At 63.6% G+C, this 57,671-nt stretch carries 44 protein-coding genes and 1 pseudogene (1 of these 45 running past the window's edge); 17 read left to right on the plus strand and 28 right to left on the minus strand.

Annotation, left to right across the window (positions count from 1 at the left end; genetic code table 11):
- Window positions 1–89: 89 nt before the first annotated feature.
- Genes pvdO through pvdM form a run of 3 tightly spaced genes read right to left on the minus strand, consistent with a single transcriptional unit; the run spans window position 90 to window position 3,699 of the window.
- Window positions 90–989, minus strand: coding sequence for a dihydropyoverdine dehydrogenase (gene pvdO, locus HX830_RS23110; protein ID WP_177102834.1), 900 nt, complete (start codon window positions 987–989; stop codon window positions 90–92).
- Window positions 990–1,034: 45 nt separating this feature from the next.
- Entirely contained in the window at window positions 1,035–2,324 is a 1,290-nt protein-coding gene (gene pvdN, locus HX830_RS23115) for a pyoverdine-tailoring periplasmic protein PvdN (RefSeq protein ID WP_177102836.1), read from the minus strand.
- 7 nt (window positions 2,325–2,331) lie between these two features.
- Entirely contained in the window at window positions 2,332–3,699 is a 1,368-nt protein-coding gene (gene pvdM / locus HX830_RS23120; RefSeq protein WP_177102838.1) for a pyoverdine-tailoring dipeptidase-like protein PvdM, read from the minus strand.
- A 150-nt stretch (window positions 3,700–3,849) separates the two neighbouring features.
- Here pvdM and pvdP point away from each other — a divergent pair, with 150 nt between their 5' ends.
- Complete coding sequence (gene pvdP / locus HX830_RS23125; protein ID WP_177102840.1) at window positions 3,850–5,469, plus strand: pyoverdine maturation tyrosinase PvdP; 1,620 nt, start codon at window positions 3,850–3,852, stop codon at window positions 5,467–5,469.
- Window positions 5,470–5,499: 30 nt separating this feature from the next.
- Here the strand turns inward: pvdP and HX830_RS23130 are convergent, their stop codons facing one another.
- Genes HX830_RS23130 through HX830_RS23140 form a run of 3 tightly spaced genes read right to left on the minus strand, consistent with a single transcriptional unit; the run spans window position 5,500 to window position 10,058 of the window.
- Window positions 5,500–6,903: an efflux transporter outer membrane subunit gene (locus HX830_RS23130; protein ID WP_177102842.1), complete on the minus strand. Its 1,404-nt coding sequence runs from the start codon at window positions 6,901–6,903 to the stop codon at window positions 5,500–5,502.
- Between the two features lie 8 nt (window positions 6,904–6,911).
- Window positions 6,912–8,885 (minus strand): MacB family efflux pump subunit, encoded by a 1,974-nt coding sequence (locus HX830_RS23135; RefSeq protein ID WP_177102844.1) that lies wholly within the window; start codon window positions 8,883–8,885, stop codon window positions 6,912–6,914.
- The gene (locus HX830_RS23140; protein ID WP_177102846.1) at window positions 8,886–10,058 is read right to left on the minus strand and encodes an efflux RND transporter periplasmic adaptor subunit; all 1,173 of its coding nucleotides are present in this window, start codon (window positions 10,056–10,058) and stop codon (window positions 8,886–8,888) included. It lies immediately after the preceding gene.
- Between the two features lie 310 nt (window positions 10,059–10,368).
- Here HX830_RS23140 and HX830_RS23145 point away from each other — a divergent pair, with 310 nt between their 5' ends.
- The 3 genes from HX830_RS23145 to HX830_RS23155 all read left to right on the plus strand — a co-directional run bounded on the left by HX830_RS23145 (window position 10,369) and on the right by HX830_RS23155 (window position 12,576).
- Window positions 10,369–10,848: a sigma-70 family RNA polymerase sigma factor gene (locus HX830_RS23145; RefSeq protein WP_218171371.1), complete on the plus strand. Its 480-nt coding sequence runs from the start codon at window positions 10,369–10,371 to the stop codon at window positions 10,846–10,848.
- 76 nt (window positions 10,849–10,924) lie between these two features.
- Window positions 10,925–11,641: an MgtC/SapB family protein gene (locus tag HX830_RS23150; protein ID WP_103498092.1), complete on the plus strand. Its 717-nt coding sequence runs from the start codon at window positions 10,925–10,927 to the stop codon at window positions 11,639–11,641.
- A 311-nt stretch (window positions 11,642–11,952) separates the two neighbouring features.
- A complete protein-coding gene (locus tag HX830_RS23155) occupies window positions 11,953–12,576 on the plus strand; it encodes a response regulator transcription factor (RefSeq protein WP_103498093.1) in 624 nt (207 codons plus the stop codon).
- Window positions 12,577–12,738: 162 nt separating this feature from the next.
- On the opposite strand, the gene dkgB is transcribed toward HX830_RS23155, so the two are convergent.
- Entirely contained in the window at window positions 12,739–13,542 is an 804-nt protein-coding gene (gene dkgB / locus HX830_RS23160; protein WP_177102848.1) for a 2,5-didehydrogluconate reductase DkgB, read from the minus strand.
- Between the two features lie 287 nt (window positions 13,543–13,829).
- Between dkgB and HX830_RS23165 the strand changes: the two genes are divergently transcribed.
- Complete coding sequence (locus tag HX830_RS23165; protein WP_177102850.1) at window positions 13,830–14,831, plus strand: YncE family protein; 1,002 nt, start codon at window positions 13,830–13,832, stop codon at window positions 14,829–14,831.
- Window positions 14,832–14,939: 108 nt separating this feature from the next.
- Here the strand turns inward: HX830_RS23165 and HX830_RS23170 are convergent, their stop codons facing one another.
- Together HX830_RS23170 and HX830_RS23175 are read right to left on the minus strand one after the other, a co-directional pair.
- Complete coding sequence (locus HX830_RS23170) at window positions 14,940–16,076, minus strand: thiolase family protein (protein WP_177102852.1); 1,137 nt, start codon at window positions 16,074–16,076, stop codon at window positions 14,940–14,942.
- Between the two features lie 41 nt (window positions 16,077–16,117).
- Window positions 16,118–16,657 (minus strand): PaaI family thioesterase, encoded by a 540-nt coding sequence (locus HX830_RS23175; protein WP_103498096.1) that lies wholly within the window; start codon window positions 16,655–16,657, stop codon window positions 16,118–16,120.
- Window positions 16,658–16,852: 195 nt separating this feature from the next.
- On the opposite strand from HX830_RS23175, the gene HX830_RS23180 reads away from it, so the two are divergent.
- Entirely contained in the window at window positions 16,853–17,719 is an 867-nt protein-coding gene (locus tag HX830_RS23180) for a pirin family protein (RefSeq protein WP_177102854.1), read from the plus strand.
- A 123-nt stretch (window positions 17,720–17,842) separates the two neighbouring features.
- Entirely contained in the window at window positions 17,843–19,285 is a 1,443-nt protein-coding gene (locus HX830_RS23185; RefSeq protein ID WP_103498097.1) for a mechanosensitive ion channel domain-containing protein, read from the plus strand.
- A 49-nt stretch (window positions 19,286–19,334) separates the two neighbouring features.
- On the opposite strand, the gene HX830_RS23190 is transcribed toward HX830_RS23185, so the two are convergent.
- From HX830_RS23190 to HX830_RS23200, 3 genes are read right to left on the minus strand one after another with little or no spacing between them, the layout of a single operon-like run.
- Window positions 19,335–20,159: a sulfite exporter TauE/SafE family protein gene (locus HX830_RS23190; RefSeq protein WP_177102857.1), complete on the minus strand. Its 825-nt coding sequence runs from the start codon at window positions 20,157–20,159 to the stop codon at window positions 19,335–19,337.
- Window positions 20,156–21,415, minus strand: a complete 1,260-nt coding sequence (locus HX830_RS23195; RefSeq protein ID WP_177102858.1) for an NAD(P)/FAD-dependent oxidoreductase — start codon at window positions 21,413–21,415, stop codon at window positions 20,156–20,158. The genes HX830_RS23190 and HX830_RS23195 overlap by 4 nt, the downstream gene beginning before the upstream one ends.
- A 16-nt stretch (window positions 21,416–21,431) precedes the next feature.
- Window positions 21,432–22,316, minus strand: coding sequence for an MBL fold metallo-hydrolase (locus HX830_RS23200; RefSeq protein ID WP_103498099.1), 885 nt, complete (start codon window positions 22,314–22,316; stop codon window positions 21,432–21,434).
- Window positions 22,317–22,676: 360 nt separating this feature from the next.
- Here HX830_RS23200 and HX830_RS23205 point away from each other — a divergent pair, with 360 nt between their 5' ends.
- The gene (locus HX830_RS23205) at window positions 22,677–23,996 is read left to right on the plus strand and encodes a sigma-54 interaction domain-containing protein (protein WP_177102860.1); all 1,320 of its coding nucleotides are present in this window, start codon (window positions 22,677–22,679) and stop codon (window positions 23,994–23,996) included.
- Between the two features lie 34 nt (window positions 23,997–24,030).
- On the opposite strand, the gene HX830_RS23210 is transcribed toward HX830_RS23205, so the two are convergent.
- Entirely contained in the window at window positions 24,031–25,017 is a 987-nt protein-coding gene (locus tag HX830_RS23210) for a threonine ammonia-lyase (protein ID WP_177102862.1), read from the minus strand.
- 94 nt (window positions 25,018–25,111) lie between these two features.
- Here HX830_RS23210 and HX830_RS23215 point away from each other — a divergent pair, with 94 nt between their 5' ends.
- Window positions 25,112–25,984: a LysR family transcriptional regulator gene (locus HX830_RS23215; protein ID WP_177102864.1), complete on the plus strand. Its 873-nt coding sequence runs from the start codon at window positions 25,112–25,114 to the stop codon at window positions 25,982–25,984.
- A gap of 49 nt (window positions 25,985–26,033) precedes the next feature.
- On the opposite strand, the gene hglS is transcribed toward HX830_RS23215, so the two are convergent.
- Window positions 26,034–27,434 (minus strand): 2-oxoadipate dioxygenase/decarboxylase HglS, encoded by a 1,401-nt coding sequence (gene hglS / locus HX830_RS23220; protein WP_177102866.1) that lies wholly within the window; start codon window positions 27,432–27,434, stop codon window positions 26,034–26,036.
- Between the two features lie 149 nt (window positions 27,435–27,583).
- Here hglS and HX830_RS23225 point away from each other — a divergent pair.
- The 5 genes and pseudogenes from HX830_RS23225 to HX830_RS23245 all read left to right on the plus strand — a co-directional run.
- Window positions 27,584–27,835, plus strand: a pseudogene (locus HX830_RS23225) (hypothetical protein); the annotation flags it as partial.
- Window positions 27,836–27,908: 73 nt separating this feature from the next.
- Window positions 27,909–28,808: a LysR family transcriptional regulator gene (locus HX830_RS23230; RefSeq protein ID WP_177102868.1), complete on the plus strand. Its 900-nt coding sequence runs from the start codon at window positions 27,909–27,911 to the stop codon at window positions 28,806–28,808.
- Between the two features lie 100 nt (window positions 28,809–28,908).
- Complete coding sequence (locus tag HX830_RS23235; protein ID WP_152736941.1) at window positions 28,909–29,409, plus strand: sigma-70 family RNA polymerase sigma factor; 501 nt, start codon at window positions 28,909–28,911, stop codon at window positions 29,407–29,409.
- A gap of 130 nt (window positions 29,410–29,539) precedes the next feature.
- Window positions 29,540–30,511, plus strand: a complete 972-nt coding sequence (locus HX830_RS23240) for a FecR family protein (protein ID WP_177102870.1) — start codon at window positions 29,540–29,542, stop codon at window positions 30,509–30,511.
- Between the two features lie 70 nt (window positions 30,512–30,581).
- Window positions 30,582–33,056: a TonB-dependent siderophore receptor gene (locus HX830_RS23245; protein ID WP_177102872.1), complete on the plus strand. Its 2,475-nt coding sequence runs from the start codon at window positions 30,582–30,584 to the stop codon at window positions 33,054–33,056.
- 123 nt (window positions 33,057–33,179) lie between these two features.
- On the opposite strand, the gene HX830_RS23250 is transcribed toward HX830_RS23245, so the two are convergent.
- Window positions 33,180–34,331 (minus strand): MFS transporter, encoded by a 1,152-nt coding sequence (locus tag HX830_RS23250; protein WP_152736938.1) that lies wholly within the window; start codon window positions 34,329–34,331, stop codon window positions 33,180–33,182.
- 102 nt (window positions 34,332–34,433) lie between these two features.
- Entirely contained in the window at window positions 34,434–34,874 is a 441-nt protein-coding gene (locus tag HX830_RS23255; protein ID WP_103499594.1) for a DoxX family protein, read from the minus strand.
- A 141-nt stretch (window positions 34,875–35,015) separates the two neighbouring features.
- On the opposite strand from HX830_RS23255, the gene HX830_RS23260 reads away from it, so the two are divergent.
- Window positions 35,016–35,936, plus strand: coding sequence for a LysR family transcriptional regulator (locus HX830_RS23260; protein WP_152736937.1), 921 nt, complete (start codon window positions 35,016–35,018; stop codon window positions 35,934–35,936).
- A 52-nt stretch (window positions 35,937–35,988) separates the two neighbouring features.
- On the opposite strand, the gene HX830_RS23265 is transcribed toward HX830_RS23260, so the two are convergent.
- Together HX830_RS23265 and HX830_RS23270 are read right to left on the minus strand one after the other, a co-directional pair.
- Entirely contained in the window at window positions 35,989–37,134 is a 1,146-nt protein-coding gene (locus HX830_RS23265; protein WP_177102875.1) for a M14 family metallopeptidase, read from the minus strand.
- A gap of 369 nt (window positions 37,135–37,503) precedes the next feature.
- Window positions 37,504–37,866, minus strand: a complete 363-nt coding sequence (locus HX830_RS23270) for a DUF6124 family protein (RefSeq protein ID WP_177102877.1) — start codon at window positions 37,864–37,866, stop codon at window positions 37,504–37,506.
- 129 nt (window positions 37,867–37,995) lie between these two features.
- Here HX830_RS23270 and HX830_RS23275 point away from each other — a divergent pair, with 129 nt between their 5' ends.
- Complete coding sequence (locus HX830_RS23275; protein WP_103499590.1) at window positions 37,996–38,646, plus strand: LexA family protein; 651 nt, start codon at window positions 37,996–37,998, stop codon at window positions 38,644–38,646.
- A gap of 203 nt (window positions 38,647–38,849) precedes the next feature.
- Here HX830_RS23275 and HX830_RS23280 read toward each other — a convergent pair whose 3' ends face one another.
- The 9 genes from HX830_RS23280 to HX830_RS23320 form a co-directional block, all read right to left on the minus strand.
- The gene (locus HX830_RS23280; RefSeq protein WP_177102879.1) at window positions 38,850–40,796 is read right to left on the minus strand and encodes an acetyl/propionyl/methylcrotonyl-CoA carboxylase subunit alpha; all 1,947 of its coding nucleotides are present in this window, start codon (window positions 40,794–40,796) and stop codon (window positions 38,850–38,852) included.
- On the minus strand, window positions 40,796–41,611 hold the full coding sequence (locus HX830_RS23285; protein WP_177102881.1) for a gamma-carboxygeranoyl-CoA hydratase: 816 nt from the start codon (window positions 41,609–41,611) through the stop codon (window positions 40,796–40,798). The genes HX830_RS23280 and HX830_RS23285 overlap by 1 nt, the downstream gene beginning before the upstream one ends.
- 44 nt (window positions 41,612–41,655) lie before the next feature.
- Window positions 41,656–43,263 (minus strand): carboxyl transferase domain-containing protein, encoded by a 1,608-nt coding sequence (locus tag HX830_RS23290; RefSeq protein WP_152736934.1) that lies wholly within the window; start codon window positions 43,261–43,263, stop codon window positions 41,656–41,658.
- Window positions 43,264–43,274: 11 nt separating this feature from the next.
- The gene (locus HX830_RS23295; protein WP_103497102.1) at window positions 43,275–44,438 is read right to left on the minus strand and encodes an isovaleryl-CoA dehydrogenase; all 1,164 of its coding nucleotides are present in this window, start codon (window positions 44,436–44,438) and stop codon (window positions 43,275–43,277) included.
- Between the two features lie 163 nt (window positions 44,439–44,601).
- Window positions 44,602–49,596, minus strand: coding sequence for a dermonecrotic toxin domain-containing protein (locus HX830_RS23300; RefSeq protein ID WP_177102883.1), 4,995 nt, complete (start codon window positions 49,594–49,596; stop codon window positions 44,602–44,604).
- 328 nt (window positions 49,597–49,924) lie between these two features.
- A complete protein-coding gene (locus HX830_RS23305) occupies window positions 49,925–52,063 on the minus strand; it encodes a hypothetical protein (protein ID WP_177102885.1) in 2,139 nt (712 codons plus the stop codon).
- 708 nt (window positions 52,064–52,771) lie between these two features.
- Window positions 52,772–53,671 carry a hydroxymethylglutaryl-CoA lyase gene (locus tag HX830_RS23310; protein ID WP_177102887.1) on the minus strand — a complete coding sequence of 300 codons (900 nt, stop codon included), beginning with the start codon at window positions 53,669–53,671 and terminating at the stop codon, window positions 52,772–52,774.
- A 144-nt stretch (window positions 53,672–53,815) separates the two neighbouring features.
- Window positions 53,816–54,217, minus strand: a complete 402-nt coding sequence (locus HX830_RS23315; protein ID WP_177102889.1) for a MerR family transcriptional regulator — start codon at window positions 54,215–54,217, stop codon at window positions 53,816–53,818.
- A 200-nt stretch (window positions 54,218–54,417) separates the two neighbouring features.
- Entirely contained in the window at window positions 54,418–55,347 is a 930-nt protein-coding gene (locus HX830_RS23320) for a LysR family transcriptional regulator (RefSeq protein WP_100943899.1), read from the minus strand.
- A gap of 151 nt (window positions 55,348–55,498) precedes the next feature.
- On the opposite strand from HX830_RS23320, the gene HX830_RS23325 reads away from it, so the two are divergent.
- Complete coding sequence (locus tag HX830_RS23325) at window positions 55,499–56,728, plus strand: acyl-CoA dehydrogenase (RefSeq protein ID WP_103497095.1); 1,230 nt, start codon at window positions 55,499–55,501, stop codon at window positions 56,726–56,728.
- A gap of 11 nt (window positions 56,729–56,739) precedes the next feature.
- Here HX830_RS23325 and HX830_RS23330 read toward each other — a convergent pair whose 3' ends face one another.
- On the minus strand, window positions 56,740–57,671 hold the 3' portion of the coding sequence (locus HX830_RS23330; RefSeq protein WP_177102891.1) for a substrate-binding domain-containing protein. Its footprint extends 403 nt past the window's final position; only the last 932 of its 1,335 coding nucleotides appear in the window; its start codon lies off the right edge, out of view; it ends in the stop codon at window positions 56,740–56,742.

Here is a 57,671-nt window from a genome sequence, read left to right on the forward strand (position 1 = left end):
CCGGCTTGCTGGCGATAGCGATTTCCCAGGCGATGGTGATGTCGACTGTCAGATCGCATCGCCAGCAAGCCGGCTCCTACAGGTGGTGCTCAGAGCTCGCGGGCGACCCGGAAGCCCAGCCAGTCGCCACGGGTGATGGCGCTGCGTTCATTGCGATTGCCCGAGCGGGAGAACACCGGCGCTTCGCTCCAGTCGTTGCCACGAATCACCCGGCGGTCCTCGCATTCCTTGCTGTCCAGGCGCGGGCTGCCGTCGGCGGGCGCGCCGACATAGCTGTCGACGTAGCAATCGGCCGTCCACTCGTAGACGTTGCCGTGGCCGTCATACACGCCATAGGCGTTCGGCGGGAAACTGCCGCCCGGCGAGGTATAGCTGAAACCGTCCGCCGGGCCGTAGGTGTTGGCGTGCTCGGCAATGCTGTAGCCCTTGTCCTTGTCGAACGGGAAGGGGAACGAGCCGCTGGTGCCGCCACGCACGGCGTATTCGCGTTGCGACTCGCTGAGCAGGTGATATTTTTTCCCGGTTCTTTTCGACAGCCAGTCGGCATAGGCCTGGGCTTCGTGGGCGTCCATGCACACCGCCGGTTGCCGGTCGCCCTGGGGGTAGCGCGGCTGGCCGGCCAGGCACTCGCGGCCGGGGCGGGTATCGCCGTCCGGCATCTTGTAGCCGGTGTCATGGATATAGGCCTTCCACTCACCGCTGAGTACCTGGAAGCGGCTGACGGCGAAGGCCCTCTTGAAGGTTACCGGGTGCATCGGACCTTCATCAGCTTCACGTCCGACTTCGTCCTCGGGGGTGCCCATGGTGAAGGTGCCGGCGGGCAGCACGACCATCTCCGGGCAATCCTTGCAGTCCTTGAACACCTTGCCCGGCAGTGGCGGGTTGGCGGCCAGGGCCGCGTTCGGCAGCCAGGCGCCGAGCAGGGCGCTGAGGATCAGTGCGGGCCAGAGGCCGACGCGAGGCCGGGAAACAAGCAGGTGGAATTTCATGAAAGTTCTCGCAGGCAAGGAATGGAAATCGGAAAGCGCTGGCGGTCATAACTGTTTGCCCAGCAGGGCCATGAAACGGTCGATCTCGGCCTCGTTGTTGAGCAGGCCTGGCGCGGTCCTTACGACCGGCCCGACATCGCGATCCACCGCATCGACCACCACCTTGTTGCGCATCAGGTAGGCGGCGACCTTGTCGCTGTCCTGGCCCTTGACCCGGAAGAAGCTGAAGCCGGCGGACAGTTCGGGGTTTATCGGCGTGACCAGTTCGATCCGCGGGTCGGCCCGCAGGTGTTGCTTGATCAGGCTGTTCAACTGCTGGATACGCGCCTGGACCTCGGCCTTGCCCAGTTGCAGGTGCAGTTCGAAGGCCTTGTCCAGTGCCCAGCGATGCTCGAAGGCGTGGTAGCCGCCGGGGCTCATGGAGGTGGCGAAGTTGGTGTCTTCGGAGAAGGTCGGCAGCAGCGGGCTGACGTCCCTGACCTGTGACGAGCGGGCGCAGACAATGCCGGTGCCGCGGGGGCCGAACATCCACTTGTGGGTGCCGGCGATAAAGAAGTCGCAGTGCATGTCCGGGAAGTCGAGGTTGTCCACGCCAAAGCCGTGCACGCCGTCGACCACGTAGAGGATCCGGTCCTTGTCGTCGCGCTGGCGATTGTGTTCGGCGACCAACTGGCCGATCTGGCCGATCGGCAGTTTCACCCCGCTGCCCGATTGCACCCAGGTCATGCCGAGCACCCGGGTCTCGGGTTTGATCGCACGGTCGATATTGCCGATCACCTCGTCGGCCGAAACCAGCGCCGGGTCCTTGAACAGGCTGATCTTGCGCACCCGGGTACCTTCGCGCTCGCTGCGCAGGCGCAAGAGATTGCGGGTCGAATAATGTTCGTGTTCGGTGGTGAGGATTTCCTGGTCGGGGCGCACATGGATACCGCCGTAGATCATCGCCAGGCCCTCGGTGGTGCTGCCGGTCAGGGCGATCTGCCCGGGCTCGGCCTTGAGGTAGCGGCCGGCCCACAGGCGGACCTGGGCTTCGCGTTTCCAGGTTTCCTGCAGGTCCCAGTCCATGGCCAGGCCCGGGTTGCGGTCGATGGCGGCGCGGTGCTGTTCGATGGCTTCACGCACGGGTCTGGGGTGGGAGGTCACCAGGAAGTTGGAGAAGTGCAGGTAGTCGGGGTCCTGGTCGAACAACTGGCGCAACCCGGCCCACTTGTCCGTGGACAATGCCGGGCTCTCGGCTGTGACCGGGCTGGCGGCCAGCGCATTCAGGCTGGCACCGAGGGGCAGGCCGGCAGCGAGTACGCCGGCCTGCTTGAGAAAGGTTCTACGATCGGTCATGGGCAACTCACTGGCGCGAGAGCGTGGCGGTGGGTGACGTGGTGCCGGTGCGGGCGGCTTTCTGCACCTGGTCCCAGACCCGCAGGAAGTTGCCGCCCCAGAGCTTGGCGATATCGGCTTCGGAGTAACCGCGATCGAGCAGTTCGGCGGTGACGTTGCGTGCCTCGCTGACATCCTTGAAGCCGTCGATGCCGCCGCCGTCGTTGAAGTCGGAACTGATGCCGACGTGATCGATGCCGATCTTCTTCACCGCATAGTCGATGGCGTTGCCGAAGTCCTTGAGGTCGGCCTTGGGTTCCTCGTCGAGAATGGCGTAGAGGGCGCTGGCGTATTGGCCGAAGCGTTGTTCCGGCCAGACGGTGATGATCGGGTCGCCGGGCATCAGGGCCATGGCCAGGTTGGGCAGGGGCGGCAGGTCGAAACGTTTGCGCAAGGTGTTGAGCTTGTCCTGGGTGCGCTGGCTCAGCGGGCGCAGATAGGCCGGGAACGCGACGATCTGGACCACGCCGCCGCTGTTCTTGATCAACTGCATTTCCTTGTCGCTGAGGTTGCGCGGGATATCCACCAGGGCGCGGGGTGCCGAGTGCGAGGCAACCATCGGCGTGCGGCTCAATTGGCTGACCTGCTCCAGGGCCTTGGTCGACATCTGCGAGACATCGATGATCACCCCCAGGTCGTTGAGGCGGTGCACGGCCTGCTGGCCGATCTCGGAGAGGCCGTCGAGGGCATCCGGGGTGTCGTTAAGGAACGGCAACGGGCGCGAAGAGTCGGCCCAGTCGTTGTTGCCCACGTAGCTGAAGCCGAACATGCGCATGCCGCGGGCGGCCCACAGGTCCAGGCGATCGAGGTCGTGACCGAGGGGATAGGCGTTGAGCATGCTGATGAAGATCGCGAACTTGCCTTCACCGTGCAGGCGCCGCATATCGTCGGGGCTGTAGGCGATGCCGACGCGGTTGGGGAAGTCACGGACCAGGCCGCTGATGATCTGGTAGCGCACTTCCTGCTGTTTGCGTGCCTCCTCGACAAAGCCGGCGGTGGGGCGGTGCGGGGCGTTCGGGCCGTTCCAGATTTCCGGCCAGCCGAACACCGTCAGCGCGGCGGCGGACAGCCGTCCGCGGCCGGTCTTGGCCAGGTCGAACTGGCCGCTGCCATCCTTGTCGGCTTCGCGGCCTTCGGTGCCGAAGGTCAGGGGCACGGTGATATGGCTGTCGAAGCTGATGATCCGCTCCTGAAGCTCGTCGGCCTGCTTCATGATCTTCAGCGAGTAACCGGGGTTGGGCCACAGGTCCCAGGTCAGCCAGGCTGCGGCGGCGCAGAGCCCCAGGGCCAGGGGCAGGCCGATGTAGAGCGCCTTTTTCGAACGCGGTTTTATCATTGCCATCTCATTGTGGTTTGCCGATGTTGCTATCTGGGAAGAACGGATGGCGTACGTTCTGATTTAGGCGCCGCGCCCGGCTAAATTTCCTACGCAGTGCAACGTTCTAGCTTGGATAAAGCCTGCTTCAGGGCTGACACAGGTAGGGCGATGACGATTTCTCGACGAGGCTTCATGGCGGGCCTGGCGCTCACGGGCGTAGGTGTTCCCGCGGCTTATTACGCGCACCGCGAACTGACCCGGGACAGGGAGCCCGTCACGCCGGGCGAGGCCACGGTCGATCTGCTCGACATGGCCGGCCGGCGCTTGGCCAACAATCTGCGCGGGGTCTGGAGCCTGCATTTCACAGGACGTGACGCGGGCCTGGATGGCCTGCCCCTCGAAGGCCTGGAACTGTTCCTCGATATCGCCCCGCGTGGTCGCGGCTTGCGCGGTTTCATTGACACCGCCCAGGCGTTGCGGGCTGACGGTCAACCCCGTTGGCGGCTGGTCGGTGACCTTGCCGAGAGCGACGGCTCGCGGCTGTTCTGGCGCCTGAGCCTGGGTGACGCCGAGAGGCCGCTGTACGAATTCAGCCTGGTTTTGGATGAAGTCTGGGCCACGTTCGGCAACGCTGGCAGTGGCACCTTGAGCGGTCATGTCGAGCGCCTGGACCGGCCGCTGGCCTTGCCGCAACTGGACAACCGCTTTGTCGCGGTCAAGCAGGTGTTTCCCGAAGCCCGCGAACGTATCGGCCTGGGCGCGCCCCTGCTGGCCTGGCTGGTGTCCCCCGAGCACCGCTTGTTCCACCAGCTCTGGCATGCTTCCCGGGACAAGTGGCACAGCCTCCCTGAAGACAAGCGCAATGGCTTGCGCGGGATCGGCTGGCAGCCCGGTCCCCGGGACAAGGAGCGCGACGCCCGTGGCAAGCGCAAGGATCGCAACGGTTCAGGCATCGACTTTTTCTTTATGCACCGGCATATGTTGCGCATGGCCCGCTCGTTCCAGGCCTTGCCGTCATGGCGCGCGTTTCCGCTGCCCCAGCCGGAGCTGGAGCGCGATCGCCAGGGCTTTGCCCGTTATTTCGATAACCACGATGGCTGCGCCGTGCCGCCGACCTGGCTGGCCGACGGTGACGACGAATACAGCCAGTGGGTCGGCGATATCAAGAGTGCCGAGACCTGGCACGGCAACTTCCAGGCCTGGGAGTCGCGCTACAGTGATCCGCGTTATCTGTCCCGCTTGACCCTGGGCCAGTTCGGTTCCGAGGTCGAGCTGGGGCTGCATGACTGGCTGCATATGCGCTGGGCTTCGGTGGCGCGCGATCCGTCCAATGGCGCGCCGGTGCCCATGGCCCGGGAGTTCACCGACTTTGCCCCGCGCTGGTATGCGCCGCAGAACGACTTTCTCGGCGATCCGTTTTCCTCCCATGTGAACCCGGTGTTCTGGATGTTCCATGGTTGGATCGATGATCGGCTGGAGGATTGGTTCCGGGCGCACGAGCGTTTTCATCCGGGGGAGGTCACGCGCCAGGAGGTCAATGGCGTGCCCTGGTTCGCTCCCGGGCGCTGGGTGGAAGTGGACGATCCCTGGCTCGGGCCGACCACCCATGGTTGCAGCACCACGCCGGGATTGAACATGGGCAAGACGGTGGAGATGGACCCGGAGACCATGAAGCTGGCCTTGCGGATTACCTTTACGCCGGAGAAGGACCTGGCCGGGTTGTTGCGTCGGGTACCGCGGCGGCCTTGGTATGCGCGGCACCTGTCGATCAAGGATCGGTTGCTCTGATACTCGCTCGCCACAGGAACGCGCTCGGCTTCAAATTTCCTTGGCCGAACGCCCTTCTTGTGTCTGCCAGCCGCCACCAAGTGCTTTGTACAACGCAATACTGGCCTGCACCCGCGACAGGCGCAGCTGTACATTCTGGTCCTGGGCCGCATACAACGTGCGCTGGGTTTCCAGTACCGTGAGCAAATCCTCTGCCCCGGCCTGATAACGACTCTGGGCAATCTCGAAGGCCCGTTGCGCCTGCTTCAGTTCTTCGTCCTGCCAGCGTCGTTGTTGATCAAGGCCGCTGATACTGTTCAGGGCCTTCTCGACATCGGCGAAACCGTTGACGATCGCGCCCCGGTAGCTTTCCAGCAACTCTTCCTGGCGCGCCGTGGCCCGGTCGCGTTCGGCCCGCAGGCGGCCGTTGTTGAAGACCGGCGCGAGCAGGCCGGCGCTCAGGGTGTAGAAGGGCGTGCGCAAGGCATCGGCGGCCCGGGTGGCTTCCGAGCCCAGGCCGGCACCCAGGGTCAGCTTCGGCAACAAGGCGGCCCGCGCCACCGCGACATCCGCCTGCGCCGCCGCCAGTTGCGCTTCGGCCCGGGCAATGTCCGGACGTTGGCGCAGTAGTTCGCTCGGTACGCCGGCATCAATCGACGGCCAGCTCAGGCTGCTGAACGGCTGGGCACCGATCCGCAAGCTCTGGACCGGCTGGCCGAGCAACGCCGCCAGGGTAATCAGCGACTCCCCGGCCTGCTGGCGCACCAGCGGTAATTGTCGTTCCTGGCTGGCCACCAGGCTTTTTTGCTGGGCCAGTTCCAGCGCCGTGGCCGAGCCCGAGTCGTAGCGGGTCCGGACCAGTTCCAGCACCCGTCGGGCATTGCTCAGGTTCAACCCGGCGATAGCCTCCTGCTCGCGAGCGGACAGGGTGCGGGCATACTGGTCGGCAACACCGCCGAGCAGCGTCAGTTCCACCGTCGCCCGGTCATATTCGCTGGCCCGCAGGCTCTGCACGGCGCTGTCGCGGGCAGCGGCGACACCCCCCCAGAAGTCCACCTCGTAGCTGGCGCTGAGGTTGGCGCCATAACTTTTGCTGCTGTTGTCACTGTCGGCATTGTCCCGGTTGTTCAGCAACTGGCTGCGGCTGCCATTCAGGCCCAGGGTCACTTGCGGCAGCAACGGCGCGCCGGCGATCACCGCCGTGGCCTGGGCCTGGCGCACCCGGGCGAGGGCGGCGGCGAGGTCATGGCTGTCGACGCGGGCCTGCTCGATCAACCGGTCCAGCTCCGGACTGCCGAACCTTTGCCACCAGAGGGTGCTGGTCTGCCGGGCGCTGTGTCGTGTTTCGAACTGCCAATGAGCCGGTGACGGCGTGCCGTCGTCCGGACGCGGTGCGGGCCCGCCGCAGGCATTGAGCAGCAGGCAAATGGTCAACAGGGAAAAGCGCGGTTTCATGGGTTCGATCATTCACTGGTAAGCGCTGTGACCGGGTCGAGCCGGGCAGCTTTGCGGGCCGGCATAAAGCCGAAGAGGACGCCGGTGACCAGGGCGCAGGCAAAGGCGCCGATCACGGCGCCCAGGGAAAACGCCACGGCGACCTTGGCCAGCAGCAGGGCGCCACCGACCGCCAGGGCGAGGACCACGCCGGTCAGGCCGCCGACCACCGAAAGCATCACCGCTTCGGTGAGAAACTGGCGCAGGATGTCGCGCTGGCGGGCGCCAGTGGCCATGCGGATACCGATTTCCCGGGTGCGTTCGCGCACGGTCATGAGCATGATGTTCATCACCCCGATGCCCCCCACCAGCAGGGAGATGGCGGCAATCGAGCCAAGCATCAGCGACAGGGTGTTCTGGGTGCGGGCCTCGGCCTGGATCATCGCGGCGTTGTTGGTCAGGCGAAAGTCCCGGCGGCCGTCATGCATGCGCAGCATCACCTGGTCGATGGCCTTCTCGGCGTCGCGGACATTGCGTCCGTCGCGGGTGGCGATGGCCACGTATTCCGGATTGTGGGTGCCGAACAGCCGGACACTGGCGGCCGAGTAGGGGATCGCCACGCGGTCGTCGCTGTCGGTTTCGCCGGAGGTGGCGCCTTTTTCCTGGAGCACGCCGACCACCTGGAACGGCACGTTTTCGATGAGAATGTACTGACCGATGGGGTCGGCCACCTCCTTGAGCAGTTTGTCGCGGACCTTGTGGCCGATCACCGCCACGGCGGCTCCGGCATCGGCATCGGCCTGGGTGAAGTAACTGCCCTCGACCACCGGCCAGTTGAAGATCGCCGGGAACTGGGTGTCATTGCCGCCGACATAGGCGGTGTGGTCGAGGTTGCCGAAGCGCACCACGGCGTCGGCGCCGTTGACCGGCATGATCATTTTTACCTGGGGCAGTTCCGCCAGCGCCGCCACGTCGTCCAGGCTGATGATCCCCAGCGGGGCCCGTGGCGCGGCCGGCGCGCCACTCAGGTAGATAATGTTCGAGCCGAAGGCGCCCATCTGTGCGATCACCTGGCGCTTGCTGCCTTCGCCGACCGCGAGCATCACCACCACCGAGGCGACCCCGATGACGATGCCGAGCAGGGTCAGGGCGGTGCGAAAGCGGTTGATCCACATCACCCGCCAGGCCGCTTGCACGGCGTCCACCAGCTCGCTTTTCCAGGCGCCACGATAGGCGCTGCCGTCACTCAGGCGCTGGCGCAGGTCGATCGCCTGCAGGGCGACGGGGTCGTTGCCGCGCTGCAGCTCGGGGTTGTCGCGGGTACTGTCGCTGACGATCAGTCCGTCGCGGATCTCGATGATCCGTTTGGCCCGGGCGGCGACTTCACGGTCGTGGGTAATAAGGATGATCACATGGCCCTGGCTGGCCAGTTCGTCGAGCAGCGCCATGACTTCGGCGCCGCTGTGGCTGTCGAGGGCGCCGGTGGGTTCGTCGGCGAGAATGATATGGCCGCCGTTCATCAGGGCCCGGGCAATCGATACCCGCTGTTGCTGGCCGCCGGACAACTGGTGCGGGCGGTTTCCGCCACGGCTGGCCAGGCCCAGGCGCTCGAGCAGGGCGGCGGCGCGGGCCTGGCGCTCGGCGGCCGGGGTGCCAGCATAGATCGCCGGCATCTCGACGTTCTCCCGGGCCGAGCCGGAAGGAATCAGGTGGTAGCCCTGGAACACGAAACCGAAGGCCTCGCGGCGTAGCCAGGCGAGGGCATCGCTGTCGAGTTCGGCGACGTTTTCACCGGCGAACAGGTAGCGCCCGGAGGTCGGCCGGTCGAGGCAGCCGAGGATATTCATCAGGGTCGATTTGCCCGAGCCGGAGGCGCCGACGATGGCGACGAACTCGCCGGCATGGATCCTCAGGTCGATGCCGCGCAGCACCTGCACCTCGGGACTGTCGCCGCCGCCATAGGCCTTGCGGATGTCCTGCAGGTCGATCAGTGGCGTTTGCATTCAGCCTCCACTGCCGGTCGCGGGGCCGATCAACAGATGGTCGCCCTCGGCCAGCCCGTCGAGGATCTGCACCCGTAGCCGGTCACTCATGCCGGTACGCACCTGGCGCGTCTGGATCTCGCCGTTGCTACTGACCACCCGGGCCGTCTGCAGCGGCGCCCGCGAGTCACCTTGCAGGGCGGCGATCGGCGCGGTGAGGACGTTTTGCGCCTGGTCGGCGACGAAAAACACCTGGGTGGTCATGTCCGCCATCAGCGCCTGGTCGGCGTTGTCGACATCCAGCAGTACGGTGTAAAGCACCACCCGCGAGCTGCCGCTTTTGTTACTGCTGCTGGAACTGCTGCTGCTCTGGATGCCGGCTTCGAGGGGCTTGGGCGGTACCGGGAGGATCTGTCGGACTGTGCTGGTCCAGCGTCGGCTGCCGCCACTCAAGGTGGTGAAATAGGCGTGCATGCCCGCTTTGACGTGGCCGATATCGGCCTCCGAGACTTCCGCCCAGACCGTCATCGGTGACAACCGGGCGATGCGCAGGATCAGCGGTGTCTGTTGCTGGGCGTTGAGGGTCTGGCCTTCGCGGGCATCGAGGGCGACCACGGTGCCGCTCATGGGCGCATAGATCCGCGTGTAACCCAGCTCCGCCTCGTCGCTGCGCAGGCTGGCCTGGGCCTGGAGAATCTGCGCGCGGAACATGTCGATGCGCGCCTGGGTGGTGCGCAGCTCGGCTTCTGCCGCCTGCACATCCTCGCTGCGGGTGGCCCCGCCGGCGCTGAGCTGTTGCTGGCGCTGGTACTTCTGCCGTGCCAGGTCATGCAGGGCACGTTGTTCCTGCAACTGGGCCTTGAGGTTTTCAATCGAATAGCGACCGGCATCGAGCTTGGCCTGCTGGGTCGACGGGTCGATCTCCACCAGCAACTGGCCTTCCTTGACCTGATCGCCGATTTCGACGTGGATCTTGTGGATCTGTCCGGAGGCCTGGGCCCCGACGTCGACGTAACGACGCGGATGCAGGGTGCCGAGGGCGGTGACGCTGCTTTCGATATCGCCACGGGTGACCGTGACGGTGGCGAAGCGATCACGTCCCGGTGGCAGGATCTGCCAGGCGGCCAGGGCGACGACGGGGATCAGGCAAAGCGTGACAAGCAGGGCGCGGCGGGTGCGTCGGGGACGGTTCATGCAGGGTTCCAGCCGATGGAAAGTCGGTCCGTGACGACGCGGCGGGCACACGGGGGCACCGCGGCACTCGTTGTCGCCGGGCGACAAACACGGGAGCTGCAAGATAGACGAGAGGTCGGCGCGGGAATTTAAGTCCGGCCCGTGGACTTTTCGAGGTATTTGCGCCGGGTGGGTAATGGAAGATTGGAATCTATATGAGAATTATTATAAATTACGCCTGCTTCAAACAGCCATTGTCATGAGGTCCCGAGCCGGACGCTGCCGATCATGCTCAAGGACAGTCCCGCCGGGTGTGCGGACAGGAGTCAGGTTGGAAAGCTACTACCGCGAGCTGGTGTGTTTCCTCAATGCCCGGCTGGGCAATCGCCAGGCGGCCGAAGACGTTGTGCACGATGCCTACCTGCGGGTACTCGAGCGTTCGAGCGAGACCCCGATAGGGCAGCCGCGGGCGTTCCTCTATCGCACGGCGATGAATCTGCTGATCGATGAGCACCGGCGCAATACCGTACGCCAGAACGAATCCCTGGACGTGCTCGACAACGACGAGCGGTTTTTCAGCCCGTCGCCGCAAATCTCCCTGGACCATGGGCTACGCCTGGACATGTTGCAACGGGCCCTGGCGGAGCTGCCCGGGCCGTGCCGCGACAGCTTCACGCTGCGCAAGATCGAAGGCCTGTCCCACCCGGAGATCGCCGAGCGCCTGGGGATTTCCCGCAGCCTGGTGGAAAAACACATCGTCAATGCCATGAAGCACTGCCGCGTGCGCTTGCGTCAGTGGGAGGCGAGCTGAGCCCTGTGCGCTGCCATCATTCTGTTCATGTGAATGTGCTATGTCTGCGTCACCGCGTGCAGACACGAGAGCTTCCATGCAAGCCCTGAACAACATCAACCTCGATTCCCTGATCGACACCTTCGTCAGCCTCAGCGCCGCCTTTATCCTTGGCGGCCTGATCGGTTTTGAACGCCAGTACCGCCAGCGCACCGCCGGCCTGCGCACCAACGTCCTGGTGGCGGTGGGGGCGGCGATTTTCGTTGATATGGCCAACCGCCTGGGCGGCTCCGAAGGGGCGGTGCGGGTGGTTGCCTATGTGGTCTCCGGCATCGGTTTTCTCGGCGCCGGCGTGATCATGCGCGAGGAGGGCAATGTCCGTGGCCTGAACACCGCCGCGACCCTCTGGGCCTCGGCGGCGGTCGGTGCCTGCGCCGGTGCCGACCTGATCCTCGAAGCCCTGCTGGGAACCCTGTTCGTCCTTGCGGCGAACACCTTGCTGCGGCCGATCGTCAACTACATCAACCGCCAGCCCCTGGACGTGGTCTCGGCGGAGGTCACCTATCTCCTCTACCTGATTGTCCGACGGGCCCAGCAGAAGACCGTGCTGTCGTTGCTCGAAAAGGAACTGGAGCGCAGCAACTACCCGGCCAGCGATGTCGAGGTGCGACCCTTCGGCGACGAGGAAGTGGAAATCGAGGCGACCCTGGCAATCACCTCGGTGGACGGCGACGAACTCGATGCGCTGGTGGCGCGGCTGTCGACCTCAAGCATGGTGCAGCAGGCATTCTGGAGCCCGAGTACCACCGACTGACCTGCCCTTCGCGGGCGCCGTCCAGTCGGTGCCCCCTATTGCCGGATCCGTGCAAGCTTCCTGGAAGTGACGGGGATCTTGGGATTTTCCCTACAGATGCTCCCGAGGCCTCTCGCTAAAGTGGCCGACCTTGTTCAGCCATCACGGCTTGAGCCTGACAGCCACAGGCCGGAATGGCCCCACGCCCACTGCCCAGCCACAGCAGGAATTGAGAATTTTCCTATACTGTATTTCGCTATTTCCCTGTCTTTTTTCGATGCAAGCACGTTCCCGTCTCAAGCAGTGGCTGGCGTACTTCTTGAGGATTTGTAATGCGCACAGCCCTGATAGTTGACGATCACCCGTTCATTCGCATGGCCATCAAGGTCTTGTTGGAAAAGGAGGGGTTCAAGGTCGTCGCCGAGGCCGATAACGGCGTCGATGCGGTGCAGTTGGCGCGGGAGCTGGCGCCGGACCTGATTGTCATGGACCTCAATATCCCCCGGCTCGATGGCCTGGAAGCGATCAAGCGACTCACCGACCTGCACCTGCCGAGCAAGCTGGTGGTACTTACCGAACAGGCGCCGGAGTTCTACTCCGAGCGCTGCATGCGCGCCGGCGCCATGGGTTATATCTCCAAGACCGCCGAGTTGATCGAGCTGCGCCTGGCGATCCAGGCGGTGATGCTCAACAAGAGCTTCTTTCCGCGCCTGGAAGGGCATGTTCAAGGCCAGGGCGCCAGCGTGTCGGAACCGGTGCTGATCGACAGCCTGAGCAACCGCGAACTGAGCATCCTGCGCTACCTCGCCCGGGGGATGAAGAACAAGGACATCAGCGAACTGATGCTGCTCAGCGACAAGACGGTCAGTACCTACAAGACCCGCCTGATCGAAAAGCTCAACCTCAAGTCGGTGGTGGCGCTGGCGGAGTTTGCCAAGCGCAACCAGTTGATCTGAGGTTTCCATTCCGGTCGGAATGCATTTCTGAAAACACCACCGACCTGTAGGAGCCTGGCTTGCCAGCGAAGAGGGCCTCAAGGACGCTGAAAGCTTCGCGGGTAAGCCCTGCTCCTACAGGTTTGCGGTGTTTTCAGGTGTTCGTAGTCAGCGGGGAAGGCCTCAATCCCACTTCGGCGCCAGACCCGCCGGGCTGGTCAGGCGATGGGCGCGTTCGAGGCCGGCGATCTTCGCCATTTCTTCGTCATTCAAACGCAGGTCTCGGGCCTTGAGGTTGCTCGCCAGGTTCTCGCGCTTGGTCGACGACGGAATCACCGCATAACCCAACTGCATGGCCCAGGCCAGGGTCACCTGTGCCGGGGTTGCCTGGTGTTGTTCGGCGATCTGGCGGATGACCGGGTCCTTCAGCACTTCCCCGTAGGCCAGGGTCATGTAGGAGGTGATCTGGATGCCCTGGTCCTGGGCCGCCGCGACCACCTTTCGGTTCTGCAGGTAAGGGTGCAGTTCGATCTGGTTGGTGGCGATCTGATCGGCACCGACGGCGGCAATCGCCTGCTGCATCAGCTCGACGGTGAAGTTGGACACCCCGATCTGCCGGGTCAGGCCCAGTTTCTTGGCCTCCAGCAACGCGCCCATGAATTCGGCGACCGGCACCTGGGCTTCTGGCGATGGCCAGTGGATCAGGGTCAGGTCCAGGTAGTCGGTCTGCAGTTTGCGCAGGCTTTCCTTGAGGCTGGGGATCAAGGCGTCCTTGCCGAGGTTGGCGATCCAGATCTTGCTGGTGATGAACAGTTCGTCACGGGGGATGCCGCTGGCGGCAATGGCCTGGCCGACCTCGGCCTCGTTTTCGTAGATCTGCGCGGTATCGATGACCCGGTAGCCCAGCTCGAGGCCGGTGCTGACCGAGTCGATAACAACCTGGCCTTGCAGGCGGAAGGTACCAAGGCCGAAGGCGGGAACGGACATGGGGGACTCCTGAAGTGACAGTGGGAATGAGCAGGAGTATCCCCACCCCGATCTTTGAGAAAAAGTAGGGGTTGGGAAAAGGACTCTTTACCCGTGCGCACGAATAGCCGGAGTGTCGGGTCACAGGAGGGAGGGGCTGCTTCTGTCGCATGCCTGGATAGTCAGGCCAGTGGTCGAGCCGCGGGATAAACCATCTGTCCAGTTCAGGCAGGTTTAGCCAAGGGTCCTTGAAAACCGTCACCTACAGTTAAAGGGTTGTTCCCAAGGTCACACGGAGTCATGTAGCCATGACTAAAAAAATTGAATCGCAGGTGCCGGTTATCGATAGGGGGTACGAAGTCATCCAGTTACCGGCCAAAGCCTCACCTCGCGGCATTGCACTGAGTCCAGATGGAGATTGGGCTTTTGTCTGTAATTTCAGCCTGGACAGCGTATCGCTGATCGATACCCGGCAACAGGTGGTGGTTGCCAATATCCCGGTAGGGGCGAACCCCTACCATGTTGCGTTTGATGCGGACAAAAACCGCTGCTATGTCACTTGTCTCAATGAATTTGCGATTTTTGTGATTGATCCCGTGAATCACCAGGTGGTCAAGGAAATCGCCGTTGAGGTTCCACCCCGGCGAGTCACGGTCGATTCAATCAACCGACGGGTCTATGTCGTTTGCCCGAACAGCCACCTCGGAAATGCACAAATCATCGTTCTGGACGCCGACGAAGAACGAATAATCGACACCATTGAGTTTGAATCGGGAAGCCTTGATAACGCCCTTACTGTTGACCCCGTCAAACAGCGCGCTTATATCCCGGTCAGCTACAGTCCGTATGACGCCGTTATCGGCGTTATCGATACACGAAGCCATAAAGTGATCCAGTTGAGCCCGTATATTCCCGGTTCGCCGAATTCCTCCGCGTTGAGTCCGGATGGCGCATTGCTCTATGTCCCTGCGGGTCGCATCGTGGAGACGTCAGTGGTGGATACGAACACCGGGAGCATCCGCCCCATCTTTGCCACGGGGCAGTATATCCATCTGAGTCCTGAAGGCGATCGTGCTTATTATCTGAGTTACACCACGGAGGGGACAGACCAGTGGAGTATGTTGCAAACGGTTGATACCAGTACTGGCACGATCCTTGGCAATGTCATCATCGCTCCGGACGCTCCATTCGCCATGACCCTTTCATCCGATGGCAAGTATGCCTATATCACCTGCTACGGTCGTCCACCTGACTACAGCGGTCCTGTCCGGGGAGCCAGGGTGATAGTGGTTGATGTTACGGGTCTCTAGCCGGGTGATTTCCGTACGCGCGCCCAGGTGCCCCGTAGTCCCTGAGCGCGTAACGGCTTCTTCGGAGGGGTACGACCCTCGGTTGTGGTCGCACCCTTGTCTGCCAGATCAGTCCTCGACGGCCTCAAGCAACGTCGCGATGCCCTGGCCGCCAGCGATGCATTGCGTGGCAATGGCGTAGCGCCCGCCGGTGCGTTGCAGCAGGGCGGCGGCTTTGCCGGTGATGCGCGCGCCGGTGGCTCCCAGGGGATGACCGATGGCCAGGGCACCGCCGTCGAGGTTGATCGCGCCGCGATCCAGGTCGAGTTCCCGCAGGCAGGCCAGGGACTGGCTGGCAAAGGCCTCGTTGATTTCCACCAGGTCGATATCGCCGATCCGCAAGCCGGCGCGTTGCAGCACCTTGCGGGTCGCATGGACCGGGCCCATGCCCATGATCTCCGGGGCGCAGCCGGCCACCGCGACTGCCTTGATCCGCGCCAGGATCGACAAGCCGCGCTCGCGGGCGAAGGTTTCGCTGCACACCAGCACGGCGGCGCTGCCATCGGTCAAGGGTGAGGCTGTGCCGGCGGTGACCGTGCCGTCGAACGCCGGTTTCAACCCTCCCAAACCCTCCAGGCTGGTGCCGGGACGAATGCAGCCATCTTCCTTGACCCAGCCGTTCGCGGTCTGGATGGCGATGATTTCGTCCTCCAGGCGGCCCAGTTCGCGAGCCCGGGCGGCCTTGGCGTGGGACTCGACGGCCAGGCTTTCCTGCTCGGCCCGACCGATGTCGTAGCGCCGCGCGACTTCTTCGGCGGTGTAGCCCATGGGCATATACACCTCGGGGTGATCGCGCATCAGCATCGGGTTCGGCGAGATATTGAAACCGCCCATGGGCACGCGGGTCATGGATTCCACCCCGGCGCAGAGGAAGGCATCGCCGGCCCCCAGCAGGATCTGCCCGGCGGCATAGTGCACGGCACTCATGGACGAGCCGCAGAAACGGTTGATCGTCGCGCCGCCGAGGCTGTCGGGGAAACCGGCGCGGAAGCTGGCGATACGGGCGATATTCATGCCTTGCTCGGCTTCCGGGTAGGCACAGCCCATGACCAGGTCCTCGAGTTCGGCGGGGTCGAGGCTGAGCTTGTCCACCAGGCCGCGCAGCACCTGGGCGGCGAGGTCGTCCGGGCGAATATCGATCAGCGCGCCTTTTTTCGCGAAATGAAAGGGGGAACGGGCGTAACCGGCGATCACGATGGAGGTCATGGCGAAACTCCTGGGTAGGGCGCAAGGGGCGTGGCGGTTGCTCAGCCGCGCGGTTGGAGAATCATGCAGGTGGTCGACCCGGTGGCATAAAGCCGGCCGTCGACGTCATAGATCCGCCCTTCGGCCAGGGCGGTGGAGCGGCCGAGGTGGACGATCTTGCCCTCGGCGCGGATCGGCCCGCTGCTGTCGGTCAAGGCCCGCACGTAGCTGATGCGCAGGTCCAGGGTGGTATAGCCCTGGCCCTTTTGCAGGCGGGTGTGGATGGCGCAACCCATGCACGAGTCGAGCAGGGTCGCCGCGTAGCCGCCATGGACGCTGCCCAGCGGGTTGTAATGGCGGGAGTCCGGGGTGCCCTGGAACACGAAGTGGCCCTCGGCCCATTCGATGGGGATAAAGTCCAGCAAGCTGCCGATCGGCGGCGAGGGCAGTTCGCCGTTACCGATGCCGTTGAAGAACTCGGCCGGCGTCAGCTGGCTGACTTCGGCCAGGGTCAGGCTGCCGGGGCCTTGCAGGCGCTCGCGCATGGCCTGTTCCTCGGCGATCCATTGGGCGAGCGTGACGTCGCGGTTCGGGGTCTGCATGGACGGCTCCTTTCTTGATATAAAAAATTATGTTCGTAATATTTAGCTTCATATTATGTCTGAAATATAAATTAATCCAGCATCCTGGGCTCTGTGGGTGGTCGTTCCAGTAGTGGAACGATGAAGCTGATTTTTACCGTCTAGCGCCAAAAATCAGTTGAATCTAAGCTGTGCCCCATATTGATGGAGGTACCCATGAAAAAGATTCTTGGTCTCTACACCAGCCCCAGGGGCCATTGGGTCGGTGATGGCTTTCCGGTGCGCACGCTGTTTTCCTATGACAACCTGGGCCAGCACATCAGCCCGTTCCTGATGCTGGACCACGCTGGACCTGCTGATTTCACTCCCACCACCCAGCGCCGTGGCGTCGGCCAGCATCCCCATCGCGGCTTTGAAACCGTGACCATCGTCTATGACGGTGAAGTGGAGCACCGCGATTCCACCGGTGCCGGCGGCGTGATCGGCCCGGGCGACGTGCAATGGATGACCGCCGCCGCGGGGATCATCCACGAGGAGTTCCATTCCGAAGCCTTCGCCAAACGCGGCGGCCGCCTGGAAATGGTCCAGTTGTGGGTCAACCTGCCGGCCCGGGACAAGTCGGCACCGGCCGGTTACCAGGGCATTCTCGACAACGATATTCCCAGGATTCCCCTCAAGGACCAGGCCGGCAGCCTGCGCCTGATCGCCGGTGAGTTCGACGGCCGGCAGGGGCCGGCGCGGACCTTCACACCGATGGATGTCTGGGATATCCGTCTGGCCGGCGGGAAAACCCTGGCGCTGGACCTGCATGAAGGCCGCAGCACGGTGCTGGTGGTCCTGCGCGGTGGTGTGCGGGTCAATGGCGAGCAACTGGCGCAACCGGGGCAGTTGGTCGTCTTCGAGCGGGCCGGTCGCGACGTGTCGCTGCACGCCGACAGCGATACCGTGGTGCTGCTGCTCAGCGGCGAGCCGATTGACGAACCGATTGTCGGCCACGGCCCCTTCGTGATGAACAGCGAAGCCGAGATCCACCAGGCCTTTGCCGACTTCCAGGCCGGGCGCTTCGGGCAGATGCACGACTGACGCCGCCAGGCGGTCCTCCTTCCCCGAGGGCCGCCCACCACTTCGAATATAAAGCTATAACTCCATGAAGCCGTTCTGTGCGATCTTCGCGTCGCCGACGGTTTCTTTTCATGGAGTGGCTCGATGCTTGACCTGTTGTCTGAACATCCCCTGTCCTGCGCTTTTCTGCTGATCGTGATCGATCTGCTGTTGTGGCACCTGATGGGCAGCAAGAGCGATACCTGGAAACTGGCGGTGCGCCTGACGGTGTTCTCGCTGTTCAGCCTGCTGCTGTTCAACGAAGGCATGAACCCCTTGCAGACCCCGCCCTGGCCGGATGACATCCCCCGGCACCTGGCGGCCACCGGCTTGCAGATCGGCTGGTGGCTGTTCGGCGCACGGACCCTGACGGTGCTGCTTGGCACGGTGATGATGCAGCGGGTCGGGCATGCCGGACGGCTGGTGCAGGATGTGCTCGGGGCGATCATCTTCCTGATTGCGATTGTCGCGGCGGCGGCCTATGTGCTCGACCTGCCGGTCAAGGGCGTGCTGGCGACGTCCGGGGCCCTGGCGATCATTGTCGGCCTGGCCTTGCAGAGCACCCTCAGCGATGTGTTCTCCGGGATCGTGCTGAATGCCACCAAGCCTTATCAGGTCGACGACTGGGTGGCCATCGACGGTACCGAAGGCCGGGTCGTCGATATCGACTGGCGCGCCACGCGCCTGCAGACCTCCCAGGGCAGCATGGCGGTGGTGCCCAACTCCCTCGCGGCCAAGGCCAAGATCGTCAACTTCAGCCGACCCAGTGATATGCATGGCCTGTCCATCAGTGTCCAGGTCAGCCCGCATTCCCGGCCCCAGGTGGTGATCGATGCCCTGGAGCGGGCCATGCTCGGCTGTCGCGCCTTGCTGCCGACCCCGGCGCCTTGCGTGACGCTGAAAAGCTCCAGTGCCGAGGGTGCCGAATACGAAATCAACGGTTTTGTGGTGTCCATGGGCGAGAAGCGCGAAGTGCGCAATCAGCTCTACGACCTGGCGTTCCGCCATTTGCGCGCTTCGGGGGTGAGCCTGCTGTCGAGCGGGGAGACTGCCGCGCCGGTGAATTTATCGCGTGCGCGAAGGTTGTTGGAAAGCTCTTCGATTTTCTCCACCTTGCGTTCGGAGGAGAAGGACACCTTCAGTGAGAATATGCAGGCGCAGATGTTCCGTGCCGGCAGCGAGATCATGGCCCGCGGCGAGGTCAGCGATCATCTGTTCATCATCGAGTCCGGTGTGGTCTCGGTGACGCTGTTGCGCGGCGGCGTGCCGATGGAGGCCGGGCGCATGGGGCCGGGCGAGGTGATCGGCGAGGCCGGGGTGCTGGCCGACATGGCGGTGGTGGCGGACTTCACCGCCAAGACCGACTGCGTGCTGTATCGCATTGAAAACGAGTACCTCAAGCCGTGCCTGGAAGCCCGGCACGATATCGGCGAGGCCATGAAAAGCCTGCTCGACCGGCGCTTGAGCGCGGTGCAGAACTTCACTCGCGAAGTGCCCAAACCGGTGGAGAAGCGCGGGTTTATGCAGTGGTTGCGCAGTCGGACTTGAGGGGGGATCAGTCGCGAAGAGGTCCTTGAGATCGCCAAAAGCCTATGGTTTAGAACGAGAACCCCAGCGCCCCCACTGCCAGCAACACCGCCGCCATCACCCCGACCAGCGCGAACAGTTGCTGCAATCGGGGCCCGGCCAGATGCCCGGCAACCTGGCGCCCCAGCACCAACCCGAGCACCGCCCCCACCGCAAACGGCCCACCGACTGACCAGTGCATGGCCCCGGACAATGTGGCCGTGACCACGCTACCCAACGACACCAGAGCAATCACCGCCAGGGACGTGGCAACGATGCTCTTGCCGTCCAGGTTGGTGTAACGCGTCAACGCCGGGATGATGACAAAACCGCCACCGACCCCGAGCAGCCCCGACAACAATCCCGAGAGCATGCCGGTCACGGTCAGCGCGCGGGCGCAGGGCAGGGTCCAGCGCAACCGGCCTTGCAACGGATTCAGCACACAGGGCTGAAAGCCCGGTCGCGGCGCCGGACGGCCGTGTTGCAACTCCTTGCGGGCCTTGAGGAAGATCCGGCCGCAGGCATAGACCATCACCGCGGCAAACCCCAGGGCCAGCGGCTCGTTGGGCAGATGATGGGCCAGCCATAACCCCAGGGGCGTCAGCAGCACGCCGACCCCGGCGATATAGGCCGCTGCCCGATAGCGGACAATCCCCTGGCGCAAGCCGAGCAAGGCCCCGACACCCGCCGCCAGACCCACCGCGAGCAAGCCGATGGGCGCTGCTTCGACCATCGACAAACCCAGCCCGAACACCAGCAGCGGTACCGCGAGAATGCCGCCGCCGGCCCCGGTCAGGGCCAGGATCGCGCCGATCAGCGTACCCAGTCCCGCCCCCAGAAAAAGATGTTCGTTCATGGTTGGGTTTTGGCCGCCGTCAATGTCGGCCGCGCCAGCCATTCACGGCCCTTGAGCATGCCGCGCCAGTACAGTGGCGGCAGGATCCGCTCCTTCAGCCACCAGGCCAGCCGCGTCGGCCTGCGTCCGTCCAGCAACCAGGGGGCGAAGGTCGGTGCCAGCTTGCCGCCGTAGGTGAATTCGGCGAGAACGATCTTGCCGCGCTCCACCGTCAGCGGGCACGAGCCATAACCGTCGTAGCTGGCCTGCCGGGGCAGGCGGCCGAGGGCCACCAGCACGTTGTTAGCCACCACCGGCGCCTGCTTGCGCGCGGCGGCGGCGGTCTTGGCATTGCTGGTGTTGGTCACGTCGCCCAGGCCGTGGATATTGGAAAACTGACGGTGTTGCAGGGTGGCCGGATCGACATCGACCCAACCGGCCGCGTCGGCCAAAGGGCTTGAACGGATAAAGTCCGGGGCCACCTGCGGCGGCACCACATGCAGCATATCGAACGAGCGGACCAGGGTTTCCCGGGTACCATCGGCCAGGGTGCGGGCGAAGGTCGCCTGTTTCGCCGGGCCGTTGACCGCCACCAGGCTGTGGCCGAATTGCAGGTCGATCGCGTACTTGTCGATGTATTCCATCAGCGCGGGGACATAGTCGGCCACGCCGAACAGCACGGCGCCGGCGTTGAAGAAGCGCGCGTTGATCTGCTCCAGGCGTCCGCTCCCGAGCCAGTGATCGCAGGACAGATACAGGGCCTTCTGCGGCGCACCGGCACATTTGATCGGCATTGGCGGCTGGCTGAACAGGGCCTCGCCCTCCTTGAGCTCCTGCACCAGTTTCCAGGTGTAGGGCGCGAGGTCGTAGCGATAGTTGGAAGTCACGCCATTGCGCCCGAGAGTCTCTTCGAGCCCGTCGATGGCCGTCCAGTCGAGTTTCAGGCCGGGGCAGACGATCAACTGTTCGTAACCGACCCGGCTCTGGTCGGTGAGCACCACTTCGTGGCCGTGGGGGCCGAAGGCGCTGACCGCCGCCTTGATCCAGCGCACGCCACGGGGAATCAGTGACGCCATGGGCCGGGCGGTCGACTCGGGACGAAACACCCCGGCGCCGACCAGGGTCCAGCCGGGTTGGTAATAATGGGTGTCGGCCGGGTCGATGATCGCGATATCCAGGTCCGGCGCCCGGGCCAGCAGGCTGGCGGCCACGGCGATACCGGCCGCGCCGGCGCCGACGATCAGGATCTGGTGATGGGAAACGGCAGTCGAAGACATGGTGTCGGGTCCTGGTTCAGAGGGCATTGAGCGGGATCTTCAGGTAGCGCACGCCGTTGGCTTCCGGCTCGGGCAGGTGGCCGCTGCGCATGTTGACCTGCACCGCCGGCAGCATCAGCACCGGCATATCGAGGGTGGCGTCGCGGGCCTCGCGCATGCTGACGAAGCTGTCTTCGTCGATGCCCTCATGGATATGGATATTGTCCGCGCGCTGTTCGGCGACGGTGGTCATGTAGCGCAGCTCGCGACCGCCCGGCAGGTAGTCGTGGCACATGAACAGCCGGGTCTGGGGTGGCAGCGCCAGCAGTTGGCGGATCGAGCGATAGAGGGTGCGTGCGTCGGCGCCGGGGAAGTCGCAGCGGGCGGTGCCGTAGTCGGGCATGAACAGGGTGTCGCCGACAAAGGCGACCCGTTCGTCGCCGGACTCGATCAGGTAGCTCATGCAGGCCGGGGTATGTCCTGGCGTGTGCAGGGCGCGGGCCTTCAGGGTACCGATGCTGAATTCGGCATTGTCCCCCAGCAGCACGTCGAACTGGCTGCCGTCGCGCTGGAAGTCGCTGCCGGCATTGAAAAGCTCGCCGAATACCTGCTGGACCACGGTGATATGGCTGCCGATGGCGACCTTGGCGCCGAGTTGTTCCTTCAGGTAGGCCGCCGCCGAGAGGTGGTCGGCGTGGACGTGGGTTTCCAGGATCCATTCCACCCGGGCGTCCAGTTCGTGGATCCTGGCGACCAGGCGATCGGCTGATGCGGTGCGGGTGCGCCCGGACTTGGGGTCGTAGTCGAGCACGCTGTCGATCAGTGCGCAGCAGCGGGTACTGGTGTCCAGCACCAGGTAGCTGATGGTCCAGGTATCGGGATCGAAAAAAGCTTCTACGGCTAGCTTGTCGCCAAAGGTCATTGCGTACTCCTGGTGTCATCGGCGGGGATGGGGTTCACACGGTCCTGTAGGAGCAGGGCTTGCCCGCGAAGCTTTTAGCGTTCTCAGGGGCCCCTTCGCGGCGATCCGACAAGCCCTGCTCCTACAGGTTAGGCGGTGTGTTCAATGTCCCGGTCCTGTCTGACAAAGAGTTCAATAAGCATGCCAAGCTTAGTTTTTTATTTTCTGCTGTGTTTGCTGATTTATATCAACCTATTCGCCGACGTTTTCTGATTTAGAAGCATTTGGCAGATAAATTGGCAGTCATTCTGGCAGTCGATGGCAGCTAATGGCAGAAAGCATTGGCATGGATTAAGCTCCTGCCTCCACCCGGGAGTTGCCATGACCATCCTTGCCACCGATCTTGCCCGAGCCGATATGCGGGCCCTGGTGTCCTATCTGGAACACGACCTCCAGCCGACCATCGTCCTCGACACCGACTACAACATCGTCGCCGCCAACACCGCCTACCAGCGTCAGTTCGGGGTAGAGGGGCGTCCCCATGTCGGCGCGAAATGCTTTCGGGTCTCCCATCAGTTCGCGGTGCCCTGCGACCAGGCCGGCGAGCATTGCCCCATGCGCAAGGCCCATGAAAGCCGCTTGCCCGAGCGGGTCCTGCATATTCACCACACGCCCCGTGGCCCCGAGCATGTCGACGTGGAACTGCGGCCGTTGCTGGACGCGCAGGGCGAAGTGGTGGGTTATGTCGAACGCTTGAATACCGTCACCGTGGCCTCGGCCCAGCCGCAGCATCAGGGCCTGGTGGGTCGCTCGGCACCGTTCAAGGAAGCTTTGAGTGCCTTGCAACGGGCGGCGCCGTCGCCGATTCCGGTGTTGCTGCAAGGCGAGTCCGGTACCGGCAAGGAACTCTTTGCCCGCGCCCTCCACGAGGGCAGTCCACGGGCCGGCGGGCCGCTGGTGGTGGTCGATTGCACCGGCCTGACCGAAACCCTGTTGGAGAGCGAGCTCTTCGGTTACGAAAAGGGTGCTTTCACCGGCGCTGTGCAGCGCAAGATCGGCCTGGCCGAGGCGGCCCATGGCGGCACGCTGTTTCTCGACGAGATCGGTGAGGTGCCGTTGGCGATGCAGGTCAAGTTGCTGCGCCTGATCGAGTCCGGCAGCTTTCGCCCGGTGGGCAGCCTGCGTACCGTGCACTCGGACTTCCGCCTGGTCTGCGCGACCCACAAGCCGCTCAAGGACATGGTCGCGGCCGGGAGTTTTCGCCAGGATCTGTTCTACCGTATCAGCGCCTTTCCGATTCGCCTGCCGGCCTTGCGCGAGCGCGGTGACGACCTGCCGTTGCTGATCGACAGCCTGTTGCAACGCCTGGCGCCGACGGCGGTGCCGCGTATCGACCCGCCGGCGATGAAGGCCCTGGGGCTGCATGACTGGCCGGGCAATATCCGCGAACTGCGCAATGTGCTGGAGCGGGCCCGGCTGTTTACCGACGATGGGGTGATCCGGCTGGCCGATCTGCCCGCCGAACTGAGGCGTGAAACCGCGTCGGCGGCACCCCAGCGACGGCGTGGGCGCAACGAGTTGGAGCAATTGGCCCACGCCCTGGCGTTGTTCGATGGCTCGCGCAGCGAACTGGCGAAAACCCTGGGGATGAGCGAACGCACCTTGTATCGGCGCTTGCAGGCGCTGGAAGGGAAGGCCTGAGGTGCGGAAGCCGTCACTCCTGCACCGACGCCGTTCAATCGTTCGTCAGCAATGCATTGGCGAAGAGCGCCGGGTCGGCATTGCCCCCTGACAACACCACCACCGCGCAGCGACCTTCCAGCGCGATGCGCCCGGCCAGCAATGCCGCCAGGCCGACCACGCCTCCCGGTTCGACCACCAGCTTGAGATTCTCGAACGCCCATCTCAGGGCGAAGCGGACTTCGGCGTCGGTGACCGTCAACGCGCCGCGCAGCAGCCGGCGATTGATCTCGAAGGTCAACTCGCCCGGTGCGGCGGTCAGGATCGCATCGCAGATCGAATGGCCGCCCGGCGGGATACTTTGCCGGCTGCCCGCGACCAGGGAGCGCCCGGTGTCATCGAAACCCTCCGGTTCCACCGCATACACCGCGACCTCGGGAAACTGACTGTGCAGGGCCACGCTGACCCCGGCAATCAGGCCCCCGCCGCCGCAGGGCACCAGGGCCACGTCGGGACGCAGGCCCAGCGCCCGGGCCTGGCGGGCGATCTCCAGTCCCAGGGTGCCCTGGCCGGCCATGACCCGTGGGTCATCGTAGGGCTTGACCAGCACCGCGCCGCTTTCGGCGGTCAGTGTCGCGGCGATGGCCTCGCGGTCTTCGGTCTCGCGGTCGAACAGCACCACCTGGGCACCATATTCGCGGGTGCGGCGGATCTTCAAGGCGGGTGCATCCCTGGGCATCAGGATCGTCGCCTGGATGCCCAACAGCCTGGCCGCGCAAGCCACGCCCTGGGCATGGTTGCCGGAGGAGAAGGCCAGCACGCCACGGGCGCGTTCTTCGGGACTGAGGCTGGCCAGGGTGTTGTAGGCACCACGGAACTTGAACGAGCCGGTTCGTTGCAGCACTTCCGGCTTGACCAGCACCCGGCCCTGGCAGTGTTCATTCAGGCTGTGGAATTCCAGCAATGGCGTTTCCACGGCGTGCCCCTGGATACGCAGGGCGGCCTGTTCGATATCGGCCAGTTGAATGGGCTGTGAGGTCATGTCGCGCTCCTGGGTGGGCAAAGGCCTAATCTGCGGTTTTCCGCGGCCCTTGAAAAGCGCTTGTTCACGGGGTTGAACAACGTAAAATCCGTGGATGGACACTCTATTTCTCGAAACTTTCCTGGCGGTGATCGACTGCGGCTCCATTGCCGCGGCGGCGCGTCAGCTGGACCTGGCGCCGACCACCGTGGCCCAGCAGATCAAGGCCCTGGAAAAACAGCTCGACAATGCCTTGCTCAGACGCAGCGGGCATACCGTGAAGCCGACCGCGGCGGCCCATCGGATTATCGAGCGGGCGCGGCTGATTGTCCGCGAAACCCGCGACCTGCGGGCCAGTGCTTCCAGCGGTGTGCTGCCGGTCGGGCCCCTGCGGCTGGGGGCGACCCAATATGCCTTGATGCAACTGCTGCCGCCGTCGCTGCATGAATGGCGTCGACGTTATCCCGAGATCGAGATCTATATCGAGCCCGGTAATTCCCAGGAGTTGATGGAGCAGGTGGTGAGCGGCGACCTGGATGCGGCGTTGATCGTGCATCCGTTGTTCGCCTTGCCCAAGAGCTGCGAGTGGGTGGCGCTGGTGGAAGAACCGCTGGTGCTGATCACGCCGACGGCGATGCAGGTGGAGGATGTACTGGCGACCCTTGTTGAAGAGCCGTTTATCCGCTTCAGCCGCAAGGTGGTCGGCGGCAAGCTGGTGGAGGCTTATCTGCAGGGGCATGGCCTCAAGCCCAAGTCCCAGTTCGAACTGGATGGCATCGACATCATCGTCAAGTTTGTCGCCGAGGGACTGGGGGTGGCGTTGGTGCCGGACCGGCCGAAGGCCAATCACGAGGCCCAGGGTGTGCGCCGTTGGGAAGTGCCGGAGCCGAGGCTGTTTCGGACTTTGGGGATTATCTGGCAGCGGGCGTCGGTGCGGGCGCCATTGGTGGTGGCGTTGAATGAGTTGATGGCCGAGCAGGCGATATAACCTGCCAGGCCGGAGCGCAACACTCTTATGCCGCCTTTACCCTCACGTATCAGACCAACGGCGCGATATTCAACCGGGTCGAACATGCCAACAACGAACGCCGTTGCGTCGCCGCATACAGCTGCAACTCATCAATGGTTTCACGCCCCAGCGCCTGGTGGAACTGCTCGCGGTTGGAGCTGCCGGTGTAATGCGCCTGGGCATCATCCCCCAGGTTCGACTGGAAGATCCCGGCCGCGCTGACCGGCAAAAAGTCCTCATACACCAACGGCTCGAAACTCACCTGGCCGGCTTCGATCAAGGCTTCCAGCTCCCGCAGCGGCAATTCGCTGCTACGTGCCGCAATGCCTTTCTCGGTGGGGAAGTAGCGGAAGTACGCCAACCCCTGCTTGCGCATCTCGCTGTAGTTGTCGGGGAAGGCCTTGAAGGTGTTCGCCATGATCTGGTCATAACGCGCGGCATTGGCCTCGTTGGGGAAGTCACCGAGTTCCTCCCGCGCGGCGTTCAGCAAGCGGTCGTAGAGCAGGCGGCCCTTGGGTGTCAGCGCCGCGCCGCGTTGTTCGATTTCGCCGAAACGGGCCGAGTGGCTACCGGTTTCGTTGGCGCCCTGGCCGATAAAGGTGATGGTTTCCTCCAACGCCTTGAAGCTGGTCTGGCGCAACAGGATCGGGCACTCACGGCGGGGCGGGCCTTCGATCACCGCCTTGGGGGTGATGCCCTTGCCCGGCATGGCGGCCTGCACCGCGTCGATGTCCAGGGTGCGCGGGGTCAGGTGGTTGATATGCGGCCCCCTGAACGCCACCACATCGGCGATCAGCCGATGCTGGGCATTGAGCTTTTTGTACTCGTCCAGGGACACCGTGGCGCTGTTGTGCCAACGGAAGGTTTCCAGTGCCTGCTGGACGAACTCGGCGGCATCGGCGGAATCGAGGCCGCCATTCATCTCGGCCTTTTCGATCAGTTCGATGGTGCGCGGGGTGAAGATATTCCGCCGGCTGAGGATCCATTCGGCGAATTCCCGCAGCCCGTCTTCCTCGATCAGTTCCAGGCGCAGCAGCGAAGTGAAGACGCGGAACGGGCTGACCTGCAAGGCCGTTTCATGCACCGCGCGAAAGGCGGTCGAATGCACCGGCACGCCGGCCGGAGTCAGGTCGTAATAACCCACCGGTTCCATGCCCATCACCGCGAACAGTCGGGCCAGGGTCGCCAGTTCCGCCGCCGTGCCGACGCGAATGGCGCCGTGGCGTTCCATGTCCAGGCGACGGATCTCGCCGGTCTGGCGCAGGCTTTCGGCAACCTGGGCATTGTTGCCCAGCACCTGTTCGTTGACCTGCGCGACCAACTCCATCAGCGCGCCGTAGAGCGGCACTTCGGTCTTGTACATCTGCGACATGGCACGGGAAAACTGCGCGCGAATCTCGTCGGGGTGGGCGAAGACAGCGGTGCTCATGGGGGTGGTACTCCGCAAAATCGGGATGACTGGACTTGCGCTGAATTCTGCGGGTGCCAGGGGGCGGGTTCAAACGAATTAAGGTCCAGGGATCATTCCAAAAAGGACTGACCTGGGTGCACCTCACGGCCGGCGGGGTGAGTCCGGGCAATATCCGCCAGCAGGCCAGGCGGCTCGGCATTGGCTACCCGGTGGCCATCGACAGCAACTACAGCATCTGGCGTGCCTTCGATAACCAGTACTGGCCGGCGCATTACCTGATCGACGCCAAGGGCCAGGTGCGCTACAGCCACTTTGGCGAGGGGGCTTATGCCGAGCAGGAAAAGGTGATTCGAGCGCTGCTGGAGGAAGCCAGGTGCGCCGGGCCGGGCGGCTCCGGGTTGAACGACCGAGGCGGGTAGCGACGCCTTGGGGATGATGGGCACAGAGAATGTATTAATCTAGGCGCCTTCATTTGCAGGCAGTACAAACAGGATGAATATCAACAGTACCGATCTCAACCTGCTCAAGGTTTTCGAGGCCCTGCATGACGAGGGCAGCGCCAGTCGCGCGGCGTTGCAGCTCGGGCTGACCCAGTCGGCGGTCAGCGCCGCCTTGAATCGCCTGCGCGCGATGTACGGCGATCAACTCTTTGTCCGCACCGGCCGGGGCCTGTCGCCGACCCTGATCGCCAACCAGCTCAAGCCGGTGATCTCCGACGCCTTGAACAAATGTCGCCAGAGCTTTTCCCTGGTCCAGCCGTCCCTGGCCGGTTATGAAGGGCGTTCGGTGACCATCGGCCTGTCCGACGACTTTGAAATCGCCCTCGGTCGCCAACTGATTGAAACCGTGGCGCAACGGGCGAAAAACCTGCGGCTGATCTTTCGCCAGACCCACAGCCAGATCGCGGTCGATGCCCTGATGGAGCGCCAGTTCGATCTGACCATTACCGCTGGCGGCATCCCCAATCGGCTGCTGGGTCGGCAGTTGCTCGGGGAGGGCGGTTATGCCTGCCTGGTGGATCGCGCCAGCCTGGGCGACACGACAGCCCTCGATCTGCAGGACTATGTGGCCCGCGAGCATATCCTGATTTCCTCGGGGGGCTTTATCGGCATCGTCGACGAGGGGCTGGCGGCTCGCGGCCTGAGCCGCAAGGTCGTCACCGCCACCACGCATTTCGCGGCACTGCCCTTCCTGTTGAAGGGCTCGTCGGCGGTCGCGACCTTGCCCACCCACGCAGCCCGGGCGATCGCCGGGTTATGCGATATCCAGATGCTTCCCTGTCCGATCGACCTGCCGCACTATCCCATCGAGCTTGGCTGGCGCACCCATGCGCAGACGGATGGTGCCGTGCTGCTGGTCAAACAGGCAATTATCGACAGCTTTGCGCTCTGACGGGCTGCGCTGAGCCGTTGAGAAGGGCGAGCACCGGAATCAATTGCGACTATTAATAGGAAGCATTACTATTTGCGCCCCGCCTTCATAGCCCGTCGCCATGAATCTCCCTCCACCCCGCAGACCCGGTTTTTTCGAGCATTACGAGGAGTTGATCGGCACCTGGACCCGTCGGCTGAGAAACCGTCAGCAAGCCGAGGACCTGGCCCACGATACCTTTGTGCGGGTACTGGAAAGCCAGGCCGCCGGCGTCGAGCAACCACGGGCCTATCTGCACCAGACCGCGCGCAATATCGCGGTGGATACCTATCGTCGCGAAGACCGGCGTGGGGCCCTGGAGCTGGAAGCGATTGACCACAGCGCACCGCCCACCGGCGACCCGGAGCATTTCATGCACGCCATCCAGCTTGCCGATTCCATCGAGCGGGCCCTGGGCGAGTTGCCCGTCAATTGTCGCAAGGCCTTTGTCTGGCAGAAGATCGAGGGCCTGACCCAGGCGGAGATCGCCGAGCGCCTCGGGCTGTCCAAGAATATGGTGGAGAAGTATATGATTCGCACCCTGCGGCATCTGCGCGAGCGCCTGGATGGAGCGGATCAATGAGGCTCCCGTGCGTTTCTACCCGTAGGAGCGAGCTTGCTCGCGATGATCTCCAGGGCACTGCGGTCAGTCAGAGGCTCCGCGTTATCGTTGACGTTTATCGCGAGCAAGCTCGCTCCTACAAGGATTTTGCATGATGGAGAATCGTGATAGCGCCACGGTTCGCGATGAGGCCGCCACCTGGTTCGTGCGGGTCCGGGAGGCGCCGTTGAGCGCCGGGCAACAGGCCGAATTCGACGCCTGGCGCCATGAGCATCCGTTGCATCAGGATGAGTTCGACTTGCTCCAGGGACTCTGGAGCGCCACCGACCTGGTGCCCCAGGCGCGTTTGCAGGCGCTCTGCGACGAGCCTCCAGCGCGGCTCAAGCGCCGGCCGCTGCTGCGTTATGCGGTGGCCGCCGGGGTGGTCGCGGTGGCCTTGGCCCTGGGGCTGTTCAGCGGCCTGAATCATCCGGCGCCCTATGACGCGACCTTTGCCAGCGTGCTTGGTGAGCGTCGACACGTGGCCTTGCCCGACGGTTCGATTATCGACCTGAACAGCCGCAGCCGGGTCCGCGTGCATTACCAGCGCGACCGCCGTGAGGTCGAGCTGGAGCAGGGCGAGGCGATGTTCAGTGTCGAGCATGACAGCAGTCGCCCGTTCGTGGTCCAGGCCGGGGTCGGCAAGGTCACGGTCACTGGCACGCGCTTCGATGTGCGCCGCGATCCGGCGCAGACCCGGGTGCTGGTCGAGGCGGGCACGGTGAAGGTCCAGGGCCGCGACGCGGCGGACGGGGATTTCGTCAATCTCACGGCGGGCCAGGGCACCCGTGTCGATGAGCAGGGCCGGGTCGCCGCGGCGGAAGCGGTGAACGCCGACGAACTCACCGCCTGGCGCAGCGGCAAGCTGGTCTTCAACAATGCCCGCCTCAGCGATGTGGTGCAGGAAGTCTCGCGTTATCGGGACAAGCCCCTGGGCGTTGTCTCCGTGGCCGTGGGCAATCTGCGCTTGACCTGCGTGTTCAAGCTCAACGATACCGAGGCCCTGCTCAGGGCCTTGCCGAGCATCCTGCCAGTGGCCGTCAGGACCCGTGCCGACGGTGCCCAGGAAATAATTGCAAAATAGATTCAGGTTTTTTTCGAGTTCTTCGTCTTCTTGTTCAACTGCAACTGGTTTGCATTAACAATCGCATGCAATGGCGAACTACAGGACAAGGTCAGACGTGAACAACACACCCAACGCGCTTTACCAGGCGATCCGCAACGCACTGCCCAGTTCCCCGGTCTTTGCCCTGGCCCTGGTGATCAGTGCCGTTGCCCCCCTGAGCCAGGCGGCTCAGGGGGACGCGGCCATCCATATCCAGGCCCAGCCCCTGGCGTCGGCCTTGAGTCAGTTGGGACAGCAAACCTCCCTGCAAGTGTTTTTCAGCCCGCAACTGGTGGCCGGCAAGCTTGCCCCGGCGGTCGACGGCAAGCTGTCGCCGGAAGAAGCCCTGAACGTGCTGCTGCGCGGCAGCGGCCTGGACTATGACCTCAAGGACGGCTCGGTGACCTTGCGTGCCGCCGCGCCGGCCACCGCCGGTGCCCTGGAGCTGGCGCCGCTGGATGTCAAGGTGGTGGGTGACTGGCTCGGCGACGCCGACCAGGCGATTGTGCAGAACCATCCGGGGGCGCGGACCGTGATCCGTCGCCAGGCGATGGTCGAGCAGGGCGCGATGAACGTGAAGGACGCCCTGCGTGCCGTGCCCGGCGTGCAGGTGCAGGAAAACAACGGCACCGGCGGTAGCGATATTTCCCTTAACGTCGGCGTGCGCGGCCTGACGTCCCGTCTGTCGCCACGTTCCACCGTGCTGATCGACGGCGTGCCGGCGGCGTTCGCCCCGTACGGCCAGCCCCAGTTGTCGATGGCCCCGGTGTCGGTCGGCAACCTGGACAGCATCGACGTGGTACGCGGTGCCGGTTCCGTGCGTTATGGACCGCAGAACGTCGGCGGCGTGATCAACTTCGTGACCCGGGCGATCCCCGAGAAGTTTTCCGGCGAGATCGGCAGCACCCTGGAAACCTCGCGTTACGGCGGTGTGAAGCACCTCGACACGGCGTTCCTCGGCGGCACCGCGGACAACGGTTTTGGCGCGGCGCTGTTGTATTCCGGGGTGAAGGGCGAGGGTTATCGGGAAAGCAACAACGGCAACGACATCAACGATGTCCTGCTCAAGACCCACTGGGCGCCTACCGACCAGGACGACTTCTCCCTCAACCTGCATTACTACGATGCCAATGCGGACATGCCCGGCGGCCTGACCCAGAAGCAGTACGACGCCAATCCTTACCAGTCGGTGCGCAACTACGACAACTTCACCGGCCGGCGCAAGGATATCTCCTTCAAGTACAAACGGCAGGTGGATGACCAGACCCAGGTCGAAGTGCTGACCTACTACACCGACAGTTTCCGTGGCAGCAATATCGCCGCCCGCGACCTCCAGACCCTCAGCGCCTACCCGCGCAGCTACTACACCTTTGGCATCGAGCCACGGGCGTCCCACGTCTTCGACCTGGGCCCGACCACCCAGGAAGTCAGCGTCGGCTACCGCTACCTGAAGGAAGGCATGCATGAGGCCACCAGCCGCGTGGCCCTGGTCAACGGCGTGCCGACCCTGACGCCGACCTCCGACGGGCATATCTACCAGGACCGCACCGGCGGCACCGAGGCCAATGCCTTCTACCTCGATGACAAGATCGATATCGGTAAATGGACCATCACCCCGGGTATCCGCTTCGAGCGCATCAGCAGCAACTGGCATGATCGGGCCGTGCCGGGGACCAACTACGTGCCGGTCCAGGAGAAGTTCCGCAGCGTCGACAGCAACGAGCCGCTGCCGGCCCTGAGCGTGATGTACCACCTCTCCGATGCCTGGAAAGTCTTCGCCAACTACGAAACCTCCTTCGGCAGCCTGCAATATTTCCAGATTGCCCAGGGTGGCAATGGCAACAGCACGGCCAATGGCCTGCAACCGGAAAAGGCCAAGACCTACGAACTGGGCACGCGCTATGACAACGGCACCTGGGGCGCAGAGATGACGTTGTTCTACATCGACTTCTCCGATGAGCTGCAATACGTCAGCAACGATGTGGGCTGGACCAACCTGGGCGCCACCGCTCACCGGGGTATTGAAACCTCCGCGCATTACAACCTGGCGGACCTCAACCCGGCGCTCGAGGGCCTGACCGCGAATGTCGGCCTGACCTACACCAAGGCGACCTCCCAGGGCGATATCCCGGGCTTCAAGGGCCGTGACCTGCCGCTGTACTCGCGGGAGGTGCTGAATGTCGGTTTGCGTTATGCGGTCAATCGCTGGACCTACAACCTCGACGGTTTCGCCCAGTCTTCCCAGCGCGCGCCGGGGACCGGGAGCAACGCCGACGGCAGCTTCAACGGCAACTACATCACCACGCCGACCGCTGACGGCCAGTACGGCAATATTCCCGGCTATATGACCTGGGATCTGCGCGGTGCTTATGATTTCGGCGCGCAGCTGTCGAACCTGAAACTGGGGGCGGGGGTGCGTAACGTCTTCGACCAGCAGTACTTCACCCGGTCGAGCGACAACAATGCGGGGATCTACGTGGGTGAGCCACGGACCTTCTTTGTGCAGGCCAGTGTAGGGTTCTGATCGACTGATGGCTGACCCCATCCTGCAGGAGCCGGCTTGCTGGCGATGGAATCGACGCGGTGTCCTGTCATACCGCGTCGCCTGGATCGCCAGCAAGCCGGCTCCTACGAAGGTTGTGTCATTTCAGGTGCGCAGGATTTGCCCGCTGACCGCCACTCCCACCAGCATCACCGCGATCACCATAAAGGCCAGGTTCAACGAACTGGCATGGGCGATAAAACCGATCGCCGCCGGTCCCGCCAGAATCCCCGCATACCCCAGGGTGGTAATCGCCGGCACGGCGATGTTTTCCGCCATGACCTTCTGCTTGCCCACGGCGGTGTACAGCACCGGCACGATATTCGAGCACCCGGCGCCCACCAGCGCATAACCGATCAACGCTGCTTCCCAGGCCGGCACCAGCGTGGCCAGGGCCAGGCCGGCCGCGGCGGTCAGCCCGCCGAAGACAATCACTTTTTTCGCCCCCAGACGCCGGACGATGGCATCGCCGGTCAGCCGTCCGACCGTCATGGTCAGGGCAAAGGCCGCGTAGCCGAGGCCCGCATAGGCGTCCGCGACCTGGCGCTCGGCGCTGAGAAACACCGCGCTCCAGTCGAGCATCGCACCTTCGGCGAGGAACACCACAAAGCACAGCAGGCCGATAAACAACACCACGCCATGGGGCACGGCAAAGGCCGGTCCCGAGCTTTCACTGCCATAGGGCAACAGGTGCGGGGCGGCCTTGTACAGCGCGGCCAGCAGAAACACGATCACCACGCCAATCGCTCCCAGGGGCGACAGCCCCAGGCCCAGCAGCGCGCTGACCCCGGCGGCGGCGGAGATCCCGCCGAGGCTGAACAGCCCGTGAAAGCCCGACATCATGGTCTTGCCGCTGGCGCGCTCGACGATCACCGCTTGCAGGTTGACGGTGGAGTCCACCGCGCCGAGCCCGGCGCCGAACAGAAACAGGCTGGCCACCAGCCAGGGAATCGAACTGACCGTGGCCAATAGTGGCAGCGCGAGGCAGATCAGCAAAGTGCCGCCGCTCAGCACCCGTCGGCAACCGAAGCGTGAGGCCAGGGCACCGGCCACTGGCATGGCGATGATCGAGCCGACCCCGAGGCACAACAGCAACAGCCCCAGGGTGCCCTCATCGAGCCCGGCGCGGGCCTTGGCGTAAGGCACCAGCGGCGCCCAGGCGGCGACGCCGAAACCGGCGATAAAGAAGGCGATACGGGTCGACATCTGTTCCAGGCGTCCCGGTTTGACCGGGGCGTGGGCGGTGAGGGCAGTCATGAAAAATCCTTGGCGGGCCGGCAGACAACGCTGTGCAAGGGAGCATCCTTGCACATCGTGTCCGGTGCGGCGAGGCCAAGGACCGGTTTTATAACCGCTCGGTCAGGCTTTGCGACGGGCATCCAGGCTCAGGCGGCCGCCACCGAAAGCGACCACCTGCAACAGGCCACCGGCCATGGCGATGTTCTTGAAGAAGTGGATGAACTGGTTCTGGTCGCCCAGGTGATTGTGGAACGCCAGGGCGGTGACCACGGTGAACAGTGCCATGACCAGGGCGACCGCGCGGGTGCGGTAACCGAGGATCAACAGCAGGCTGCCGCCGACTTCGACGACGATCGCCGCGATCAGCGCCAGCTGTGGCAGGGGCAGGCCCACCGATTCGATGTAGCCGATCATACCGGCCGGGTTGGCGATCTTCGAGAAGCCCGAGAGCAGGAAGATCGCGGCCAGCAGGACGCGTCCGGCGAGGGCGATGGCAGCCGAAGCGCTGGCGCTGTCGGATTGACTGTGGAGTGCGGAGTTGGCATTGGCGGTGTTGGACATGGACTTGTACCTATGAGAGCGACGCGACCACCATGGTGCGTCGGAGTGGTGTGCAGTCTGCCATCGCGCTAACGTACGCAATAGCCGAATAATTTCGAGGATTAGGTTCGAAAATATCGAACGCCTCCAGGAGCCCACCCCATGATTCCCAATCCCGGCACACCGACCCTCGACCAATTGCGGGTGCTGCTGACCGTGGTCGAAACCGGCAGTTTTGCCGCGGCCGCGCGCAAGCTCAGTCGCGCCACTTCGGTGATCAGCTACACCATCGCCAACCTGGAACTGCAACTGGGGGTGCAGTTGTTTGATCGTACCACCACGCGCAAGCCGCAGTTGACCGACGCCGGCCGTACGGTGCTGACCGAGGCGCGGACCATCTACAGTGGCATCGATGGCTTGCGGGCCAAGGTCAAGGGGCTGTTGCAGGGGCTGGAAGCCGAAATTCACCTGGTGGTCGATGTGATGCTGCCGGCGGCGCGCCTGGTGGATGTGCTCAAGGGCTTTCGCGCGCAATTCCCCACGGTGCTCCTGCACCTGCACGTGGAGGCCCTGGGGGCGGTGGCGCAACTGGTGCTGGAGGGGCGCGCGAGTGTCGGTGTCAGTGGTTTTTTCAGTCGCGGCATGGCGGGGCTGGAGCGGGTCGGGGTGGGCAGCGTCCAGCTGATTTCAGTGGCCTCGCCCAGTCATCCGCTGGCCCAGGGTGTGAACCTGCCCGGGGCTGGCCGTGAGCATGTGCAATTGGTGCTCTCGGACCGTTCGAGCCTGACCCGCAACCAGGAGTTCGGCGTGCTCGGCACCCGCACCTGGCGCCTGGCGGACCTGGGCTCGAAGTTGATGCTGCTGCGTGAAGGGGTCGGCTGGGGCAACATGCCCGCGCCGATGGTGGCCGAGGACCTGGCCAGTGGGCGCCTGGTCAGCCTGGACCTGCCGGATATGCGCGGCGGCCCTTATGGGCTTGATGCGATTTATCGAACCGACACGCCGCCAGGTCCGGCGGCGTCCTGGTTGATTGCCCGGCTGGTGGCGCAAGTGGAGGCTCCACCCGCCTGCACGGCCGGCTGAGAGGCTTCGGCGCGGGGTGCCATGGCGCGGGCCCTTGCACCACCGTGCCGCTTCAGCGCAGGTGTTCGACGATATCCGCGACGCTGCTGAGCAAGTCCTTGGCCAACTGCTTCGAGCGCTGGCCGGACCAGCCGGCGTGCAGGTCCGGGGCGTCGTCGTTGTCCTTGAAGGGCATTTCCAGGGTCAGCGACAGGCAGTCGTAGCGCTGGCCGACGCTGTTGCAGGCCAGGGTCATATTGGCCTGGCCGGGCAGGCTGCGGGTGTAGCCGTGGGTGGTCTGGAAATCCGCCGTGAGCGCGCTCAGATGACTGCGAAAGCGGCTTTCCAACTGGGCGATACGCGGTGTGTAGCCGGGGTTGCCTTCGCAGGCGGCGGTGAAGATATAGGGGATGGTCTCGTCGCCATGGACATCGACGAACAGATCGACGCCATGCTTGGCCATCTGCTGCTGGACGAACAGGACTTCGGGGCTGATTTCCTGGCTGGCGTTCTGCCAGGCACGGTTCAGGTCCTGGCCCATGGCGTTGGTGCGCAGATGCCCGTGGAAGGCCCCGTCCGGGTTCATATTGGGCACCAGGTACAGGTCGGCGCGGGTCAGCAGGTCGCGCAGCTCGGCATCGTTCTCCTGTTGCAGGCGCTCGATCACGCCTTCCATGAACCATTCGGCCATGTGCTCGCCCGGATGCTGCTGGGCGATGATCCAGACCTTGCGCCGGCCCTCGGCACCGTTGCCCTTGCGCAACAGCTGGATATCCCGGCCTTCGACACTTTTGCCGACGGCCAGCAGTTCGGTGCCGGCGTGGCTCAGGGCCTGCTCGATCAGCCAGTCATGGCGTTCGCGGCTGTAGGGTTCGAAGTAGGCGAACCAGGCCTGCTCCTGTTCGGCCACCAGGCTGATATGCAGGCTTTCGCCGTCGAAACGGGTGTCGACGCGGAACCAGTTCTGGTGATCGTAGGAGGCGACGGCGCGGTAGCCGGTCCAGGCCTTGTTGTAGGAGGACTGGCTGGCATTGCTCAGTTCGAAGGTGTAGGTCTCGCCCACGCGCAGGCCTTCAACCTTGAAATGGAACCACTGGAAGTGCTGGCTGCGGGTATCCGGCTCGATGGCCAGGAGCAGGTGGTGCGGGTTGCTGGTGTCCAGTGCCTGGATATTGCCGCTGTCGAAGTCGCTGCTGATTTTGAGAGGAGATAGAACCACGGGTGAGTACCTGGAAAGGCTTTTTGTGGTGGCTACTCTACACCTCGATGGCGTATTAGCCGAGGCGCGAGGTCATGACTGCCCACCCAGAAGGCAGCGCACCTGTCTTCATCAGCCTGAAGCCAAGCCCGTGAATAAAGCGGGTGCAAAAAAAGACCCGGCAAAAAGCCGGGTCAAAAACCGTGATTAGCCTGATGAGGAGATAATCCAGGAGTCCGACCTGAGGTCTCCGGGTTATCGACCGATCTCGCGATCAGCTTGTAGCAATAATAATCATTATCATTTGAAGATCAAGTCTTTTCCCGTTCTTCGCGGATATTATTTTCCCATTCCTTCCCCAAAGTCGGATATCCCCTGGCTATGGCGGACTCACGTCGCGCGGGTTTGTATCTGCACGACGCGGTCCACCAGGGCCTTGGCCATGTCGATCATGTACACCACCGAACAACCCAGGTCGCGGTTCGCGCTGTTCGCGGCTTCGTAGGCGGCCGCCGCCGCGCAGCGCAGCAGGTCCGAGGCCTGGATCATGGCGTCCTCGATATCCAGGTCGTCGCGTACGGCAAAGAGCTTCTGGTGGAGGGGGTCATCGCTGGTGTTCGCCGCGCAGGCGGCCGTTGAAACAGCTGGTTTCAAATAATAGTCGAGTGCACGTTGGGCGGCGGCGCGATCCTTGAGGGACGCGAGGGGGCTTTTCGAGTCGGTTCGAGGGCTTTCTGTCGTGATGGAAGTCATGAGGGGCCTGCCTTTCAGAGGAAGTTCAAATCAACTCTCCAAGATTAGTACTATTGGTATTGCGTTGCTTGTCACAAACAATACATTTTGTGTATTGAGCGCTGAAGTACTGTCCGTATTGTTCCGTCCATGGATAAATGGATAGCGTTGGTGAAGGCCAAGCTCGAAGAGCTTCGTCTTTCGCAGGAAAAACTTGGCGAACGCCTGGACATCACCCAGGGCGGTGTCGGTCATTGGCTGAACAAAAGGCGCAAGCCTGATCTCGTGATGATGAACAAGGTCCTCCAGGCGCTCGGGCTCGGGCACCTGGAGGTGGTCCTGCTGGTTCGCGACCGCGCGGTGGCGGCCCAGGCACCCGAGGAGCGGGACGAGCAGGTCTACGACATCACTTCGGCGTTTCGTTACCCGGTCAGCGACTGGCAGGTGGTTGCCACGCTGCAGGACTCGGCGAAGGGCGAGTACGCCGGGCGTTACGAGGTGACCGATCATTACGCCCCGGCGGCGTTCTGGTTGCAGGTGGTGGGGGATGCGATGACGGCTCCGTCCGGCACCAGCGTGCCCGAGGGCATGATGGTACTGGTGGACCCGGATCGGGAGGTCAAGGCCGGCAGCCTGGTGGTTGCCCGCCTGCGGGAGGGTGAGGAAGCGATTTTCCGCCAGTGGATGGAGGAGGGCGGGCAACCCTATCTCAAGCCGCTGAACCCGACCTGGCCGAAGATCCCGGTTGGCGAGGATTGTTGCGTGATCGGCGTGGTGGTGCAGGCGACCGCGAAGTTCTGAAGGTTGGCTCCGTTCGTGACGCGTTCACCTGTGGGAGCGGAGCTTGCCCGCGAAGAATGCTCTGCATCAGGTATACCGCGTCATCGTTCTTCGCGGGCAAGCTCCGCTCCCACAAAAGCCCAGGCGTCCGCAAGATCGATGCAAGACGTGCCGGCCTCATCGCCGGCAAGCCGGCTCCCACAATGTCCGTGGCGAGTCGAGAGTCAGGATTCCAGCTCCACCAACGCACTGCCTTCGCTGACCATCTCGCCTTCCTGGCAATACAACGCCTTGATCACACCCGCTTGCGGCGCGCGGATGCTGTGCTCCATCTTCATCGCTTCCAGCACCACCAACTGGGCTCCGGCCTCGACGCTTTGCCCGACTCCCACCAATACCCGCACGATGCTGCCGTTCATCGGCGCGCTCAGGCCGCCATGGTGGCCGTGGCCGCTGTCGACGGCGCCAATCGGGTCGAAGCGGGTGATCTTGTGGCACTCGCCCTGCCAATGCAGATAGAGCCCGTCGGCCCCGCTGATCACTCGATGTCGACGGCGAACGCCGGCATGCTCCGTCGACAGGTACTCATCGTGCAGTTCGAGCCGGGTGTCCGACGTCAGGCTGACGGCGCGGTCCTCACCCTCGCAGCTCAGGTGCACCACGCTTTGCGCCGGCATCCCGCTGCGAAAACCGTTGCCCTGGGCCCAAGGCGAGGCGGGGTCGTCCGCCCGTACGCCAGGGGCCTGGCTCTGCAGGAAGGCTTGGGCGGCCGCCTGCCAGAATTCATCGGTACGCGCGCCCGGTTGCGGCAGCAGATCTTCCTGATAACGGGGAATAAAGCCGGTATCCAGCTCCGCCTCGGCAAACGCCGGATGGGCAACGATCCGCCGGAGGAAACCGAGGTTGGTTTTCAGCCCGCCGATCACGAATTCGTCGAGCATCGCCAGCAAGCGCAGGCGCGCCTGTTCGCGGGTCTCGCCCCAGGCGATCAGCTTGCCGAGCATCGGATCGTAGAACGGCGAGACGCTGTCGCCCTCGGCCACGCCGCTGTCGACCCGACGTCCCGGCCCTGGCGCCGACTCGCGATAAAGCTCCAGGCGCCCGGTGGCCGGCAGGAAGTCATTGCCCGGGTCTTCGGCGTACAGGCGCACTTCGATGGCATGGCCATGCAACGGCACCTGTTCCTGGGTGATCGGTAGCACTTCACCGCAAGCCACGCGAATCTGCCAGGCCACCAGGTCGAGGCCGGTAATGGCTTCGGTGACCGGGTGCTCGACCTGCAGGCGGGTGTTCATTTCCATAAAGAAGAAATCGCCACGGGCGTCCAGCAGGAACTCCACGGTGCCGGCACCGACATAACCGATGGCCTGGGCCGCGCGCACCGCCGCCTCGCCCATGGCCTGGCGCAGTTGTGCACTCAGGCCCGGCGCCGGGGCCTCCTCGACGACCTTCTGGTGACGGCGCTGGATCGAGCAGTCGCGTTCGTTGAGGTACAGGCAGTGGCCATGCTGGTCGGCGAACACCTGGATCTCGACATGCCGTGGCTTGAGCAGGTATTTCTCCACCAGCATCCGCGAATCGCCGAAGGACGACTGCGCTTCACGCTGGGCCGAGGCCAGGGCTTCGGCCAACTGGCTGACGTCCTCGACCACTTTCATGCCCTTGCCGCCGCCTCCGGCGGTGGCCTTGAGCAGTACCGGGTAGCCGATGCGCTCGGCGGCGGCGCGGAAGGTTTCCAGGTCCTGGGCCGCGCCGTGATAACCCGGTACCAGCGGTACGCCGGCAGTTTCCATCAGCGTCTTGGCCGCGGACTTGCTGCCCATGGCATCGATGGCGCTGGCGGGCGGGCCGAGGAACACCAGGCCGGCGGCCTCGATGGCCCGGGCAAAGCCGGCATTTTCCGAGAGAAAACCGTAACCGGGGTGAATCGCCTGGGCGCCGCTGGCCTGGGCGGCGGCGATGAGTTTGTCGATCTGCAGGTAACTTTCGGCGGCCTTGCTGCCACCCAGGTCGACGCGGATATCGGCTTCGCGGCTATGCCGGGCATCACGGTCGATGGCGCTGTGCACGGCGACCGTGGTCAGGCCCAGGGCCTTGGCGGTGCGCATGACCCGGCAGGCGATTTCGCCGCGATTGGCCACCAGGATGGAAGTGATCACGGGCGTGCTCATCAGCGCGGCTCCTTGGCGGTGGACTCGGCCTGCCAGCTCGGCGGGCGTTTTTGCAGAAAGGCCCGCAGGCCTTCCTGGCCTTCGGCGCTGACGCGGATACGGGCAATGGCGTTTTCGCAATAACGCCGCCGCGCCGGGCTGAGTTCGCCGCTGCCGATTTCCCGCAGCAGTTCCTTGCTCACGCGCATGGCCTGCGGACTGTTGAGCAGCAGGTTGTCGATCCAGGCCGCGACTTGCTGGTCCAGCTCGCCGACCGGGCAGGTTTCCGACAGCAGGCCCAGCTCGCGAGCCCGCAGGCCGCTGAAACGTTCGGCGGTCAGGGCGTAGCGGCGGGCGGCGCGCTCACCGATGGCCTGGACCACGAACGGGCTGATCACCGCCGGAGCCAGGCCGATGCGCGCTTCCGAGAGGCAGAACTGCGCATCGTCGGCACCGATGGCCATGTCACAGGCGCCGATCAGGCCAAGGGCGCCGCCATAGGCCGCGCCCTGGACCACCGCCAGGGTGGGGACTTTCAGCTTGGCCAGGTTGTACATCAGTTCGGCCAGCTCGCGGGCATCGTCGAGGTTGGTGGCGTAGTCGAGCTGGGCCGATTGCTGCATCCAGGCCAGGTCGGCGCCGGCGCTGAAGTGCCGGCCACGGCCGCGCAGCACCAGGAAACGCAGGGCGGCGTTGGCCTGGACCATCTCCAGGGCAAGGATCAACTCGCGGATCATCTCGGCGTTGAAGGCGTTGTTCTTGTCTTCGCGGCTCAGCCACAAGGTGGCAAAGCCCCGGGGGTCGAGCTGCAATTCGAGGGTGTTGAAGTCGGTCACGGTGCGGGCTCCACTGGGAGAGGGGCGGCGATAGGGCCTCATGGTCACATCCGGAACACGCCGAAGCGGCTCGGTTCGATCGGCGCGTTGAGGGCGGCCGAGAGTGCCAGACCAAGGATTTCGCGGGTCTGGGCCGGGTCGATGACGCCGTCGTCCCACAGCCGGGCACTGGAGTAATACGGGTGCCCCTGGTGTTCGTACTGGTCGAGGATCGGCTGCTTGATCTCGGCTTCCTGTTGCGCCGTGAAGCTTTCACCATTGCGCTCGTGCTGCTCGCGCTTGACCTGCACCAGCACCCCGGCGGCCTGTTCGGCGCCCATCACGCCGATTCGCGCGTTCGGCCACATCCACAGGAAGCGCGGGTCGTAGGCGCGCCCGCACATGCCGTAGTTGCCGGCGCCGAAACTGCCGCCGATGATCACGGTGAATTTCGGCACCTTGGCGCAGGCCACGGCGGTGACCAATTTGGCGCCGTGCTTGGCGATGCCGCCGGCCTCGTACTTCTGGCCGACCATGAAACCGGTGATGTTCTGCAGGAACAGCAGCGGGATGCCGCGCTGGCAGGCCAGTTCGATAAAGTGCGCGCCTTTCTGCGCGGCTTCGGCGAAGAGGATGCCGTTGTTCGCCAGGATCGCGATGGGGTAACCGTGCAGGTGGGCAAAGCCGCAGACCAGGGTGGTGCCGAACAGCGCCTTGAACTCATCGAATACCGAGCCGTCTACCAGCCGGGCAATGACCTCGCGCACGTCGAACGGTTGCTTGGCATCCGCCGACACCACGCCATACAGCTCGTCGCTGCCATACAGCGGCGCGATCGGCGTGCGTTGCTGCAACTCGCCGAGCTTGCGCCAGTTGAGATTGGCGATGCTGCGCCGGGCCAGGGCCAGGGCGTGTTCATCGTTCTCTGCGTAATGGTCGGCCACGCCGGAGATCTTGCAGTGCACATCGGCACCGCCCAGGTCCTCGGCGCTGACCACTTCACCGGTGGCGGCTTTCACCAGCGGGGGACCGGCGAGAAAGATGGTCGCCTGCTGGCGGACCATGATCGCTTCGTCGGCCATCGCCGGCACATAGGCCCCGCCGGCGGTGCAGGAGCCCATGACCACGGCGATCTGCGGGATGCCCTGGGCGCTCATATTGGCCTGGTTGAAGAAGATCCGCCCGAAGTGCTCGCGGTCCGGGAACACTTCGTCCTGGCGCGGCAGGTTGGCGCCGCCGGAGTCCACCAGGTAGATGCACGGCAGGCGATTCTGCTGGGCGATGGTCTGGGCCCGCAGGTGTTTTTTCACCGTGAGGGGGTAGTAGGAGCCGCCTTTGACCGTGGCATCGTTGGCCACGATCATGCATTCGACGCCTTCGACGCGGCCGATCCCGGCAATCACCCCGGCGGCCGGGACGTCTTCGCCATAGACCTCATACGCCGCCAACTGGCTGATTTCCAGGAACGGTGAACCGGGATCGAGCAGGCGGTTGATCCGCTCCCGGGGCAGCAGTTTGCCCCGCGAAGTGTGCCGTTCCTGGGCCTTCGGCCCGCCGCCTTGCTGGACCTGGGCCAGCAGGGTGCGCAGGGCGACGACCTGTTCGAGCATCGCCGCGCGGTTGCCGGCGAACTCGGCCGAACGCGGATTGAGTTGCGTGTGCAGGATTGCCATGTGCGCGCCCCTCAGCGGGTTTCGTTGAACAGTTCGCGGCCGATCAGCATGCGACGGATCTCGCTGGTGCCGGCGCCGATTTCATACAGCTTGGCGTCGCGCAGCAGGCGTCCTGCGGGGAATTCGTTGATATAGCCGTTGCCGCCGAGGATCTGGATCGCATCGAGGGCCATCTGGGTCGCGCGCTCGGCGCTGTAGAGGATCACCCCGGCGGCGTCCTTGCGGGTGGTCTCGCCGCGTTCGCAGGCCTGGGCCACCGCATACAGGTAGGCGCGGCTGGCATTGAGCTGGGTGTACATGTCGGCGACCTTGCCCTGGATCAGCTGGAACTCGCCGATGCTCTGGCCGAACTGCTTGCGGTCGTGGATATAGGGCACCACCAGGTCCATACAGGCCTGCATGATCCCGGTCGGGCCGCCGGAGAGCACCACGCGCTCGTAGTCGAGGCCGCTCATCAGCACTTTCACGCCACCGTTGAGCACGCCGAGGATATTCTCTTCCGGCACTTCGACGTCATCGAAGAACAGCTCGCAGGTGTTGGAGCCACGCATGCCGAGCTTGTCGAACTTGTTGCTGCGGCTGAAGCCCTTCCAGTCACGCTCGACGATAAACGCGGTGATGCCGTGGGCGCCCTTTTCCGGCTCGGTCTTGGCATAGATCACGTAGGTGTTGGCGTCGGGGCCGTTGGTGATCCAGGTCTTGCTGCCGTTGAGCACGTAGCGGTCGCCACGCTTGTCGGCGCGCAGTTTCATCGAGACCACGTCGGAGCCGGCATTGGGTTCGCTCATGGCCAGGGCGCCGACATGCTCGCCGCTGATCAGCTTGGGCAGGTATTTGGTTTTCTGTTCGTGATTACCGTTGCGGTTGATCTGGTTGACGCAGAGGTTGGAGTGGGCGCCGTAGGAGAGGGCGACCGAGGCCGAGCCGCGACTGACTTCTTCCATCACCAGCACATGGGCCAGGTAACCCAGGCCGGCGCCGCCGTACTCTTCCGGGACTGTGATGCCGAGCAGGCCCATGTCGCCGAACTTGCGCCACATATCGGCGGGGAACAGGTTGTCCACGTCGATCTGCGCGGCCCGCGGCGCCAGCTCCCGGGCGACGAAGGTCCGCACCTGGTCGCGAAGCATGTCGAGGGTTTCACCGAGGGCGAAGTTCAGGGTCGGATAGCTCATGGGGCACCTGTTGTTATGGGTTGAGCAAGGCGTGGGTGTGAGTGATTGTTCACCTTTACGTTAACGTAAAGGCGATAGGGCTGACTGTCAATCGGACATTTTCGACGCAGCAGCCCGTTCGCCACCTGTTTCGGCCTGGCTCAAGCCCGGAGCCTCGTTGGGTTCAGCTCGCCAGTCCGTGCTCGCGCAACGCCTCCAGGGTCAGGCGCTCCATCTCGTCGCTGTGTTCACGTCCGATGGCTTCGTAGAGGGCCTGGTATTCGGCGTCGGTCATGGGCCGGGCAAACACTTCCTGCTCGGACTTGCCCAGGGTGCCGGCCGAGGCTTTTATAACCGCTTGCAGCCGGGTCTCTTCTTCCTCGGGCAGGTTTCCATTGTTGAACCAGCGTTCCTGTGCCGATTGCAGGTCCAGAAGGGCATCGCTCTTGGCCTCGCGCAGCGCCTCTTTCGCGCTGAGCTCCTGCAGATACTGGACCTCCATGTAGTCCTTCCAGAACTCCTGCCCGAGGATCTGCCTGACCCCATCCAGCGGCTGCTGCTCCTGCTCGAGGATGGCCAGGTAAGCGGCATCCACCTGGGCCGGGGTGACCCCGGAAATCTGGTTGTAATTCATCTTCGAGGCCTGCCAGGGCAGTTCCAGCCGATCCCCCAGGCCGATGCGAAAGGCCAGGTAGACTTCCGCTTCATCGGGACGTCGACCCTCGGCCCGGCGTTTGCCGATCAGGTCCCGGGCCTGGGCGTTGACGCGATCCAGGCGCGATTTTCCCTTGGCCAGTTGCAGCAGTTTCAACTCGATCTTGCGGGCGTCCGGTTCGGTGTAGGCTTCATGCAGCAACACGTCGAGGCCCATGTCGCTGAAGGCCACGGTGATGCCGTCGGCGCAGGCGTCCGATTGCGGTGCGTTGGCCTTGGCGAAGAGTTTCTCCCGTAGCGCGGTGTCATCGACCGCGGCGCTGACCATGCGCCGGACCTTGTCCATGAGTCCTGGGCGAGTGGCGCTGTCGGCATAGTCGGCTGATTCACGCAGATCGCCGATCACCCGGAAAAACGCTTCGGACTCATCGACCGGTTCCTCGCCGGCCAGGCGCAGCCAGGTGTCGCGAAAGGCCTCCTGCGCCTGGCTGTCGAGCCCTTGCAACCAGGCACTCTCATCCCGTGAGACGGGCCCTCGCGGGCCATACGGACTATGGGCCGGCGAGTTGTTGCCGCTCACGCTGGCTTCCGAATCCGAATCGACCGGCATATCCAGCCCCAGGTCGATCCCGGTTTCCGTGTGGTAGTCCACGGCGTCATCGAGAAAGTCCCTTGCGATGGGGTTGTGGTAGAGGTTGATGGCCCTGGCGATGCGTTGCCCTTCTTCGCTGGTGTCCAGGACGGCGCTGGGGATCGTGGTCAGGTGATTTGAACTCAGGTCCAGATGGGTCAATGCCGGCAGTTCCTGGTAGCCGGTCGGCCATTGGGTGAGTCCGGTGTTGCGCAGGTCGATACGCTCCAGTTCGAGCATCGCTCTGAAATCCGGCGAACGGCCAAGGGTCGGGTTGCTGGAAAGGTTCAGTTCCCTCAGGTGGGTCAGCCCTTCGAGGAGGTTGGCCGTTTCCTCGGTCAGGACGATACGGTTGCCACTCAGGTTGAGGTGGACCAGTCCGCTCATCGAACCCAACGCGGGGGGAATCTCGGTCAGGACGCCGCCGCCGATATACAGGCGCTTCAACTGGGGGAAACCCTCGAGGAAACGGTTCAGTCCCCGGGTGATGTCCGGGTGGGTCCCGCTCATGAACAGTTCGGTGACATGGCTGAAGTTGGCCGACAGCGTCGGCAGCCGGGCTGTCGAGTCGTAAAGTGAGAAGTTGATCTGATAGCCTTCCGGGGCGCTGCCCAGGAAGGGTTCCCGGCGCCAGCATTGCCTGATCGCCCGGGCAATATAGTGCCTGACCGTCACGCCTATCTGGGGGGCCGGCGGTGTACTGACCCAGGTTTCGAGCTCCGTGGACAAGGTGTTGTATTCGCTTTCCAGTGCCTCGAGGCGTTGCACCGCCGCGCCTTCGTTCAGGCCGCGCAGGTCGAGAAAGGCCTCCACATTGCGCCAGTCATGGGTGGGGTAAAGACGTTGCGCAAGCTCGGTGAAGGCCGAGGTGCGGGTGCCCGGGATTCTTTCCGCCGCCTCTGCTCCGGCCGCCGACGTGCCGGGACGGCGGGCGGCCAGGCGCATCGGCGGCGTGTCGTTGGGCTTGGTGGGGGGCAGGCCGAGGAGTTTTTCCATCTCCTTGCGCGGCGGCAATGGCTGATCGAGCACGGTCTGCTTCAGGCCGGCGGCCTCATGGGGGCCGGGAAAGCCCAGGGCCTTGCGCTCGGTGTCGGGCAGGGCGTGCAGGACACTGCTGTACAGATTGTCCGGGCCGTGGAGTTCCTGGCCCAGGGCGTCATGGGCTTCGTACTGGTCGCCATTTTTAACCAGTACCTTGCGAATCGGTGCCTGCTCCGCGCCAAGGCTGTCGAGCAAGGGCCCGCTGAAGTAGGGCTGGCGGATTTCGAGACGCACCTGATCCGACCAGCCCGGCAGCTTGCCGATCTGGCTGAGGATCAGCTTGTCGGTATCGGGGTTGCTCGTCGCGTCGAGATAGAGGCCTTCCCGGGCGCGCGCCAGGCGCAGATTGCGGCTGTAATAGCGGGCCTCTTCGGCCAGTCGCAACGGTACACGCCTGGCGTTGAGCAGAACCCGCTGTTCGGCCGGACTGGCGTTTCTGGACAATTCCTCCGCGACCGGCGTCGACAGGCCTGGAAACTCTTGTTGGATCACCGCAACGGCGGGGTCGTTGCTCTGGGTGCGATAGCGATAGTGTGAATCGAACAGCGCCGCCCGGCGGTTGCCGGCCTGGGTCGCGAGCTTGCGCCGGAGGGCCACGGCACGGGCATCCAGGCTGATGGGACCGGTGCCGAAATCTTCGCCCAGCAAACTGCGGATCTCGGCCTCGTCGAGGTTTTCCAGGACCTTGCGCAGCAGTTGGTTGGCGTCGAGCCCGGGCCAGCGCAGGTCGATACGTTGCAAGGCTTGCGCCTGGCCGGCGGGGTACTCCTTCAGCGGGGCGCCGTGACGGTCCAGCAAGCGCAACACTTTCGAGGGCGGCCAGACCGGTTCGCTGGTGAGCAATTGCAGTTCCATGTGCAGTTCGTCGATTGAACTGTTGGCCGCGCCACCGCTTTGCAGGCGTTGCACCAGGCGCTTGAGGTCGCGGTCGAGTTTGAAACGGGTCACGCTGTCTTCGAGCAACGCTGGGGGTGGTTCCTGATCCAGGTGCAGCAGGCGCAGGACATCGTCGTCGACTCCGCTCAGTTGCATGATTTTTTCCGCCGATGCCGGGTCCAGGCTGGCCGCATCCGGTCCCAGTCGGGAAAACAGCTGCGGTTGCCGCCACTGCAAGGGTTGCTCGAATTCATGGCGCCAGGCGCCCTTGCCGTTGTGATGGATCAGCGGGGCGTAGGCGTCGGGGTTGTTCGGGTGTTGCAGGCGGAAGCGGTTGGGGCTTGTGCCGGGCTTGATCCGGTAATGGCGGCCGTCAAGACCCAGGAAGGTCTTGTCCTGATGGTGATAGAGCCCCGCGCCATCGGGCTGCAGCTCCGGCGTGTCGGGCAGTGGGTGTTCATAAGGGGTCAGGTCGGGTTTCCAGAGTGCCTGTTCGCCTTGGGCGGTGTTGATCGGCTTGAGCCCTTCGATAAACGTCGAACCTTCGAAATCCAGGGTCATCACGGCCCCCAGCCCGAGCAGCTCGACGTTCAGCAGCACGCCCATAAAGCCGAGCACTGCCTGCATTTTCTCTTCATGGCTCCATTCCTCGATGCCGTTGTAGAGCTGCACGATCAGTTGCGCGGCGGCGACCGCGAGCATCGCCTCACCGAGCCCGGGCACCAGGAACAACAGATTGACCCCCCAGTTCAGCAACGAGCGCAGGCGCGCGGTGCGGGTCTTCTTGTCCTCGTCGTCCGTGGGCACCGCGTTGATCCGGGCGTCGTCGAGCTTCTTGACCGTTTGCAGAACGCAGAACTCGCTGAAAGGATTGTCGCCCAGCGAGCCTTTCTCCAGGCGCAAGTTGGCTTGCGGGGCCGGTTTGCGCTGTTCGCTGACGGGGTCGAGGGGGCTCAGGCAATCCTCGAGGGCACGCAAGAGTGCCGGTTGGGTGCGCAGGTGAACATAACGCTTGAAGAACGCCTGATAGGTTTTATCCCGCAGCCGTTCCCTGAGTTCATTGTGGAAGGCGTTGAAGGACGGATAGCGCTTGACGGCCTGGAGCGGATCACCCGACAGGTAGACCACGCAGGGGCGCTCGCCGGTGCTTGAGAGAGCGTCGTGCTCGATCAGCAGCACGCCCTTGAGCAACGCGCCCCAGGCGCCGCTGTCGACGTTCGGAAAGTCGAGCAGGGTCAGGGAGTAGCAGTGCACGGGCCGGTTGTCCCAACGGGTTGTCTGCGTCGGGTCGAGCAGGCTGTGCAGCATCTGGTAGGCCGATTGATCCAGGTTGCCCTTGATCAGTGCGATTTCCGCCTGCACCGCCAGTTCGTCGCGCTCCTGGTGCTCGAAGAGGGTCTTGTAGAGTGGGCTTGGGTGGTTGCGCGCGGTACGCAGGAGAAAATGTTCGATGTACCTCTTGTACTGGCCGCCCAGATCCAGCCGGCGACAGACGGCGGCGAAGTCCGGGGGCGTGATGGGCTTTTTCAGGACCGCGGTACTTCTACGCTGGATGGCCGAGCCGTGGTCGAAACCGAAAGGGCCGGTTTCGCTGCTTTCAAAGTTCTGCAGGGCGGCTTGCAGCAGGCTCTGCACGACAATGTTCTCCCGACGCGGTTCGCCGAGGGTGGCGGCGGCGAGGATATGGACGTGCCGGAGTTGGTCGTGGTGAATGTCCAGGCCCGGGCCATAGTGCTCGTCCAGGGCCCGGGAGAGCAGCGGCGCGGCAAAGTCCTTGGCGCTTTTGAAGCCGTGTAGATGGCGTGCCAGTGCGGTTTTGGATATCTGGCTCTGCCTGAGGCGCGTGGCGAATGCCTGGCGTCGTTCGAGGGAAGCCTGGGTCAGCCAGGAGGGCAGCCGCTTGAGGATCAGGCGATGGTTCCTGGTCGATCGCGCCTGGCTGGCGGAGGCGGCAAGTGGGCGTTGCTCGGTACTCATGAAGATCAACTTTTTCCGTGAATGAGGCTTTCAGCTTATGCCGAACGCCTGTACTTAAAAGTTGAAAAAGTTGAGTTAAATCAGTTGGTTAATATCAATAATTCGTACCTGTAAAATAGTCGGTTATCGCCTTTTGGCTAGCGTCTCGTGCTGACGTCGAGAGCGATGTTCAGCGGCCTTGCAGGCGCAGAACTGGGGCCGGGCGGCGTTCCGAGGAGGCCTTTGGCCTCTTCGCGAGCAAGCTCTGCTCCTGCGGGGCACGGGTGTTTTTAATATCCTGTTTCCTGCCTGCTCCTGACAGGCAGGGTTATCCGCCCGGCAGGGGAAATCAGCTGCTTGAGACGGGCCAGGTCACGTCATCGGCAAAGATCTTTCCGTCGGCGGGCCAATTCAGCACAGTCCCGCCGGCCTCGGCCACCTGGTCGATCAACTGATCGTAGACCGCGCTGTTGTCGACCCCGCTCCAGGTTGCACTCTCGATGTCGGCGGCGGTGTGTCCCGCGGCCTGATGGATTGCGCGGACACTGGCGGCACGGGTCAGGCTGGAGTTGACCAGCCAGATCCGTTCGGCACTGACGCCTCGGTCGGAGACTGAAATATGCCCCTCGATATCGTCATAAGGAAAGAAGTTGCTTCTCTGCGGATCATGGTTGAAAAAGCGATTTTCCTGCCCCGGCACGACCTCGACGTTGCGGGTATCGATCATGTAGATGAAGCTGGTGATCTGCCGGTGCCTGTAGGTGGTATAGCCGCGTTCGCTGTCGAGGGAAATCGGCGCGCCCGAGCCCGAGCCGTTCGATGCCGCTTCACTCGGTTGGCGGGTGCTGCCCGAGGCTGACGACGAAGCGGCCTGGCTGGCATTCGACGAGCTCTCATCGGCGCTGCCCTCGCTGTCGGCGTCGCTGCCGCTCTCCGACTCGGGGCGTCTGCCGGGATATTTGTTGGTTTGCCTGTTGTAACGCAGTTGGCCGATACCCGGCCCGCCACCGACGCTGTAGTTTTTCGCGTCGCTCAGGCTGAAGGTGGCGCTCAGGGCTTTTTTCGTGGTCGAGCCCGGTGGGTGGTTTTCACGGGCGAGCATGCAGCCATCCCTGGCCAGCTCGAACGGCGTGCGATCTTCCGTCCTGAACATGGCGGGGATATCCGTGCGGTACAGGCAGCCATGGATGTTTTTCCGGTAGCCGATCTTGAGCAGGAATGCCTCGAGGAATGGCCGGGTGTAGTAGGCGTCGAAATCCGGGTCGAGCGAGTGCGCTTCAAAGTTGCGGATATTGCGGATGTGCGGCAGCACTTCCTGTTCCAGCAAGTCAAAGCGCCGTGGATCGGTTTCGCTCTGCGACTGAAGTTTGTGCGTCTGTGCCCAGTCAGGGACTCTGGCGTGTTCCTGGAGTGCCTGCTGCAGGCGAGGCAGCATGCTGGGAAGCAGGTTGTATCCTTGCAGGATCTGCCCGCGTTCTTCCGCGCTCTTGTCGGGATGGGCCCATTTCAGCGCCCGGATCAATTGCTCCCTGGTCTTGCCTGCCTGGCTGGCATTGGCCCATTGCGGCTGTTTGCCGGAGGTTTCGACCTCGGAGCGGAAGCGCGTTATGTCGTTGCCGTGAAGCCCGTAGTGTTCCCAGATCTCGTGGTCGGTCCAGGCGGGCAGTCGTTCGGCGGCAAGCGACTGACCGTTTGCGTCCATTCGCCCCTCTGGCGGGTCAACCAGCACCCAGTTGTCGTCGTCCTTGCTGAATGCGTACACGCTGTCTTCGGTGTTATCGGCATCAAACTTTTTCAGACGGTAGTAACCCTGGCTGTCAGGGCCCGCGAGACGGGTGTAGGGGGGCTGGCCGGAATAGCTGAATTTGGCCACGACGACAGCGGACGCCCGCGGTGTGTCGGCCGCACGGCTCTCTCCAGTCGCCGGATCGTCAACCAGGCGTGGCCGTTTGCGCGGTGGTGGGCTGTCCGTGGTCTGATCGACGGACGCTGCCATGGGCTCCGTTCCCCAGGTGCTGCCGTTACCTATCCGATAAAGCGCGGGGCCGGACGGCAGCAGTTCATTGGAACGTTTTGCCCGGTAGGTCTCGAGTTGCGTGTCGTACGCGACCATGACCGTGCCACCGCTATCGAGATCGACATAGTGACGGTTCTTGATGATCCGCAGGCCCTGCGGGTCGGGCGGCGGCAATGCCCCGCTCGTGCTGACCCGGTAGCTCTCCAGTGAGGCGAGGGGGGCGGTCCTGGCCTGACCCGGAAGATCCGTCAGTTGCAGGTTCTGCTCCGCTGGCGTGTTGGCTGCCGGTCGAAGATGGGCGGGCGCCTGACCGCCGGAAACCGCCGGGTTGTCCAGGTGGTGTGGGCGCAGGCCGCTGGCATGTGGCCCCGTGGGAAGTGATGGGCGCAAGGATTCGGGAAGGTCCGGCGTCTTGGGCACAGGTACCTTGATGGCGGACGACGTGGGTTTGACCGGGGTTCTTGGAGACATGGTGATACCTGCCAATTAAAGAAATAAGCATCCTGTTCAGGATCTGTCATCAGTCGGGTATTGATACGGGGCGATCGCACAGGCGGATGGCCGCGTAGGCAGGTTCAGTATCCGCTCCATGAATTCGGCGGATGCGGTACATAGATAGGCACAAGGAGGATTTGTCAGCGAATGACAGGAAGGCAGAAACACGAAGGGGAGCCGAAGCTCCCCTTGAATGTGTTGTTGTATGCTCTTTTCTTATTATTGAGGGGCGGTCTGTTGTTGTTTTTGTCGACCGTGACCCTTTCTCGCCGTTTAGGTGACCCCCATCCGGGGTCAAAGAGCAAACGTATTTTTTTGAGCGCTGATCTGCTTTATCAGGTGATCCAACCAGTTCGGGAGCTACCTTGAGGTAGTTTTATTGTTCTCTGTCCGGTTGCGGGTGACCCGAGGGTTCCCTGAAAGCACACCTTCTCCAAAAAAATCTGTTAGCTGCGTCTCTGCCGTGTTGTTTTTGTTATGTCAGAGTCGGTACGTCTTATTTTTATGGGTTTGCTGCTTTTTATTCTTGTTATGCAAGAGATATAGCAGGTGGCGTGCCAACTTTTTAAAACCCTTTAAAATCAAGGCCTTGATATTTTTCGTGAACCTTCGGCCAAGGGCAATGTCGTGAATCTGTTTCCGTGTTACTCGTTTGTGTTTCCAGACGGTAACACCCGGACACATTCACACCGCCTGCCGTGCCTTGGCGACCCTTGAGCCAGTAACACGTCCCAGCACGGCACAGATTTCCTGGCCCGCGAGGAGCAACTGGTCGAGGTCGACACCGGTGTGGATGCCCAGGCCGTTGAGCATATAGAGCACGTCTTCGGTGGCGACGTTACCGCTGGCGCCCTTGGCGTAGGGGCAGCCGCCCAGGCCTGCGATGGAGCTGTCGAAGACCGCGATGCCTTCCAGCAGGCTGGCGTAGACATTGGCCATGGCCTGGCCGTAGGTGTCGTGGAAATGCCCGGCAAGTTTTTCCCGCGGCACGCTGGCCGAGACCACCTCGAACATCCGCCGGGTGGCGCCCGGGGTGCCGGTGCCGATGGTGTCGCCCAGGGACACTTCGTAGCAGCCCATGGCATACAGCTCGCGGGCCACGACGGCGACCTGTTCGGCGGCGACCGGGCCTTCATAGGGGCAGCCGAGCACGCAGGACACGTAGCCGCGCACCGTCACGCCATGCTGGCGGGCGGCATCCATGATCGGTATGAAACGTTCGAGGCTTTCGCTGATGGAACAGTTGATATTGCGCTGGGAGAAGGCTTCGGAGGCGGCGGCGAACACCGCCACCTCCTTGACCCCGGCGGCCACGGCATCTTCGAAACCGCGCAGGTTGGGGGCCAGCGCGCCATAGGTGACCCCGGGCTTGCGCTGGATCTGCGCGAAGACTTCGGCGGAACCGGCCATCTGCGGCACCCATTTGGGCGAGACGAAGCTGCCGACTTCTATATAGCCCAGGCCAGCGTCGCTGAGACGGTCCACCAGGCGGACCTTGTCGGCCACGCTGATGGGTTGGGCTTCGTTCTGCAGGCCGTCGCGGGGGCCGACTTCGATCAGGCGTACGTGGGTGGGCAATGACATGGGGGGTACCTTGCGCAAAGAGATGGTCGGTTCTGATGCGGTCCCCTGTAGGAGCCGGCTTGCTGGCGATGGCGTCCGGACAGGCGCTGCAAGGCTCAAGGGCCTCATCGCCAGCAAGCCGGCTCCTACAGGGGGCGGTTGTGTCTAGATGACTGGGTTGGTCTGGGTTTCCAGGGTCTGCAGCGCCTGATGGCAGCGCTCCTCGGCAGTGTCGAGTTCCAGTTGCATCTGTTCGATATCCAGCAGTTGCTGCTCCAGCTGCGCCCGGCGCTCGGTGATCTTCGCCAGCATGCTGTTGAGCTGCTTGTGGTTGCCGCTGGTGGGGTCGTAGAGTTCGATCAGTTCGCGGCACTCGGCCAGGGAAAAACCGATGCGCTTACCCCGCAGGATCAGTTTCAGGGTCACCTTGTCCCGGGCCGAGTAGATGCGTTCCAGGCCCTTGCGCTCAGGGCTGAGCAGGCCTTGCTCTTCATAGAAGCGAATGGCCCGGGTGGTGATGTCGAGCTCGCGGGCGAGGTCGGAGATGCTGTAGGTCTGGCTGCTCATGAAAGCGCTCGAGAAAGGTCATGGCGCTAAGCTAAGGGCTGCTTGACGTATACGTCAAGCATGCGTGAGGCATGCGATGACCTTTGTGGGAGCGGAGCTTGCCCGCGAAGGGGGCTTCAAGATCGCCAAAAGCTTCGCGGGCAAGCTCCGCTCCCACGGGGTATGCGTTCAGATTCAAGTGAGCAGTGTTTTCCCCTGGCTCAGGCCTTGTCGAGCTTCTTCTCATGGGCCGTGACCTGTTGGCACAGCTCGATCATCTGCTCGCGCATCCAGCGGTTGGCCGGGTCCTGGTCGGTGCTTTCGTGCCAGTAGAGGTGGGTTTCCACCGGTGGCACGTCATTGACCGGCAACGGGAAGTAATGCAAGTCATGGCGGCGGGCGAAGCGTTCCGGCACGGTCATGACCATATCGGTCTGCTGCAACACCTGTGATGCCATCAGGTAATGCTGCGAACGCAAGGCGATCTTGCGCTGGATGCCCATCTTGCCCAGGGCCAGGTCGACATAACCCAGGCCATTGCGTCGGCTGGAAATATGGATGTGGGTGAATCCCATGTAGTCATCCAGGGTCAGCTTGTCCTTGCCCGCCATTGCATGGCCCTTGCGCATGGCACAGACATAGCGGTCTTCCATCAGCTTGACATGACGCACCTGGGGGTCGGTGTTGAGCGGCGCGTCGACGGCGAAGTCGATACGTCCGGCGGCCAATTCCTTGGTGGTCTCGCGGCGCTTGGAGAGGAAACTCTCGATCGCCACCGTCGGCGCCAGGCGACGCAGGCGCTGGAACAGTGGTGGCAGGATCACCGCCTCGGTGAGGTCGGTCATGCTGATGCGGTAGGTCTTGTTCGCCTGCAACGGGTTGAAGATCCGGCTTTCCTGGACCGAGATGCGCAGCAGCGACAGGGCATTGCGCACCGGGCCGATGATGTTCTGCGCCATCGGTGTGGGCACCATGCCCTGGGCGGTGCGCACGAACAGCGGGTCGTTGAAGGTTTCGCGCAAGCGTGCCAGGGCGTTGGACACCGCCGGCTGGGTGATGCCGACAATCTGCCCGGCGCGGGTCAGGTTGGCCTCGGTATAGATGGCGTCGAAGACGATGAAAAGATTGAGGTCTACCTTGCTCAGATTCATTTCGCGGCGCTCTTATTGTTAGGGTTCGATCAGCCGATCATATATCGGTGATGAATGTTAATACACGGCGAGAATAGCTTTGGTAAATTTTCGTAGCTGATCTAGCATCGATTCCATGACTCCGACCACCTGCTCAAGAAGGTAGCTGCCCATGGATTTCGCCTATTCGCCCAAGGTTCAGGAACTGCGTGAACGCGTGACCGCGTTCATGGACACTTATGTGTATCCGGCCGAACCGGTGTTCGAGCGCCAGGTCGCCGAAGGCGATCGCTGGCAGCCCACCGCGATCATGGAAGAACTCAAGGCCCGCGCCAAGGCCGAGGGGTTGTGGAACCTGTTTCTGCCGGAATCCGAACTGGGTGCCGGCCTGACCAACCTGGAATACGCCCCCCTGGCGGAAATCATGGGCCGCTCCTTGCTTGGGCCGGAGCCGTTCAACTGCTCGGCACCGGACACCGGCAATATGGAAGTGCTGGTGCGTTACGCCAATGAAGAACAGAAACAACGCTGGCTGGAACCGCTGCTGCGCGGCGAGATCCGTTCCGCCTTCGCCATGACCGAGCCGGATGTGGCTTCGTCTGATGCCACCAATATGGCCGCCCGCGCCGAGCGCCAGGGTGACGAGTGGGTGATCAACGGCAAGAAGTGGTGGACTTCCGGCGCTTGTGATCCGCGCTGCAAGATCCTGGTGTTCATGGGCCTGAGCAATCCGGACGCACCGCGTCACCAGCAACATTCGATGATCCTGGTGCCGGTGGATACCCCCGGAGTGAAGATCGTCCGTCCATTGCCGGTATTCGGTTACGACGATGCGCCCCATGGTCACGCCGAAGTGCTGTTCGAGAACGTGCGGGTGCCTTACGAGAACGTGCTGCTGGGTGAGGGCCGTGGTTTCGAGATCGCCCAGGGTCGCCTTGGCCCGGGCCGGATTCACCACTGCATGCGTTCCATCGGCATGGCCGAGCGCGCGCTGGAGCTGATGTGCAAACGGGCGGTCAACCGTACCGCGTTCGGCCGGCCATTGGCTCGCCTGGGCGGCAATATCGACAAGATCGCCGACTCGCGGATGGAGATCGACATGGCGCGCCTGTTGACCCTGAAGGCGGCCTTCATGATGGACACCGCCGGTAACAAGGTGGCGAAAAGCGAGATCGCGCAGATCAAGGTGGTGGCGCCGAACGTGGCCTTGAAGGTGATCGACCGGGCGATCCAGATCCACGGTGGGGCCGGGGTCTCCAACGATTTCCCGCTGGCCTACATGTACGCCATGCAACGCACCCTGCGTCTGGCCGACGGCCCGGATGAAGTGCACCGGGCGGCGATCGGCAAGTACGAGATCGGCAAATATGTACCGCGCGAGATGATGCGTTCGGAGCGCTGAGAACCGCGCTCTTAATACACCCAGACCTCGACCCGCCGGTTCTTGATGCGGCCTTCATCCAGGGTGTTGGCCGCCACCGGCATCTGCGCGCCGAAGCCCTGGATATCGCGAAACACCACGCCGCCTTTCACCAGTTCGCGACGCACCGCCATCGCCCGCAGCTTGGACAGCAGGGCGGCGCGGGCCGGGTCGTTCTTGGCGTCGCCAAAACCCACCAGGGTCACCTGTTTGTTCAGCTTGCCCTGGGCATGCAGGTAATCCAGGACCCGCAGCACATCCTGGCGGGCCTTGTTGTCCAGGCTGGCGCTACCTTCCTCGAAACGAAAATTCACTGACAGGCGCTGCGCTTCTTTCGCCAGGGCCAGGTATTCCGGCGACATGGCCGGGCCGGGCGTGACCGGGATGGCTTGCACCGTCTGCGCGACAAACCCGTTGCCGGCGACAATCGCCTGGCCCGCCGGGCTTTGCGCGAAGCGCACCAGGGACGCGGCCCAGGGGTTCTGGCGGTTGGGCGGCAGGTAGAAGAACAGTCGTCGGGACAGCGGATAATCCTCGGTGGCGATCAGGCTGGCCAGCGGCAGCATCGCTTGCGAATCGCCGTCGACAATGGCCACGGCCTTGGCCTGGCGAACGTAGGGCAGGCCGATAAAGCCGATCCCCTGGTGATCCTGGCTGACCGCATCGGATAACTGTTCGCTGGATTCGAAACGCTGGGCGCCGACGGCCAGGGACTTGCCGCGACGGGCCAGTACCAGTTCCTTGAAGGTGTCCCAGGTCCCGGACTTTTCATCCCGGGCGTAGAGGTGAATGGCGCCGCCGATCCCGCCCAGTTCTTCCCAGGTTTTCACTTCGCCGGAAAAGATTTTCGCCAGCTCTTCGGTGTTCAGTCGGGTCAGCGGGTTTTGCGGATGAAGGATAATCGCCACGCCGTCGATGGCGATCA

The sequence above is a fragment of the Pseudomonas gingeri genome (assembly GCF_013385425.1).
Classification (GTDB): Bacteria; Pseudomonadota; Gammaproteobacteria; order Pseudomonadales; family Pseudomonadaceae; genus Aquipseudomonas; species Aquipseudomonas gingeri_D.

Coding starts and splice junctions, on each gene's coding strand:
- HX830_RS23255 (WP_103499594.1), bottom strand. CDS start 34,874: ATGTCCAACACCGCCAATGCCAACTCCGCACTCCACAGTCAATCCGAC.
- HX830_RS23305 (WP_177102885.1), bottom strand. CDS start 52,063: ATGTCTCCAAGAACCCCGGTCAAACCCACGTCGTCCGCCATCAAGGTA.
- HX830_RS23170 (WP_177102852.1), bottom strand. CDS start 16,076: ATGACCTCCATCGTGATCGCCGGTTACGCCCGTTCCCCCTTTCATTTC.
- HX830_RS23295 (WP_103497102.1), bottom strand. CDS start 44,438: ATGAGCTATCCGACCCTGAACTTCGCCCTCGGTGAAACCCTCGACATG.
- HX830_RS23175 (WP_103498096.1), bottom strand. CDS start 16,657: ATGCAGACCCCGAACCGCGACGTCACGCTCGCCCAATGGATCGCCGAG.
- pvdP (WP_177102840.1), top strand. CDS start 3,850: ATGACGATTTCTCGACGAGGCTTCATGGCGGGCCTGGCGCTCACGGGC.
- pvdN (WP_177102836.1), bottom strand. CDS start 2,324: ATGACCGATCGTAGAACCTTTCTCAAGCAGGCCGGCGTACTCGCTGCC.
- HX830_RS23280 (WP_177102879.1), bottom strand. CDS start 40,796: ATGAGCACGCCCGTGATCACTTCCATCCTGGTGGCCAATCGCGGCGAA.
- dkgB (WP_177102848.1), bottom strand. CDS start 13,542: ATGTCCGTTCCCGCCTTCGGCCTTGGTACCTTCCGCCTGCAAGGCCAG.
- HX830_RS23130 (WP_177102842.1), bottom strand. CDS start 6,903: ATGAAACCGCGCTTTTCCCTGTTGACCATTTGCCTGCTGCTCAATGCC.
- HX830_RS23165 (WP_177102850.1), top strand. CDS start 13,830: ATGACTAAAAAAATTGAATCGCAGGTGCCGGTTATCGATAGGGGGTAC.
- hglS (WP_177102866.1), bottom strand. CDS start 27,434: ATGAGCACCGCTGTCTTCGCCCACCCCGACGAGATTCGCGCGCAGTTT.
- HX830_RS23190 (WP_177102857.1), bottom strand. CDS start 20,159: ATGAACGAACATCTTTTTCTGGGGGCGGGACTGGGTACGCTGATCGGC.
- HX830_RS23260 (WP_152736937.1), top strand. CDS start 35,016: ATGATTCCCAATCCCGGCACACCGACCCTCGACCAATTGCGGGTGCTG.
- HX830_RS23235 (WP_152736941.1), top strand. CDS start 28,909: ATGAATCTCCCTCCACCCCGCAGACCCGGTTTTTTCGAGCATTACGAG.
- HX830_RS23205 (WP_177102860.1), top strand. CDS start 22,677: ATGACCATCCTTGCCACCGATCTTGCCCGAGCCGATATGCGGGCCCTG.
- HX830_RS23320 (WP_100943899.1), bottom strand. CDS start 55,347: ATGAATCTGAGCAAGGTAGACCTCAATCTTTTCATCGTCTTCGACGCC.
- pvdO (WP_177102834.1), bottom strand. CDS start 989: ATGAAATTCCACCTGCTTGTTTCCCGGCCTCGCGTCGGCCTCTGGCCC.
- pvdM (WP_177102838.1), bottom strand. CDS start 3,699: ATGATAAAACCGCGTTCGAAAAAGGCGCTCTACATCGGCCTGCCCCTG.
- HX830_RS23155 (WP_103498093.1), top strand. CDS start 11,953: ATGCGCACAGCCCTGATAGTTGACGATCACCCGTTCATTCGCATGGCC.
- HX830_RS23240 (WP_177102870.1), top strand. CDS start 29,540: ATGATGGAGAATCGTGATAGCGCCACGGTTCGCGATGAGGCCGCCACC.
- HX830_RS23245 (WP_177102872.1), top strand. CDS start 30,582: ATGGCGAACTACAGGACAAGGTCAGACGTGAACAACACACCCAACGCG.
- HX830_RS23250 (WP_152736938.1), bottom strand. CDS start 34,331: ATGACTGCCCTCACCGCCCACGCCCCGGTCAAACCGGGACGCCTGGAA.
- HX830_RS23315 (WP_177102889.1), bottom strand. CDS start 54,217: ATGAGCAGCCAGACCTACAGCATCTCCGACCTCGCCCGCGAGCTCGAC.
- HX830_RS23230 (WP_177102868.1), top strand. CDS start 27,909: ATGAATATCAACAGTACCGATCTCAACCTGCTCAAGGTTTTCGAGGCC.
- HX830_RS23135 (WP_177102844.1), bottom strand. CDS start 8,885: ATGCAAACGCCACTGATCGACCTGCAGGACATCCGCAAGGCCTATGGC.
- HX830_RS23270 (WP_177102877.1), bottom strand. CDS start 37,866: ATGACTTCCATCACGACAGAAAGCCCTCGAACCGACTCGAAAAGCCCC.
- HX830_RS23195 (WP_177102858.1), bottom strand. CDS start 21,415: ATGTCTTCGACTGCCGTTTCCCATCACCAGATCCTGATCGTCGGCGCC.
- HX830_RS23210 (WP_177102862.1), bottom strand. CDS start 25,017: ATGACCTCACAGCCCATTCAACTGGCCGATATCGAACAGGCCGCCCTG.
- HX830_RS23200 (WP_103498099.1), bottom strand. CDS start 22,316: ATGACCTTTGGCGACAAGCTAGCCGTAGAAGCTTTTTTCGATCCCGAT.
- HX830_RS23150 (WP_103498092.1), top strand. CDS start 10,925: ATGCAAGCCCTGAACAACATCAACCTCGATTCCCTGATCGACACCTTC.
- HX830_RS23290 (WP_152736934.1), bottom strand. CDS start 43,263: ATGGCAATCCTGCACACGCAACTCAATCCGCGTTCGGCCGAGTTCGCC.
- HX830_RS23185 (WP_103498097.1), top strand. CDS start 17,843: ATGCTTGACCTGTTGTCTGAACATCCCCTGTCCTGCGCTTTTCTGCTG.
- HX830_RS23310 (WP_177102887.1), bottom strand. CDS start 53,671: ATGTCATTGCCCACCCACGTACGCCTGATCGAAGTCGGCCCCCGCGAC.
- HX830_RS23300 (WP_177102883.1), bottom strand. CDS start 49,596: ATGAGTACCGAGCAACGCCCACTTGCCGCCTCCGCCAGCCAGGCGCGA.
- HX830_RS23140 (WP_177102846.1), bottom strand. CDS start 10,058: ATGAACCGTCCCCGACGCACCCGCCGCGCCCTGCTTGTCACGCTTTGC.
- HX830_RS23325 (WP_103497095.1), top strand. CDS start 55,499: ATGGATTTCGCCTATTCGCCCAAGGTTCAGGAACTGCGTGAACGCGTG.
- HX830_RS23275 (WP_103499590.1), top strand. CDS start 37,996: ATGGATAAATGGATAGCGTTGGTGAAGGCCAAGCTCGAAGAGCTTCGT.
- HX830_RS23215 (WP_177102864.1), top strand. CDS start 25,112: ATGGACACTCTATTTCTCGAAACTTTCCTGGCGGTGATCGACTGCGGC.
- HX830_RS23180 (WP_177102854.1), top strand. CDS start 16,853: ATGAAAAAGATTCTTGGTCTCTACACCAGCCCCAGGGGCCATTGGGTC.